General features: G+C 60.6%; 46 protein-coding genes, 1 other RNA gene and 1 pseudogene (1 of these 48 cut by a window edge). 15 read left to right on the top strand and 33 right to left on the bottom strand.

Annotated features, from left to right (window positions below; all coding sequences use genetic code 11):
* Nucleotides 1-144: 144 nt before the first annotated feature.
* Genes V3390_RS04100 through V3390_RS04085 form a run of 4 tightly spaced genes read left to right on the top strand, consistent with a single transcriptional unit; the run spans nucleotide 145 to nucleotide 3735 of the window.
* Entirely contained in the window at nucleotides 145-639 is a 495-nt protein-coding gene (locus V3390_RS04100) for a pilin (RefSeq protein ID WP_331703461.1), read from the top strand.
* Complete coding sequence (locus V3390_RS04095) at nucleotides 639-1712, top strand: GspE/PulE family protein (RefSeq protein ID WP_331703460.1); 1074 nt, start codon at nucleotides 639-641, stop codon at nucleotides 1710-1712. Before V3390_RS04100 ends, V3390_RS04095 begins: the two co-directional genes overlap by 1 nt.
* 3 nt (nucleotides 1713-1715) lie before the next feature.
* Nucleotides 1716-2810 (top strand): type II secretion system F family protein, encoded by a 1095-nt coding sequence (locus V3390_RS04090; RefSeq protein WP_331703459.1) that lies wholly within the window; start codon nucleotides 1716-1718, stop codon nucleotides 2808-2810.
* A 52-nt stretch (nucleotides 2811-2862) separates the two neighbouring features.
* Entirely contained in the window at nucleotides 2863-3735 is an 873-nt protein-coding gene (locus V3390_RS04085; RefSeq protein ID WP_331703458.1) for a prepilin peptidase, read from the top strand.
* A 1-nt stretch (nucleotide 3736) separates the two neighbouring features.
* Here the strand turns inward: V3390_RS04085 and coaE are convergent, their stop codons facing one another.
* From coaE to V3390_RS04065, 4 genes are all read right to left on the bottom strand, one after another.
* The gene (gene coaE, locus V3390_RS04080; protein ID WP_331703457.1) at nucleotides 3737-4351 is read right to left on the bottom strand and encodes a dephospho-CoA kinase; all 615 of its coding nucleotides are present in this window, start codon (nucleotides 4349-4351) and stop codon (nucleotides 3737-3739) included.
* Nucleotides 4351-5322, bottom strand: a complete 972-nt coding sequence (locus V3390_RS04075; protein WP_331703456.1) for a Nudix family hydrolase — start codon at nucleotides 5320-5322, stop codon at nucleotides 4351-4353. The genes coaE and V3390_RS04075 overlap by 1 nt, the downstream gene beginning before the upstream one ends.
* An 18-nt stretch (nucleotides 5323-5340) precedes the next feature.
* Complete coding sequence (gene secA / locus V3390_RS04070; protein ID WP_331703455.1) at nucleotides 5341-8106, bottom strand: preprotein translocase subunit SecA; 2766 nt, start codon at nucleotides 8104-8106, stop codon at nucleotides 5341-5343.
* Nucleotides 8107-8204: 98 nt separating this feature from the next.
* Complete coding sequence (locus tag V3390_RS04065; protein WP_425493011.1) at nucleotides 8205-9026, bottom strand: M23 family metallopeptidase; 822 nt, start codon at nucleotides 9024-9026, stop codon at nucleotides 8205-8207.
* A gap of 102 nt (nucleotides 9027-9128) precedes the next feature.
* Between V3390_RS04065 and V3390_RS10220 the strand changes: the two genes are divergently transcribed.
* Complete coding sequence (locus V3390_RS10220) at nucleotides 9129-9584, top strand: DciA family protein (RefSeq protein ID WP_406805124.1); 456 nt, start codon at nucleotides 9129-9131, stop codon at nucleotides 9582-9584.
* 227 nt (nucleotides 9585-9811) lie between these two features.
* Here V3390_RS10220 and lpxC read toward each other — a convergent pair whose 3' ends face one another.
* The 16 genes and pseudogenes from lpxC to V3390_RS03985 form a co-directional block, all read right to left on the bottom strand.
* Complete coding sequence (gene lpxC / locus V3390_RS04060; RefSeq protein ID WP_331703453.1) at nucleotides 9812-10729, bottom strand: UDP-3-O-acyl-N-acetylglucosamine deacetylase; 918 nt, start codon at nucleotides 10727-10729, stop codon at nucleotides 9812-9814.
* A 148-nt stretch (nucleotides 10730-10877) separates the two neighbouring features.
* On the bottom strand, nucleotides 10878-12062 hold the full coding sequence (gene ftsZ, locus V3390_RS04055) for a cell division protein FtsZ (RefSeq protein WP_331703452.1): 1185 nt from the start codon (nucleotides 12060-12062) through the stop codon (nucleotides 10878-10880).
* Between the two features lie 121 nt (nucleotides 12063-12183).
* Nucleotides 12184-13431, bottom strand: coding sequence for a cell division protein FtsA (gene ftsA, locus V3390_RS04050; protein ID WP_331689086.1), 1248 nt, complete (start codon nucleotides 13429-13431; stop codon nucleotides 12184-12186).
* Entirely contained in the window at nucleotides 13428-14192 is a 765-nt protein-coding gene (locus V3390_RS04045) for a cell division protein FtsQ/DivIB (RefSeq protein ID WP_331703451.1), read from the bottom strand. Before V3390_RS04045 ends, ftsA begins: the two co-directional genes overlap by 4 nt.
* On the bottom strand, nucleotides 14189-15154 hold the full coding sequence (locus V3390_RS04040; protein ID WP_331703450.1) for a D-alanine--D-alanine ligase: 966 nt from the start codon (nucleotides 15152-15154) through the stop codon (nucleotides 14189-14191). The genes V3390_RS04045 and V3390_RS04040 overlap by 4 nt, the downstream gene beginning before the upstream one ends.
* Nucleotides 15151-16584 (bottom strand): UDP-N-acetylmuramate--L-alanine ligase, encoded by a 1434-nt coding sequence (murC, locus tag V3390_RS04035; RefSeq protein ID WP_331703641.1) that lies wholly within the window; start codon nucleotides 16582-16584, stop codon nucleotides 15151-15153. Before murC ends, V3390_RS04040 begins: the two co-directional genes overlap by 4 nt.
* An 8-nt stretch (nucleotides 16585-16592) precedes the next feature.
* Complete coding sequence (gene murG / locus V3390_RS04030; protein ID WP_331703449.1) at nucleotides 16593-17687, bottom strand: undecaprenyldiphospho-muramoylpentapeptide beta-N-acetylglucosaminyltransferase; 1095 nt, start codon at nucleotides 17685-17687, stop codon at nucleotides 16593-16595.
* Nucleotides 17688-17721: 34 nt separating this feature from the next.
* Nucleotides 17722-18867, bottom strand: a pseudogene (ftsW, locus tag V3390_RS04025) (putative lipid II flippase FtsW); the annotation flags it as partial.
* On the bottom strand, nucleotides 18864-19949 hold the full coding sequence (mraY, locus tag V3390_RS04020) for a phospho-N-acetylmuramoyl-pentapeptide-transferase (protein ID WP_331703448.1): 1086 nt from the start codon (nucleotides 19947-19949) through the stop codon (nucleotides 18864-18866). The gene mraY and the pseudogene ftsW, both read right to left, overlap by 4 nt.
* A complete protein-coding gene (locus V3390_RS04015) occupies nucleotides 19939-21333 on the bottom strand; it encodes a UDP-N-acetylmuramoyl-tripeptide--D-alanyl-D-alanine ligase (RefSeq protein ID WP_331703447.1) in 1395 nt (464 codons plus the stop codon). The genes mraY and V3390_RS04015 overlap by 11 nt, the downstream gene beginning before the upstream one ends.
* On the bottom strand, nucleotides 21330-22802 hold the full coding sequence (locus V3390_RS04010; RefSeq protein WP_331703640.1) for a UDP-N-acetylmuramoyl-L-alanyl-D-glutamate--2,6-diaminopimelate ligase: 1473 nt from the start codon (nucleotides 22800-22802) through the stop codon (nucleotides 21330-21332). Before V3390_RS04010 ends, V3390_RS04015 begins: the two co-directional genes overlap by 4 nt.
* Nucleotides 22802-24613, bottom strand: coding sequence for a peptidoglycan D,D-transpeptidase FtsI family protein (locus tag V3390_RS04005; RefSeq protein WP_331703639.1), 1812 nt, complete (start codon nucleotides 24611-24613; stop codon nucleotides 22802-22804). The genes V3390_RS04010 and V3390_RS04005 overlap by 1 nt, the downstream gene beginning before the upstream one ends.
* A 152-nt stretch (nucleotides 24614-24765) precedes the next feature.
* Nucleotides 24766-25032, bottom strand: coding sequence for a cell division protein FtsL (gene ftsL, locus V3390_RS04000; protein ID WP_331689080.1), 267 nt, complete (start codon nucleotides 25030-25032; stop codon nucleotides 24766-24768).
* A complete protein-coding gene (rsmH, locus tag V3390_RS03995) occupies nucleotides 25029-25976 on the bottom strand; it encodes a 16S rRNA (cytosine(1402)-N(4))-methyltransferase RsmH (RefSeq protein ID WP_331703446.1) in 948 nt (315 codons plus the stop codon). Before rsmH ends, ftsL begins: the two co-directional genes overlap by 4 nt.
* The gene (mraZ, locus tag V3390_RS03990) at nucleotides 25973-26419 is read right to left on the bottom strand and encodes a division/cell wall cluster transcriptional repressor MraZ (RefSeq protein ID WP_331689295.1); all 447 of its coding nucleotides are present in this window, start codon (nucleotides 26417-26419) and stop codon (nucleotides 25973-25975) included. The genes rsmH and mraZ overlap by 4 nt, the downstream gene beginning before the upstream one ends.
* Before the next feature lie 229 nt (nucleotides 26420-26648).
* Nucleotides 26649-27608: a LysR family transcriptional regulator gene (locus V3390_RS03985; protein ID WP_331703445.1), complete on the bottom strand. Its 960-nt coding sequence runs from the start codon at nucleotides 27606-27608 to the stop codon at nucleotides 26649-26651.
* Nucleotides 27609-27732: 124 nt separating this feature from the next.
* On the opposite strand from V3390_RS03985, the gene aceB reads away from it, so the two are divergent.
* Both aceB and aceA read left to right on the top strand, forming a co-directional pair.
* Nucleotides 27733-29358 (top strand): malate synthase A, encoded by a 1626-nt coding sequence (gene aceB, locus V3390_RS03980; RefSeq protein WP_331703444.1) that lies wholly within the window; start codon nucleotides 27733-27735, stop codon nucleotides 29356-29358.
* Between the two features lie 20 nt (nucleotides 29359-29378).
* Nucleotides 29379-30674, top strand: coding sequence for an isocitrate lyase (gene aceA / locus V3390_RS03975; RefSeq protein WP_331703443.1), 1296 nt, complete (start codon nucleotides 29379-29381; stop codon nucleotides 30672-30674).
* 147 nt (nucleotides 30675-30821) lie between these two features.
* Here the strand turns inward: aceA and V3390_RS03970 are convergent, their stop codons facing one another.
* From V3390_RS03970 to V3390_RS03920, 11 genes are all read right to left on the bottom strand, one after another.
* A complete protein-coding gene (locus tag V3390_RS03970; protein ID WP_331703442.1) occupies nucleotides 30822-31118 on the bottom strand; it encodes an EF-hand domain-containing protein in 297 nt (98 codons plus the stop codon).
* Between the two features lie 136 nt (nucleotides 31119-31254).
* Entirely contained in the window at nucleotides 31255-32190 is a 936-nt protein-coding gene (locus V3390_RS03965) for a copper resistance protein B (RefSeq protein ID WP_331703441.1), read from the bottom strand.
* On the bottom strand, nucleotides 32187-34016 hold the full coding sequence (locus V3390_RS03960) for a copper resistance system multicopper oxidase (RefSeq protein ID WP_331703440.1): 1830 nt from the start codon (nucleotides 34014-34016) through the stop codon (nucleotides 32187-32189). Before V3390_RS03960 ends, V3390_RS03965 begins: the two co-directional genes overlap by 4 nt.
* 24 nt (nucleotides 34017-34040) lie before the next feature.
* Nucleotides 34041-35867 (bottom strand): 2Fe-2S iron-sulfur cluster-binding protein, encoded by a 1827-nt coding sequence (locus V3390_RS03955; RefSeq protein ID WP_331703439.1) that lies wholly within the window; start codon nucleotides 35865-35867, stop codon nucleotides 34041-34043.
* Nucleotides 35864-36565 carry a PepSY domain-containing protein gene (locus V3390_RS03950; protein WP_331689071.1) on the bottom strand — a complete coding sequence of 234 codons (702 nt, stop codon included), beginning with the start codon at nucleotides 36563-36565 and terminating at the stop codon, nucleotides 35864-35866. The genes V3390_RS03955 and V3390_RS03950 overlap by 4 nt, the downstream gene beginning before the upstream one ends.
* Before the next feature lie 58 nt (nucleotides 36566-36623).
* Nucleotides 36624-39302 carry a TonB-dependent receptor domain-containing protein gene (locus V3390_RS03945; RefSeq protein ID WP_331703438.1) on the bottom strand — a complete coding sequence of 893 codons (2679 nt, stop codon included), beginning with the start codon at nucleotides 39300-39302 and terminating at the stop codon, nucleotides 36624-36626.
* Nucleotides 39303-39431: 129 nt separating this feature from the next.
* Nucleotides 39432-39887 (bottom strand): hypothetical protein, encoded by a 456-nt coding sequence (locus tag V3390_RS03940; protein WP_331703437.1) that lies wholly within the window; start codon nucleotides 39885-39887, stop codon nucleotides 39432-39434.
* A 101-nt stretch (nucleotides 39888-39988) separates the two neighbouring features.
* Nucleotides 39989-40216 (bottom strand): hypothetical protein, encoded by a 228-nt coding sequence (locus V3390_RS03935; protein WP_331703436.1) that lies wholly within the window; start codon nucleotides 40214-40216, stop codon nucleotides 39989-39991.
* Nucleotides 40217-40317: 101 nt separating this feature from the next.
* Nucleotides 40318-40669: RNase P RNA component class A (rnpB, locus tag V3390_RS03930), an RNA gene on the bottom strand.
* Nucleotides 40670-40781: 112 nt separating this feature from the next.
* Nucleotides 40782-43616, bottom strand: a complete 2835-nt coding sequence (gene plsB / locus V3390_RS03925) for a glycerol-3-phosphate 1-O-acyltransferase PlsB (RefSeq protein ID WP_331703435.1) — start codon at nucleotides 43614-43616, stop codon at nucleotides 40782-40784.
* Between the two features lie 244 nt (nucleotides 43617-43860).
* On the bottom strand, nucleotides 43861-45837 hold the full coding sequence (locus tag V3390_RS03920) for a UvrD-helicase domain-containing protein (protein WP_331703638.1): 1977 nt from the start codon (nucleotides 45835-45837) through the stop codon (nucleotides 43861-43863).
* Between the two features lie 54 nt (nucleotides 45838-45891).
* Between V3390_RS03920 and V3390_RS03915 the strand changes: the two genes are divergently transcribed.
* On the top strand, nucleotides 45892-46482 hold the full coding sequence (locus V3390_RS03915; protein WP_331703637.1) for a thymidine kinase: 591 nt from the start codon (nucleotides 45892-45894) through the stop codon (nucleotides 46480-46482).
* Between the two features lie 26 nt (nucleotides 46483-46508).
* Here the strand turns inward: V3390_RS03915 and mutM are convergent, their stop codons facing one another.
* Nucleotides 46509-47318: a bifunctional DNA-formamidopyrimidine glycosylase/DNA-(apurinic or apyrimidinic site) lyase gene (gene mutM / locus V3390_RS03910; RefSeq protein ID WP_331703434.1), complete on the bottom strand. Its 810-nt coding sequence runs from the start codon at nucleotides 47316-47318 to the stop codon at nucleotides 46509-46511.
* A 183-nt stretch (nucleotides 47319-47501) separates the two neighbouring features.
* Between mutM and zwf the strand changes: the two genes are divergently transcribed.
* From zwf to eda, 5 genes are read left to right on the top strand one after another with little or no spacing between them, the layout of a single operon-like run.
* A complete protein-coding gene (gene zwf / locus V3390_RS03905; RefSeq protein ID WP_331703433.1) occupies nucleotides 47502-48959 on the top strand; it encodes a glucose-6-phosphate dehydrogenase in 1458 nt (485 codons plus the stop codon).
* A 3-nt stretch (nucleotides 48960-48962) separates the two neighbouring features.
* Nucleotides 48963-49661, top strand: coding sequence for a 6-phosphogluconolactonase (gene pgl, locus V3390_RS03900; RefSeq protein WP_331703432.1), 699 nt, complete (start codon nucleotides 48963-48965; stop codon nucleotides 49659-49661).
* Nucleotides 49658-51478 carry a phosphogluconate dehydratase gene (gene edd / locus V3390_RS03895; RefSeq protein ID WP_331703431.1) on the top strand — a complete coding sequence of 607 codons (1821 nt, stop codon included), beginning with the start codon at nucleotides 49658-49660 and terminating at the stop codon, nucleotides 51476-51478. The genes pgl and edd overlap by 4 nt, the downstream gene beginning before the upstream one ends.
* Nucleotides 51475-52512 carry a glucokinase gene (glk, locus tag V3390_RS03890; protein WP_331703430.1) on the top strand — a complete coding sequence of 346 codons (1038 nt, stop codon included), beginning with the start codon at nucleotides 51475-51477 and terminating at the stop codon, nucleotides 52510-52512. Before edd ends, glk begins: the two co-directional genes overlap by 4 nt.
* Nucleotides 52513-53109, top strand: a complete 597-nt coding sequence (eda, locus tag V3390_RS03885) for a bifunctional 4-hydroxy-2-oxoglutarate aldolase/2-dehydro-3-deoxy-phosphogluconate aldolase (protein WP_331703429.1) — start codon at nucleotides 52513-52515, stop codon at nucleotides 53107-53109. It abuts the gene before it with no gap.
* Between the two features lie 140 nt (nucleotides 53110-53249).
* Here the strand turns inward: eda and V3390_RS03880 are convergent, their stop codons facing one another.
* Nucleotides 53250-54266, bottom strand: coding sequence for a LacI family DNA-binding transcriptional regulator (locus tag V3390_RS03880; protein WP_331703428.1), 1017 nt, complete (start codon nucleotides 54264-54266; stop codon nucleotides 53250-53252).
* Nucleotides 54267-54371: 105 nt separating this feature from the next.
* Here V3390_RS03880 and V3390_RS03875 point away from each other — a divergent pair, with 105 nt between their 5' ends.
* The gene (locus V3390_RS03875) at nucleotides 54372-56006 is read left to right on the top strand and encodes an alpha-glucosidase family protein (protein WP_331703427.1); all 1635 of its coding nucleotides are present in this window, start codon (nucleotides 54372-54374) and stop codon (nucleotides 56004-56006) included.
* A gap of 2 nt (nucleotides 56007-56008) precedes the next feature.
* Nucleotides 56009-57671 carry the 5' portion of an acetate--CoA ligase gene (acs, locus tag V3390_RS03870; protein WP_331703426.1) on the top strand. The gene runs 287 nt beyond the window's last position, so the window shows 1663 of its 1950 coding nt (coding positions 1-1663); it begins with the start codon at nucleotides 56009-56011; its stop codon lies beyond the right edge, outside the window.

Here is a 57671-nt window from a genome sequence, read left to right as displayed (position 1 = left end):
ATCAGGCGAGTCATCTCAAACCTCGGGGTGAACGCATTTGGTCGCCGGCGGGGGCTATCCGGTCAGAAATTCGGCTATTTACGTGTTTTTGCCCTTTGACGAAGGCCATTGTGGGGCGTCATTCACCCACAACCGGAGCCTGCCATGTCCTCTCGTAAGCTACTTCCCCCCCGTCTGAGCCGCCGTCCAAGCGATCCGGAAGCCGGTTTCACCATGATCGAACTGATGGTTGTGATCGCCATCATTGCCCTGCTGGCCATGTTCGGCGTACCACAGTACTTAAATCAGACCCAGCGCACCAAGCTGACCGGCGCCCTCGCCGGCGCCGAAACCTACAAACTGGGCGTGGAGCGGTGCATCCAGGAAACCGGAGTGCTGACCGGCTGCAATGCCGGCACCGGTGAGATCCCGGCGGCGATTGCGGCTGGCAGTAACGGCGCCACCGTCCGCTACGTCGATCAGCTGGCCGTTGCCAACGGCGTGATCACCATGACCTCAACCGCCAAAGCGGTGGACAACAGCAACATGACCCTGGTCCTGACGCCGTCCTCCGGCACCGTGACCACAAACTGGGTAATGAGTGGCACCGGTTGCGCCGGCTCATCCAATCCGCGCGGCATTTCCTGCACGATCAACTGATGTTGCCGCCCGATTGGCTCGAGCTGACATTGTGGTCGGCCGTGGAGAGAGGGGCTTCGGATATCCATGTGGAGCCCTTCGCCGACCATGTCCGCGTGCGACTGCGGGTCGATGGCTTTCTGCTCGAGACGCAGCGGCTCGATGTCGCCGATGCCGCCCTGATTGCCACGCGGATCAAGGTCGCCGCGCAACTCGACATTGCCGAGCGGCATGTACCTCAGGACGGGCGGCTGACTTGGCAGTTCGGCCAGGCCTTCGTTGATTTCCGCGTCTCGGTCTTGCCCACCTTGCACGGCGAAAAGGCAGTGCTACGTCTGCAGGATCGTCTGGCCTCGAGTCTCGATCTGCCCGCGATCGGTCTGGAGCCGGAACAGGAGCTGTTGCTGCGGCGACATCTCGACATGCCGCACGGCCTGATTCTGGTCACCGGTCCCACCGGCTCCGGCAAGACCGTGACACTTTACGCCGCGCTGCAGTACCTCAATCGGATTCACCGCAATGTCTCCACCGTCGAGGATCCCATCGAACTGGCGATTGAAGGCATCAACCAGGTGGCGATGAATCCGCGGCGCGGTCTCAACTTTGCTACGGTCATGAAAGGGTTTCTGCGGCAGGATCCCGATGTTCTGATGGTCGGCGAGATTCGCGATCCCGAGACGGCGGACATCGCAGTCAAGGCGGCACAGACCGGTCACTTGGTATTGAGCACCCTGCACACCAACGATGCGCCGCAGGCGGTGCAACGACTCGCCAGTCTGGGAGTGCCGTTGCACGATCTGGCCGATTCGCTGTCCTTGGTAGTGGCACAGCGTCTGGTACGCCGTCTGCACAACTGCGGCGGCGGTTGTCGGCAGTGCAATCAGGGCTTTCGCGGGCGGGCCGGAATTTTTGAGCTATTGCCGCTGGCGGCAGCGGACCGTCCGGCCCTGCAGGCGCAACAGTTCTCGCTGGCCGCACTGCGCGAGCACATGCGTCGCTGCGGTCAGCCGAGCCTAAAAGAAAGCGGCGACACCAAAGTCGCTCAAGGGATCACTGTCAGCGCCGAAGTGATTCGTGTCTGTTTGGAGAACTGAGCAATGCAGTGGAATCCCGATACGCCTTTGACGGTGACCATGCCGGAGACAACCCCTAACCGCTCGCGGATTCGGTTGCCGGTCGAGGAGCTGACCCGCTGGCTGGAACAACTGGCAACCTTGCTGTCCGCAGGCATCTCCCTACCCGATTGCCTGCAGGCGCAACTGCGGGCGGCAACCGGTAAGCACTGGCCGCGATTGCTGACACACCTGCAGGAGCAGTTGGCGATGGGCTTGAGTCTGTCGGAGGCCATGGCCGAGCATCCGCGCGTATTCGATCCGTTTGCCTTGGCCCTGATCCGAACCGGTGAGCGAACCGGTCGCCTGGAGTTGGCCGTGCAACGCTTGGCTGATTCCTTGGAGGCGCGCCTGCGCATGCGACGTCAGTTGCAGCAGATCATGACGTATCCGCTAGTCGTCCTGGTGGTGTCCTTATTAATTAGCGGGTTTCTGCTGGGATTTGTGGTGCCGCAGTTTGCCGGTCTGTTCCGCGACTCGGGCTCGCAGCTGCCGTGGCTCACCGAGCAGCTGTTGCACGCCAGCGATTTATTGCGTTCGCATTGGCAATGGTTGCCGTTGGCGGTGGTGCCGGTGTTCTTTGTTCTACGGGCTGCCTTGCGCGCCGATCACGCACCGCTGCGTCGGGCGCTGGCCCGATTGCCGGTACTCGGTACGCTTTGGCGACAAATGGCAGCGGCCCGGTGGGCAACCACCTTGTCATTGACGACGCGAGTTGGCCTTCCCATTCTCGAAGGCCTGTCCCTCGCCGCCGACAACGCCGGCCACCCGGTGTTCTCGCAGCACCGTGCTGCCTGGCTGGAGGGTGTGCGCTCAGGCCGACGACTGGCCGAGGTGCTAGCCGAGGCGCCGCTACCCCCTTGGGCCTTGCAGATGATTGCAGCCGGACAGGAGTCGGGCGCACTCGATCGCATGCTGGAACGCTGCGCAGAGATTCTCAATGACGAGGTCGAGCGACGCGTTAAACGCCTGCAGACCCTGCTCGAGCCCGCGGTGATGCTGATCATCGGTGCAGTCGTCGGCGTGCTGCTGCTGGCCATGTACATGCCAATCTTTAGACTCGCCTCGACGTTCGGGTGAGCCCGGCGAACTTTGCGGTTATCCTGATCACTTCATGTACTGATCTGTATTCATGTCGTTTCTTGGCGAAAATCCCGACATTGCCTATCCGCTCACGGCTGCTTTCGGCCTGGTGATGGGTTCGTTTCTGAGCACCGTAGTCACGCGCCTGCCGGCTCGCATCGACTGGCGTAACCGTCGGCGTGCGTATGCCTTCCTCAACCAGTCCGATGTGTATGACCCGCCACCGCCCGATGTCCTGACCGGCCGCGCGCATTGTCCGCAATGCAAAGCCACGCTGGCCTGGCACGAGCGCATTCCGCTGGTCAGCTATGCGTTGTCAGGTGGCAAGTGTCGCCACTGCGGTCAGCCGATTGGCCTGATGTATCCCCTGCTCGAACTGCTGACCATGGTCCTGACCGTGTTCAGCGTGTGGCGCTTCGGATTCGGATGGCAGGGTTTCGGCGCCATGCTGTTCACCTGGTATCTGACAGCTGCCTCGCTGATTGATATAAGGCATGGGCTACTGCCCGACAAACTGACATTGCCGCTGATGTGGCTAGGGCTCGTCGCCTCGACTGACAACCTGTTCCTGGCGGCCAAGCCGGCCTTGCTGGGTGCCGTCGGCGGGTACGTGATTTTCTGGTTTGTCGGCGGGCTGTTCAAGCAGCTGCGCGGCAAGTCCGGCCTGGGTCGTGGCGACTACAAACTGCTGGCGGCTATCGGCGCGTGGGTCGGGGTGGGCATGTTGTTGCCGGTGATCTTTGCCAGCTCCGTGCTCGGCTTGCTGATCGGTGGCGCCGTTTGGGCACTCAAAGGCCGCAGTGCTGCGGACCCATTGCCGTTTGGTCCGTTTCTGGCCTTGGCGGGTCTGCTGATCTTTATGATCGGCCCGGAACAGATCCAGATCTGGCTGTGGAACTTGCGCTCGAGTCTGGGCGGTTAGTTTAAGCGGCGCCGGCCAGGCGCAGATACAAGGTGTGCAACTCAGCGATCGCGCTGTCGAGCTGCTCGAGCGTGCCTTCGTTGCGGACAATGTCATCGGCAATTGCCATGCGCGCGGCCGGTGTGGCTTGGGCGGCAATCATGTTGCGCGCGGTCTCGTCGGACATGGCATCACGTGTCATTAGTCGGCGCCATTGCGTCTCGGGCTCGACATCGACCAACAGTACCCGTTGCAGCCATGGATACGCCCGGCGGCCGCCAATTTCAGTGAGCAGCGGAATCGCCACCACCACATAGGGCGAAGTGGCCTGCTGCGCCTGCCCCAGCAACAGCTCGCGGATCCGCGGATGGGTAATGGACTCTAGAGTGGTGCGCGCCTGGGGGTCGGCAAACACCAGCGCCCGCATCGCCGCGCGATCGAGCGAACCGTCGGGCGTCAGGACCTTGGGGCCGAATGTCCTGGTGATTTCGGCCAGACCTTGGCTGCCGGGCGCTACGACATCGCGCGCGGCGAGATCCGCATCGGCCACCACAATGCCGCGTTTTTCAAAGGCTGCAGTGACCGCCGATTTACCCGAGGCGATCCCACCGGTCACGGCTACGGCGTAAGTGCTCATCAGTCCCATTCTCCGGCAAATCCGCGAATCCCAGCGATGCCCTGCGCGCCATGATAGCGGGCAGTGACGAGATCATCGGGTTGCAGACCGCCGAGCGCGTACAGCGGCAACGAGACGTGTTCACGCAAGCCGGCAAAACCATCCCACCCTAAGGGTGTGGCCGTCGGATGCGTCTGCGTCGCCAGCACCGGTGACAGCACGGCGAAATCGCACTGCAAACTCTGCGCACGTTCCAGATCCGCCAAGTGATGGCAGGAAACCGCCAGCGGCTGTTGTGACGAAATCGAAGGCCGCTCCGTCGCCTGATGCAACTGCACCGCACACCAATGCAGACCGAGTCCGAATTGCGCGGCCAGTTCGGTATCGCGATTGACCAGCAGCTGCACCTGCTGCGAGCCGAGTCGCTCCAGCAGGCGTTCAATCGCCAGCGCAAAGCGATCGCGCGGCGCCTGCGGCGAACGCAGTTGCACGCGACGGCCGGGTACTGCGCACAACGCCAACGCGCGCACGACCCAGCGTTCAATGGCAATCTCATCGAACGGGGCGTCTATATCGGGCGTGATGGCGTATTCGGCAGGCTGAGTCAGCGCGGCAACCACCGGCAGATCCGCATGGGGCATCGAATACTGCCGCAGCTTTTCAGGGGCGACCCAAGTGAGGGCCTGGCCCTCGCAGCCGCGAGCATGACCGGATCGAACGGTCACGTGCCGCACGTCCAGGGTCAGACGCTTGCTGGGGTACAGCTGCGGCACGCGAATCACCGGCGTGCCGACCTCAACTTCGAGACCGACCTCCTCGAGCAGTTCCCGTCGTAGAGCCTGCTCGGGCGATTCACCCGGTTCGATCTTGCCGCCGGGGAATTCCCATAGTCCGGCGAGCTCACTGTCCTCTTTGCGCCGCGTCAGCAGAATACGGCCGCGCGGGTCAGTGATGACGCCAGCAACGACTTGTATGGAACGAGGCGCTGTCATGACGGCAGGACGACTGGCTTAGCTCAAGGCACCGTGGCAGTGCTTGAACTTCTTGCCGCTACCGCACGGGCAAGCATCATTGCGACTGATGTTGGCAAAGCGCGGATCGGTCAGCGGATTGCCGCCGAAACCGGCCGCGCCGCTGCCTGCGAAACCGCCAGCCTGCATGGCCGCCGCTTCTTCATCTGCCGAATAGCCGCCCATGTCGTCATGACGGAAGGCCAGATTGCCGGCCGCAGCTGCAGCCATCTCGCGCTCCTGCTGCTCGGCAACGGCGATCTCTTCCTGCGATTGCAGGCGGATGCGCGACAGCGTAGAGATCACATCATGCTTGACCTTGTCCAGCAGGGCCGTGAACAGTTCAAACGCTTCGCGCTTGTACTCCTGCTTGGGCTGCTTTTGCGCATAACCGCGCAAGTGGATGCCCTGACGCAGGTAATCCATGCTGGCCAGATGTTCCTTCCAGTTCTGATCAAGCACGTTGAGCATGACGTGACGTTCGAGCATGCGCATGGTGTCCACGCCGTACTGCTCTTCGCGGGCGACGGCCTGGGCATTCATCTGGTCGACCACGTAGTCGGAGATGCCTTCGGCATCAATCTCGGCGTGACCGGCAACGTAGCCCGGCAGATCGAGTTCCAGATCAAAATCATCGGCAAGCTGCTTGCCCAGCGATTCAAGCTGCCACTGCGCATGCACGGAGTTGGTCGGTACGTATTCCTCGACAATGCCGCGAACCACATCTTCGCGGATACCGTCGATGTTGTCCTTGATATTGTCCGCCTCGAGCAGCTCGTTGCGCTGGGCGTAGATTACCTTGCGCTGATCGTTGTTGACGTCGTCGAAATCGAGCAGGTTCTTACGGATATCGAAGTTGTGCGCCTCGACCTTGCGTTGTGCGTTGGCGATTTGCTTGGTCACCATGCCGGATTCGATCACATCGTCTTCCTGCAGGCCCATACGCGACATCACGCGTTGCACCCAGTCCGATGCAAAGATGCGCATCAGATTGTCTTCGAGCGACAGATAGAAGCGCGATGAACCCGGGTCGCCCTGACGACCGGCACGGCCGCGCAGCTGGTTATCAATACGACGCGACTCGTGACGCTCAGTACCGACAATGTGCAGACCGCCCGCCGCCTTGACGGCATCGTGACGGACTTGCCATTCGGCCTTGAGACGTTCGCGGGTGGCATCGTCGACTTCGCCCTGCGCTTCGAGAGCGGCCAGTTCGGATTCGAGCGAACCGCCGAGCACGATATCGGTACCGCGACCGGCCATGTTGGTAGCAATGGTGATGGCACCCGGACGACCGGCTTGCGCCACAATCTGCGCTTCGCGTTCGTGCTGCTTGGCGTTGAGCACTTCGTGTTCGATACCGGCTTCTTTCAGCGCCTCGGACAGCAGTTCGGAGATTTCAATTGACGTGGTACCGACCAGCACCGGTTGACCCTTGGCATTGGCTTCCTTGATTTCGCGTGTCACTGCACGGAACTTGCCGTTGCGATTCAGGAACACGGCATCGGAATAGTCTTTACGCTGCACCGGACGGTGCGTCGGAATCACCACGACTTCAAGGCCGTAGATGCTCTGGAACTCGTAGGCTTCGGTATCGGCCGTACCGGTCATGCCGGCCAGCTTGTTGTACATGCGGAACAGATTCTGGAACGTGATCGAAGCGAGCGTCTGGTTTTCACGCTGTACCGGCACGCCTTCTTTCGCTTCGACGGCTTGGTGCAGACCCTCGGACCAGCGGCGGCCGGCCAGGGTGCGACCGGTGAATTCATCGACGATGATCACCTCGCCATCTACAACGATGTAGTCCACGTCACGCTGATAGATGCCGTGCGCACGCAGCGCCGCCATCAGATGGTGCACCACGGCCAGGTTGGCCTGCGAGTACAGACCGTCACTGTCGTCGGAGATGATGCCGGCCTCGAGCAGCAGTTGCTCGGCGTGTTCCTGGCCCTCTTCGGACAGGTGGACTTGCTTGGCTTTTTCATCAACCCAGTAATCGCCCGCCGCGTCTTCCTTTTCCTGACGGATCAGGTTCGGCACGATGCGGTTGACCTTGATATAGAGTTCCGGCGTGTCGTCGGTCGGGCCGGAAATAATCAGCGGGGTCCGCGCTTCGTCGATCAGGATCGAGTCCACTTCGTCGACGATGGCAAAATTGAGGCCGCGCTGGAAGCGATCTTCGCGAGACAGCGCCATGTTGTCGCGCAGATAGTCAAAGCCGAGTTCGTTATTGGTCGCGTAGGTAATGTCGGCGTTATACGCCTCGTGCTTGTCCTGATGCGGCATGCCCGGATAGACCACGCCAACCGTCAGACCGAGCCACGAATACAGCTTGCCCATCCATGCGCTGTCGCGGCGGGCCAGGTAATCATTGACGGTCACCACATGCACGCCGTCGCCGGTCAGTGCATTGAGATAGACAGGCAAGGTGCCGACCAGCGTCTTGCCCTCACCGGTACGCATTTCGGCGATCTTGCCCAAATGCAGCACCATGCCGCCGATCAGCTGCGTATCAAAGTGACGCATGCCCAGCACGCGCTTGGAGGCTTCACGGCAGACTGCAAATGCTTCGGGCAGAATTTTATCGAGCGATTCGCCTTTGGCGATGCGTTCTTTGAATTCGGGGGTCTTGGCCTTGAGCTCGTCATCAGAGAGGGCAACGAGGCCCGATTCGAGCGAGTTAATCTTAGTGACCGTCTTTTGCAGTTGGCGCAGCAGACGTTCGTTGCGGCTGCCGAAGACGCTGGTCAGCAGATTGTTGAGCATGGTGAATCCGATCCGTAGAGAAAGAAAAAGGGAGCGCGACGCGCCCCCTTTTCGGGAATGCAACTAGCTATTGTAACCTGCGGCCGCAGGTCCCGATTTCAAGACTGCGTAGGCTTCTTGTTCAGGAACGTCAGCGGATTGACCAGACGGCTGTCCTTGAACACTTCGAGATGGACGTGCGGACCTGTCGAGCGGCCCGTCGAACCGGCCTTGGCAATCTCCGTTCCGGCCGTCACGACCTGGCCGACTTTGGCCACCAGACGCGAGTTATGGGCGTAACGGGTGCGGTAGCCATTGGCATGCTCGACCTCAACGGTATTGCCGTAACCGCTGCGCCAACCGGCATAGCTCACCACGCCATCGGCCACGGTCATCACGCTATCACCGATATCGGCTTCGAAATCGATGCCTTTATGGAATTGACGGCCACCGCGAATCGGATCGCCGCGCGTACCGAAGGCCGAGGTCACATAGGTATTGAGCAGCGGCACGGCCAGCGTGGCCTTGACGATGCTGGTGGTCTTGCTGACGATGTTACCCAGCAGACCCAGCGCCTGACCGCCTTGTTTGACGTTGGCCTGCAGTGTGGCCAAGTTGGCCTGCAGCTGTTCGGCCGGCATGTCGCCGTCGGTCGTCGCATCCGGATCACCACCACCCTGACCCACCGGCTTGGTGAAGTCAAAACGCGAATCGCGGATCTTATTGTTCTTGACCAGCTGCGCACCGAGTGCGTTGACGCGGTTCATTTCGGCCTGAACCTGGCTGACTTGCAGCGCCAACTGATTGACTTGCTGTTGCGATGCGCGGACCTGAGCCTGAGCTTGAGCCTGCATGGCGAGGGCATCTTGACGGGCTTTGGCCGTCAGACCCCAGCCACCGAGACCGCCGAGAACCAGTGCTACGACGACCAGTACGGCCATCACGGCGATCTGCCGGCGCGACTGCGAGCCCTTTGTTTGCAATGTGGCGGTACTGTCCGCACACTGTGTTTGAATTTCAGATTGAATCAAAACCGCTTTCCTGTGACAAACCGTCGCTCCACCACATCAGGCTTTACTCCCGTCAGCGACATCGTTGAGCGCTCCGGGGATTCCCTGTTGCATCGAGCCCGGTGGCTCGAAACGGTGAACCGGCGATTATTGGCATTACTCCCGCCGGCACTGCGCGATCACGTGCGGATCGCTAATGTGCAGGACGAGATCCTGGTCCTCCAGGTCGAGTCGCCCGCGTGGAGCGCAAAGATGCGCTTCCATACACCGGCAATTCTCGACGCGGCCCGACAAGTCGGGCTCCATGTCAGTCAGGTGCGACTAAAAATCGCCCCCCCCCCCGTGCCTCCCGGCCAGGTCAATCCGACATCGACTCCGTGGCCACCCCAAGTCCGCCGCGACATCATGCGCGCGTTAGGACTAAGTGAAGACCCCGAATCGGAGAGCAATCATCCTAGCCCGTCAAAATCGGACATTGTTAATAAGTAGTTAAGATATTCAGGTTTTCGGCGCTCAGCCCCACCGTTGACGTGAAATTAATTTCACACTTGAACAATATGGCGCCCCGCGTATGGAGAGTTTTTCGCCTTTGCGCCTGAATATTGAACAATATCAACGAGTTAACTATTTCTTACTAAATGGGGACGGAGGGAATTAAGCCGCCGTGATGACTTCGACCCGGGAAATGCGTGAGCCTGTGCGCCTGCGCCGGCGATTCAAGCCAAGGCAAACGTAGCGAAGGCCAAGCCCTGCCGGGCGGCTTCGACCTCATCCTCGAACGTAACCAGCTCCCACTTGTGCTGCTCAAGCAGCAACTGACGCACCAGCTTGTTATTGAGTGCGTGGCCGGACTTGTAGCCTGAGTAATGACCCAGGATCGGATGGCCGGCGAGATACAGATCGCCCACAGCGTCGAGGATCTTGTGGCGCACAAACTCATCGCCGTAGCGCAGGCCGTCCTCGTTAAGAACACGGAACTCATCGAGCACGATGGCATTGTCCATGGACCCGCCTAGGCCCAAGTTGCGCTCGCGCATGAACTCGAGATCGCGCATGAAACCGAAGGTGCGGGCGCGCGAGACCTCTTTAATGTAGGTCTCGGTCGAGAACTCAAGTGCCGAGTGCGACATGTTCGAAGGAATCGCCGGATGATCGAATTCGACCGTGAAATCCAGACGAAAACCAGCGTGCGGCTCAAAACTGGCGCGCTTGTCGCCATCCCGGACTTCAATCGTTTCCAGGATGCGGATGAATTTTTTGGGTGCGTTCTGCTCGACCAGACCGGCCGACTGCAGCAGAAAGATAAAAGGACCGGCAGAGCCGTCCATGATCGGCACCTCGGGTGCCGACAGATCAATGTAGCAATTGTCGACGCCAAGACCCGCCAGCGCGCTGAGCAGATGCTCAACGGTTTGGACTTTGGCGCCATCGCAGCTCAGACCCGTGCAGAGCGTGGTCTCGGTGACGAGTTCGGCCGTAGCCCTCATCTCGACTGCAGGTTCCAGATCGACACGACGGAATACGATGCCCGTATCGGGCTCGGCCGGACGCAGAGTCAGGAAGACTTTCTCGCCGCTGTGCAGACCGACACCGGTTGCGCGAATGACGTTTTTAATTGTGCGTTGCTTGAGCATTAGCACCATATAGTAGCGAGAAATGCATGAATTTGGGGGTACCGGCGGGGACTCAGAGGCCCGCAGTCGGTCGCAAACGACCCGACCACGGATACCAACCCGCCGGAACCACCAAAAAACCGATCAGTTTCGGGTGGTGCCCGAAACCTTAGTCAGCCTGGCGACGCAGGAACGCCGGGATGTCCAGGTAGCCATCGTCATCCTTGAACGAGGCGGCACCGGTGCTGGCGTCATTGGTGTTGCTCGTGAGCGACTCACCAAAGCCGGTTTGCTGCGGGTTGTTGAACGACGGGGCGATGTAACCGTCTGTACCGGTGCGCTTGACCGGCGCCTCGATCACTTCGAGATTCGGCTTGCGGGAGGTGTTGTTGCGACGGTTCAGGCCGGCTGCCACCAGTGTGACGCGGATTTCGTCTTGCATGTTCGCGTCAATCGAGGTGCCCACGATCACGGTTGCATCGTCAGATGCGTAGTTTTCGATGGCGCGACCGATCTCGTCGAACTCGGCCATGGTCAGATCCGGGCCGGCAGTGATGTTGACCAGGATGCCGTTGGCGCCTTCGAGGTTGATGTCGTCGAGCAGAGGGTTCTTGATTGCAGCTTCGGCAGCGGCTTGCGCACGGTCATCACCGCGAGCCGTACCGGTACCCATCATGGCCAGACCCATTTCGCTCATGACGGTGCGGACGTCGGCAAAGTCGACGTTCATCAGGCCCGGCGACACGATCAGGTCGGCGATACCGCGAACGGCACCGAGCAGCACATCGTTAGCGGCGCGGAAGGCCTGGATCATGGTGGCGTTGCGGCCCAGCACGGTGATCAGCTTTTCATTCGGGATGGTGATCAGCGAGTCGCAATGTTCAGCCAGTTCCTCGATGCCCTTGAGTGCCACTTGCATGCGGCGACGGCCTTCGAACGGGAACGGCTTGGTAACGACGCCGACGGTCAGGATGCCCATTTCCTTGGCGAGTTGTGCGATGACCGGAGCGGCACCCGTACCGGTACCACCCCCCATGCCGGCAGTGATGAAGACCATGTCCGCACCTTGCAGCGCGTCCATGATGCGTTCGCGGTCTTCGAGCGCCGATTGGCGACCGACTTCCGGGTTGGCACCGGCGCCCAGGCCCTTGGTGACATTGGAGCCCAGTTGCAGCTGCAGTTTGGTGGCGCAGTTGTTGATTGCCTGCGCGTCGGTGTTGGCGGTGATGAATTCCACACCGTCAACGTTGGAGTTGATCATGTGCGAAACAGCGTTGCCGCCGCCGCCGCCTACGCCAACCACCTTGATGATTGCATTTTGCGCAGGTTGTTCCATGTATTCGAAGTTTGCCATGTTGATGTCCTCTGAGTCGGTTTGAGTCTTTTTTTATAGGGTAAAACTGTTTTTTTAATCGGGGTTGAAGCGCCTTGCCTGCCTACGTCATGCCGAAGCCATCAACGACATGAATTTTGAACTAAAAGTTGCCTTGGAACCAGCTTTTTAAGCGATCTAAAACACCATCGCCGTTACCGCCACCACGTGCCACTCGACCGGTGCGTTGCCCCGTTCCTTCGTTGCGAGCACCAAGTAACAGCAACCCGACCGCGGTGGCGTACACCGGGTTGCCCATCACCACCGGATTACCGGTGGCATGTTGCGGAATACCGACGCGCACCGGCATCTGCAGCATCTCTTCGGCGAGATCTGCAACGCCTTCCATGCGGGCGGCACCACCCGTCAGCACCATGCCGGCGCGGACGTGCTGTTCAAAACCGCTGCGGCGCAGTTCGGCCTGCACCATTTCAAAGATTTCCTCATAGCGAGCCTGCACGGCCTGAGCCAGAGCAGCGCGTTGCACGCGACGCGGCTGGCGGTCACCGACACTCGGCACTTGAATCGTTTCTTCGGCCTTGGCCATGCTGGCTTGCGCGCAGGCATAACGGACCTTGATCTGTTCGGCTTCGGCCGTCGGCGTGCGCAGCATGTGCGCAATGTCTTCGGTGACCTTCTCGCCGGCAATCGGCAGCGACTTGCTGTACGCGATGGCACCGTTGACGAACACGGCGATATCGGTCGTACCCGCACCCATATCCACCAGCAACACGCCGAGATCGCGCTCATCGCGGGTCAGCACGGCTTCGGCCGAGGCAACCACGCTGAACACCAGCTCATCCACATTCAAACCGCATTTCTCGACGCAGCGGGTGATGTTGGCAGCAGCACTGGCGGCGGCCGTCACGATGTGGGCGTTCACTTCGAGACGCACGCCGGTCATGCCGAGCGGATTGCGAATGCCCTCCTGCGAGTCATCGAGCGTGTAATCGCGCGGGATGGCGTGAATGATCTTGAGATCGGTACCGATTGGCACGGCCTTGGCGGCGTCAATCACGCGCTGCAGCTCACGGTGCGTTACTTCCTGCTCGTGGATCGGCGTGATGCCCTGCGAGTTGCGGCACTGAATATGGCTACCGCTGATGGATGCGTACACCGAGGTGATTTCGCAGCCGGCCGATGCTTCGGCCTCCTTGATCGCTTCCTGGATGGACTGCACGGTGGATTCAATGTCCACAATGACACCGCGACGCATGCCGCGCGAATCGTGCGTACCCAGTCCGATCAGTTCGATGGGTTGGCCCGGCGCGTATTCGCCGACCAGTGCCACGACTTTGGAGGTGCCGATATCGAGACCGACGATGAGGGATTTGTCGCCCTTAAAGCTCATTGGGATTCCTTTGTTGCGATGGCCGCCGCAGTCGCTGCGGTAGCCGGTAATGCGGAAGCGCCGGTCGGCGCCATCCATGACATGGCAAAGCCGTTGGTGTAACGCAGATCGACCGTACGTGGCAGCGCCTTGCTGCCGGACACCAGTTGCGGATAAATCGTGACGAAGCGCGACAGACGTGCACGCGCCTCGTTGCGGCCGGCGATGACGTGCGTGCCATTGACCAAGTCCAGCGTGAAACTGCCGCGATCGCTCATCTGCACCTTTTCGATCGGCACCCGAATGCGACCGAACAGTTCGTTCGATGCGTTGTATAGATCGACCACCTTGCGCACGTCGAGCGGATTGCCATCCATCTGCGGCAGGTTTGCCGGAAAACGAATGCCCTTGCGCGGGAACAGCTTCAAACTGCGGCTCAGCAGGCGATCGTCGCCCCAACGTGCCAGCGGCGGATCTTCGGTGATGGCGACTTCGAGTACGTTCGGCCACTTCTTGCGGACTTCGGCGCGCTCAACCCAGGGCAGACGTTCGACTTGCGATTGCGCCCCATCCAGATCCACGCCAAAGAATCCCTGCGCTGCAAACGGTGCGAGCGTCTTGCGCAGCTGTGCGGCGTCGACGTACTGCATCTTGGAGGTCACACGCAGCTTCTGAATTGGCCAGCGATCGGCACCGATGACACCCATGCGCACAGCCACTACCGGTGCGGCCAACAGGGCCAGCGCCAGAATCACTGCAGCGATGCGCAACAGCCAGTTCACGGGCGAGCGCCTCCGTTATCCACGGTCGAAGCGAGAATCGTGAAGCACAGCTCGTCGTAATCCACACCCTCAACCGCAGCGGCCTTGGGCACCAGCGAGTGCGAAGTCATGCCGGGCGCGGTGTTCACTTCGATCAGATAGAACTGACCGGTCTTGGCATCCTGCATAAAGTCAACGCGGCTCCAGCCTTCGAGACCCACTGCCTTAAAGGCGCGCTCGGCGAGATCACGGATAGTGGCCTCGTCTGCACCTTCGTTGCCCGGGCAGATGTATTGCGTATCGTCTGCGATGTACTTGGCGTGATAGTCGTACCAGCGGCCCTTGGGAATAATCCGGATCGAAGGCAGCGCCGTCGGCTTGCCGTCAAACGCGACGACCGGCACCGAGAATTCGGCACCAATGATCATTTGCTCGACCAGCAGTTCACCGTGATAACGGGCGGCCAGAGCGATGGCTTCATCGAGTTCGGCATCCGTCTCGACCATCGAGACGCCGACACTGGAGCCTTCGGCCGATGGCTTCACCACGACCGGCAAACCCAGACGGGTTGCGGCCGCGTGCACATCTTCGCCGGGAGCCAGGCGGACAAATGCAGGAGTCGGCAGGCCTTCGGCTTGCCACACTTGCTTGGTACGGATCTTGTCCATGGTCAGCGCGCTGCCCATGACGCCGGGACCGGTATACGGAATACCGTGGGCTTCGAGCAGACCCTGCACGACGCCGTTTTCGCCTTCGCCACCGTGCAGAATGTTGAACACGCGATCAACCTCACCGCTGCGGATGGTTTCAATCAGCGCGTCAATGCCATCGACGGCAAATGCGTTAACGCCCTTGCGCTGCAATGCGGCCAGCACGTTGGCGCCGGAGTTGAGCGACACTTCGCGTTCGGCGCTGGTACCGCCCATCAGCACCGCCACACGGCCAAACACCGCGGGATCGAGTGTGGAACGCTGCAAACTCACTGTTGTTCTCCCTTGAATCCGTTGTTGCCGATGGCTTGCGCTGCGGCACCGATATCACCGGCGCCCATCATCAGCAACAGGTCGCCATCTTGCAGTAATTCATTCAGTACGCCAGCGAGTTCCTTGGCCGAGCCGACCACAACAGGTTCGATGCGACCACGAGCGCGGATAGCGCGCGCCAGATCTTTGGCCGCAGCACCCGCAATGGGTTGCTCGCCGGCCGGATAGACTTCGGTCAGAACCAGCGCATCGACGCCCGACAGGACGCCGGCAAACTCATCGAACAGATCGCGTGTCCGGCTATAACGGTGCGGCTGGAACGCCACCACCAGACGACGATCCGGCCAACCGCCACGGGCTGCTTTGAACACCGCCTCGAGTTCCTTGGGATGGTGACCGTAGTCATCGACCACTTCGACCGTTGCACCCTTGGTCGTGCGATGCATACCCAGCGAATTGAAGCGACGACCCACACCGCCAAACGCAGCCAGAGCCTTTTGGATTGCCGGCAGCGGGACACCCAGTTCCCACGCCACAGTCGCTGCAGCCAGTGCATTGAGCACGTTGTGGTGACCCGGCATGTTGAGTTCGATCGGGGTGCGGGTCTGGTCCGGCAGGCACAACATAAAGCGCATACGGCCACCTTCCTGCGTCACCTCTTCGGCTCGCACATCGGCATGCGATGACAAACCGTAAGTCACCACATGGCGCGAAGTGTTCGCGGCGAGCGCAGCCACCTCGGGATCATCAATGCACAGAATCGCGAGCCCGTAGAACGGCAGGCGATGCAGGAATTCGTGGAACGCAGCCTGCACCTTGGCAAAATCATTGCCGTAGTTTTCCAGGTGATCGGCATCAATATTGGTGACGACGGCAATCTGCGGATTCAGTCGCAGAAAGCTGCCGTCACTTTCATCGGCTTCGGCTACCAGCCAATCGCCCTTACCGAGCTTGGCGTTGGCACCGGCTGCCAGCAACTTGCCGCCGATCACGAACGTCGGATCAATGCCGCCTTCACCCAGCACGCTAGCGCAAAGCGACGTGGTAGTGGTCTTGCCGTGCGTACCGGCTACTGCAATACCGCGCTTAAAGCGCATCAGCTCGGCGAGCATTTCAGCACGCGGCACCACCGGGATGCGCTGCGCACGGGCTTCCATCAGTTCGGGGTTGTCCTGCTTGATGGCACTCGAGACCACCACGCAGTCCGTGCCCAGCACGTTGGCCGCCGCATGACCTTGAAACACCTCAACGCCGATCGATTGCAGGCGACGGGTGGTGGCGTTTTCAGCCATGTCCGAACCGCTGACCTCGTAACCGAGCGTGGCCATTACTTCGGCAATACCGTTCATACCCGTGCCGCCGACGCCCACAAAGTGCACGCGCGGAAACACCTTGGCCAGATCGCCCTTAATTTGCAGACGTTTACGCAAATCCGAATTCATGCGGCTTCCTCCATAACGACCTGAGCGACCTCGTCCGCCGCATGCGGCTTGGCCAATTCCCTTGCTGCAGTGGCCATGACCAACAGCGTGTCCCGATTGCCGATTTCACGGACATGGGCCACCAGCTTGTCAGCCAGGTCATTTGATTGCGATGCGATGCGGGCGGCGTGACGCGCCACCAGATACTGCGCGTTCTTGGTCTGGTGATCATCTACTGCAGCAGCAAACGGCACCAGGACGCTACCCACACCGACGGCACAGACCTCGGCCAGTGTCAGTGCACCGGCGCGACAGATCACCAGATCTGCCCACGCATAGGCCTCACTCATATCGGCAATGAACGGCTCGATCGTGGCTTCGATGCCTGCTGCCGCATAGGCATGACGGGCGCCATCCACACCGCGCTCGCCGCATTGATGGCGAACGCTAAAGGTGTGACCCTCATCGTTCAAGCGACGCAGTGCTACCGGCACGGCATCATTCAGAACCTTGGCACCTTGGCTGCCGCCCAGCACCAGAATATTCAGTGCCGTCTGCTCGGCGCGCTCCGCAAAACGCACGGATGGCTCGGCAATTGCGGCAATCTCGCCGCGCACCGGATTGCCAACCCAACGTTCCTCGACACCGTTAAAGGTGTCGGGGAAACCGGTCAGAACGGCATCCGCCATACGGCTCAGGACCCGATTGGTCATGCCGGCAGCGCGGTTCTGTTCGTGCACAAACAACGGCACACCGGACAGACGCGCGGCGATGCCGCCGGGACCTGCAGCGTAGCCACCAAAACTGATCACCGCACGAGGGCGACGTTGCTTGAGTACGGCACGCGCCGCACCGATGGCGCGCAGCACTTTGAGCGGGGCCGTCAGCAGCGTCCTGATGCCCTTGCCGCGCAGACCCTTAATTTGCAAGGTGTCCATGCTGATCTGATGTTGCGGGACCAGGCGCGCTTCCATACCGCCCTCGGCGCCTAACCAGCGCACTTCGACGCCACGCTCCTGCAGGGACTTGGCCACGGCCAAACCCGGAAAGATATGACCGCCGGTACCGCCGGCCAGAATGATTACGGGCCCGTTGGGATTACGCAGTCGCATACAGTGGCGCCTCCTCACGTGAACGGGCGACCTGACGCTTGGCACGATCGTATTCGTAAGTGACGCGCAACAGCACGCCAACGGCGACGCAACTCACCACGACACTGGAGCCGCCGTACGAAATCAGCGGCAGGGTCAAACCCTTGGTCGGCAGCACACCCATGTTCACGCCCATGGACACAAAGGCCTGAAACGCAAACCACAAGCCAATGCCAAAAGCGATATAGCCGGCAAAGTGGCGACGCATTTCTACGCACTTGACGCCGTACCAGAAGGCGCGGGCAACAAATGTGGCGTACAGGAGGATCACGAAACTCAGGCCAATGAAGCCCAGTTCCTCGCCGATGATGGCAGCAATGAAGTCGGTATTGGCTTCGGGCAGGTAGTTGAGCTTCTGCACCGAGCCTCCGAGACCAACACCCATCCACTCGCCACGGCCAATACCCATCAGCGCGTTAACCAGCTGATAGCCTTGGCCGAACGGATCATCCCACGGACGCATAAACGAGGTGACGCGACGCATGCGGTAGGGCTCAAACAGAACCAGTGCCACACCGGCGATGATCAGCAGTACCGCCGGCAAAATCAGACGCGGCACATTGCCACCGCCCAGCACCAGCATGCAGCCGCAGATGGTGACCAGCAGCACCGAGGAACCGAAGTCCGGCTGCGTCATCAGAATGGCGACCAGCGCCAGCGCCACGAACAGCGGGCGGAACATCACAAACCACTCGCCCTGCACGCCTTCGCTGAATCGCTTAAGGAAGCTCGCCATCCAGATGATGAAGAACAACTTGACGGCTTCGACTGCCTGGAACTTGGAGATGCCCAGATTAATCCAGCGCCGTGCACCGTTGACCGTCGAACCGATGCCGGGCACCCACACCAGAATCAGCAACACGAACGACGCGATCAGCAGCAGCGGTGCGTACTTTTCGATTTGGCGCAGCTCAAAGCGGGTCGCAAACACCGCACCGGCAAAGCCAATCGCCAGAAAGACGGATTGCTTAATCAGATAGCCGGCCGAGCCCACTTTTTCGATCTCGCCGATTGCCAGCGAGGAAGAACCCACCATCACGATGCCGATCGCGCCCAGTAGCAGGGACACAATCAGCAGCACCGGGTCAATCTGACCGCGGATCTCGTTGATGCGAGTGGCTTGGCGACCGGAATCCATCAGCGTACCTTTAGCGTCGCCAGGCCGATCAGGACCAGGATGACGGAAATGATCCAGAAGCGCACGATCACGCGCGGCTCCGGCCAGCCCTTCATTTCAAAATGGTGATGGATCGGCGCCATGCGGAACACGCGCTTACCCGTCAGCTTGAACGAAGCCACTTGAATCATCACCGACAGGGTTTCAATCACAAAGATGCCGCCCATGATTACCAGGATCAGCTCCTGGCGGACGATCACGGCAATCGTACCGAGCACGGCACCCAGCGACAGTGCACCGATGTCACCCATGAACACCATGGCCGGATAAGTGTTGAACCACAAAAAGCCCAGCCCGGCACCGGCGATCGCAGCGCACACGATCAGCAGCTCGCCCGCGCCCGGCACTTTGGGGATCTGCAGGTACGTGGCAAACACATCGTTACCCGATGCGTATGCAAACACACCTAGTGCGACGGCGACCAGAACTGTCGGCATGATGGCCAGGCCATCGAGACCGTCGGTCAGATTGACGGCGTTACTGAAGCCGACAATCCAGAGGTAGGCAATTGTGACAAAGCCGATACCGGCCAGCGGCATGGCAATGGATTTGAACAGCGGCACGTAGAACGTGGTGGCGGCAGGCACATCGGCAAAGGCATACAGATAGACGCCGGCAGCCAGACCGAACAGCGACTGCAACGCATACTTGGTGCGCGAGCGCATGCCGTTGGGATCACGGCGGACGATCTTGATCCAGTCATCCCACCAGCCGATGAAACCGAACAGCACCATGATGACCATTACGACCCACACGTACTTGTTGCGCAGATCGCCCCACAGCATGACCGAGGCAAAGATCGTCAGCAGAATCAGTGCGCCGCCCATGGTCGGCGTACCGGCCTTGGAGAAATGCGACTGCGGGCCATCGGTGCGAATCGGTTGACCGCCCTTGAGCGTGCCCAGACCACGAATCACCGCGGGACCCCACCACAGCGACAGCAGCAGTGCCGTCAGCGCGGTCAGAATGGCGCGAAAGGTCAGGTAACCGAACAGGCCGAACGTACTTTGCAGTTGTTCCAGCCAGCGGGTGAGCTCAAGCAGCATGGGTGTCTCCGTTCGATGCCACAGGCACGATCGCGCGTACGACCTTATCCATGGCGCTGCCGCGCGAGCCTTTAACCAGCACGCGCACGTTGGGATTGAGCACGGCGCGCAGGGCATCAGCCAGTTCGTCGTGAGTACTAAAAATCTCGGCGCCTTCACCAAAGGTGTCAGCAGCCGCTGCGGACAGCGGACCCAGAGCCAACAGACGCACAATGCCCGCGGCCTTGGCACGACGACCGACTTCGCGATGCATCGCCTCCGCGTTGTCGCCCAGTTCACGCATATCGCCCATCACAAACCAGGCTTCATGTCCGTGCGCACGGGCGGCCGAAGCCAGCGTATCGATCGCCGCACCCATGGAACCCGGGTTGGCGTTGTAGCTGTCGTCAATCAGCGTGGCGCCTTGCGGAGTTTGCAGTGCGATCAGACGGCCCTGCACCTGCTCGGCGGCTTGCAGACCGGCAACGATCGGCTCCAGTCCGACATCCAGGCCAATTGCAATGGCGGCGGCGGCACAGGCGTTGCGCACATTGTGCTCTCCCGGGAATGCGATGCGAACGCGAGCCGGACCCAGTGCCGTCTGCAGCGTGAACTCGCTATCATCGGCGCCGAGCACGACATCGGTAGCGCTCACATCGGCAGTGGCGTTCAGACCGAATCGCACAATACGATGGCCATGCGCGCGATCGGCAAAATACGGTGCGAAGGCATCGTCGGCGTTGATCACAGCCACGCCTTGCGGTCGCAGATCGTCATACACAGCAGCCTTGGTATCCGCGATGTTGAGCAGGCTGCCCATGCGCTCCAGATGCGCGGGCGCGACATTGTTCACCAAGCCGACCAGCGGCTGGGCGATACGCGTCAGGTACTGGATATCGCCCGGCTTGCCGGTGCCCATTTCGTAAATGGCGAACTCGGCATCTTCGGGCGCGTCAATGACTGCCAGAGGCATACCAATTTCATTATTGCGATTGCCCGGCGTAGCGTACGTCTTGCCGGCCTGGCGCAGCACGGATTCGGTCAGGGTCTTGACCGAGGTCTTGCCGTTGCTGCCGGTAATTGCCACCACCTTCGCGGTGCGATGTGCCTGCACCCACGTCGCCAGATGGGCCAGAGCCAGCTCGGTATCGGCCACAACAATGGTGCTCAGACCCTCGATCGCTACAGGTTGAGAGACCAGTGCTGCCGCAACGCCGGCTTGCTGCGCAGCCTGCAGATGATCGTGACCGTTAAAGTTCTCACCTTTGAGCGCCACGAACAGCGTCGTGCTCAAATCACCTTGCAGCGCCCGCGTATCGGTCTGCAGTTGCGTGATGGTGCAGTCGGCGCCTTCAAAGCGGCCATGGCAGGCCGTCGCGACTTTGCTCAGGAGCATGGGCTTCATCGCACACGCTCCAGCGCATCCCGCGCGGTGGCGGTATCGTCAAAATCATGGCGTACGCCATTGATCTCCTGATACGGCTCGTGACCCTTGCCCGCAATCAGAATGATGTCATCGGGACCAGCTTCTTCGATTGCGGTCCGAATCGCCAGACCCCGATCACGAATGACCCGCACCTTTCCGGGCTCGGCAAAGCCTTCGAGAATCTCAGCAACGATGGCATCGCCGTTCTCAGTGCGCGGATTGTCATCGGTCACGATCACGATGTCGGCATCCAACTCGGCAATGGCTGCCATTTGCGGGCGCTTGCCCTTGTCACGATCGCCGCCGCAACCGAACACGCAAACCAGCTCACCTTGCACGTGGTGGGAAAGCGAGGCCAGCGCCTGTTGCAGCGCATCGGGGGTGTGGGCGTAATCGATCACGACAGTCGGCTGCAGGCCCTCGCCGCCCAGGCGGTTCATGCGGCCATGAATAGGCTGCAACTGCGACAGCAACTCGGCGACTTTGGCCACCGGCATGCCGCACGCACTCATCACACCGGCCACCGCCAGCAGATTCTCGACGTTGAAACGACCCAGCAACGGCGAGTGCACGGCATGCGCTTCGCCGTGGATCGAGAGATCGAAGTGAATGCCCTGCGCATCGAGTTCCAGATTCTCGGCACGAATGTTGGCCAGCGGATTGCCGGTCACGCTGAAGCGCCAGGCCTCGAGACCGAGCGGCAGATCGCGAGCAAGCGCATCGCCAAAGGCATCATCGACGTTGATGACAGCGGCAGACAGCGTCGGCCAGTCGAACAGGCGCTTTTTGGCGGCGCCGTACGATTCCATGTCGCCGTGATAATCCAGATGGTCACGCGTCAGATTGGTAAAGACGGCAATGTCGAACTCGACGCCATCGACGCGACCCTGATCCAAGGCATGCGATGAGACTTCCATTGCCACGGCTTGCGCGCCCGCATCGCGCAGATCGGCGAGCAGAGCATGCACACGCAGCACCAGCGGCGTGGTGAAACCGGTGGGTTGCACATCACCCACCAGACCGGCACCCAAAGTGCCGATGGTGGCAGCGCGCTTACCGATCAGCTCCCAGGCCTGCGCAATCAGTTGCGTGCTCGAGGTCTTGCCGTTGGTTCCGGTCACGCCAACCATGGTCATGGCAGCCGAGGGCTCATCGTGGAACTGATTGGCCATGGCGCCCAGACGGCTGCGCAGCCCCGGCACTGCGATCGCATCGGCGGGAACCTGCAAATCGGCCGGTGCGGGCGGCTCAAACAGAATCGCGGCGGCGCCCTGTTCCAGCGCCTTGTCCACAAAATGCAGACCGTGTGCGCCAAAGCCTTCAATCGCCACGAAGGCATTGCCGGGCTCGACTTCACGACTGTCCATTACCAGACCGGTAACGCGCAGATCGTCAGCAATACCCTGCAAATCCGGTAGCAAGTCAGCCAACAGCTTTTCACGCGGCATCATTTGCCACCTCCAACGCCCAGGGCAACAGGCTTTGGCAACGCACGCTGAGCAGTGGCGGCAGTTGCGGCGGCGGCAGCGGCTGATTGCGGTGGCAACGCAACGCGCGGCATGGCAACCGGCGGGATTGCTGCATCGACCGGGGAACGGACCGAGGGATGGCCGGCCTTTGCATTGGCAGCAATCCAGGTCTGAATGTCATCGGGCGGTACGTCCATCAGACGCAATGTGCCTTCCATGACGGAGCGGAACACCGGACCCGAGATCAAGCCGCCGTAGTAACCCTTGCTCGTGTCGGGATCATTGACGACCACCACCATTGCAAAGCGGGGATTATCAACCGGTACGACACCGGCAAAAAAGGCGTTGTACTTACGTGAATAACCACCGGTCTCGGAGACCATGCGCGCCGTACCCGTCTTGCCTGCCACTTTGTAACCGAGCACTGCGGCCTGCGTTGCGGTACCGCCTGGCTTGGTCACCGTTTCCATCATGCGCATGACTTGCGCTGCAACTTCGGGCTCGATGACTTGTTTGCTCTCAACCTTGCCGCCTTTGACGAAGGTCGGCGTCAGCAGACGGCCACCGTTCGCCAATGCAGCGTAGGCCATCGCGATCTGGATCGGAGTCGCCGACAGGCCATAGCCATAGGCCATGGTGGACTTGGTCGTGCCATCCCAGTTCGAGGTCTTGGGCAACAGGCCCGACGATTCGCCGGGGAAGCCACTACGCGGCTTGCTGCCATAGCCCATCTTGTGGACGTATTCGTAGAAGTAGTCGTTGGGCAACAGGCGCGCAATCTTGGCCGAACCCACGTTTGAACTCTTGGTGATGATGCCGGTGACCGTCAGCGAACCGTAGTTGTGCGTATCGGTAATCGAGAACGGACCGTTGGCAATGCGACCGCCTTCGGTGGAGAACACAGTATTCGGTGTGATCTTGCCGGCCGTCAGGCCGGCTGCGACGGTAATCGGCTTCATTGTCGAGCCCGGCTCCACCAAGTCGGTCACGGCGCGATTACGATGCGCATCAATGTTCTTCTGAACCGTGGCATTCGGATTAAAGGTAGGCACATTGGCCATGGCCAACACTTCGCCACTGTTTACGTCGACAATCACAGCCGAGCCCGAGGCCGCACCGCTGCGCACCACCATGTCGTGCAGCTCTTTATAGGCCAGGTATTGCACGCGGCGATCGAGCGAGAGCACCAGTTCCTTACCTGGCTCCGGCGCCTTGACCAGCTCCGATTCCACGATGTCGCCCTGACGCGAACGGATCACACGCTTTTCGCCGGGCTTGCCCTTGAGCCAGGATTCGAAGGCCAGCTCCAGACCTTCCTGACCTTTGTCATCCACGTTGGTAAAACCCAGCACCTGAGCAATGGATTCGGCTTGCGGATAGTAACGGCGGTACTCACGTTGCGAGGCCACACCGGGAATCTTGTGCGCGAGGATGCGCTTGGCTTCGTCGGGATTGATGCGGCGCTTTAAGTAAAGAAACTCCTTACCCTCTTTTTGCGCCAGCTTGCGTTGCAGTTCGCCGAACGGAATATTCAGAGCCTTGGCAAGCTCCGGCCAACGGTTCTGGTGCTTGAACAGTTCCTGCGGATTGCCCCACACCGATTCAACCGGCGTGGACACGGCCAAGGGCTCACCGTTGCGGTCGGTGATCATGCCGCGCGAAACGGCGATCGGCAAGTTGCGCTCAAAACGCGCCTCGCCTTTTGACATGTAAAAGTCTTTATTGACGATCATCATCCAGAAGGCGCGAGCGACCAGCAGGGCCACAACGATACCGATCAGACCGATCATGAAGTGCGCACGCGTAGCGACGCTATAACCGCGCCGACCACCGTCATTGACTTCGAATACGCGACGCAACCATTCCGGCAGGCGATCCATCAACGGCAGCGCCGCGCCGTTATCGCGGTAATTGCGATGATTAGCGGGCTTACGACGGCTGTTCATTCGTGTACCAGCACCGTCTCGGTGCCCTCCGGAAATTTCATGCTCAAGCGCTCACGCGCCACTTGATCGATGCGCGTGCTGTCGGCCCAGGTGGCCTGCTCCAGCTGCAGACGACCGAACTCGATGTTGAGCTCGTCGCGCTCTTTCTCCAGGCGATTGAGCTGAGAGAACAGCTTGCGATGATCATGTCGCGAGAAGACCACGAACAGGCCCGACACGACGCAAGCCACCAGCAGGATGGCGATCAGAAAGCGGGCGCTCATGCGGCCACCTTCTGCGCCACGCGCAACACGGCACTGCGAGCGCGCGGATTCGAAGCGATCTCTTCGGCAGTTCCCTTGCGGGCACCACCGAGCAACTGCAGGGTCGGAGTAAACTCGACGGCCACCGGCACGCGACGATCGGTCGGCGGCGCCTTCGACAAGGAGGCCATGAACTGCTTGGTGATGCGGTCTTCGAGTGAGTGGAAACTGATCACAGCTAAACGGCCCTGCGGGCGAAGCAAGGCGACCGCTGCACGCAAACCTTGCTGCAAGTCTTCGAGCTCACGGTTGATGAAAATACGGATGGCCTGAAAGCTACGCGTGGCCGGATGGATCTTGCTGTCACCGCGCGGCATCACCGAGGCAATCAGCGAGGCCAGTTGCGCGGTCCGTTCAAGCGGTTGACGTGTACGCTCTGCCACGATGGCTCGGGCAATCTTGCGGGACTGCCGCTCTTCACCATAGGTGTAGAGCACATCGGCAATTTCCTTTTCGTCGGCGCGAGCCAACCATTGCGCAGCACTGTCGCCGCGCGTGGTGTCCATGCGCATATCGAGCGGACCGTCCTTGCCGAAGCTAAAGCCGCGTTCGGCCACATCGAGTTGCGGCGACGACACACCGAGATCGAGCAGCACGCCGTCCAGGCCTTCGCGCGCCTCATCCCACTGATCCATGTCGGCGAACGAGCCGTGAAACAGAGACACGCGCGAATCGGCAGCACACAGGGCCTGCGCAACCGCGATTGCATCGGGATCTTTGTCCATCACCAGCAGACGACCTTGAGGCCCAAGCTGCGCCAGCACGCCTTTGGCATGGCCGCCACGGCCGAACGTTCCATCGAGATACCGTCCGTCCGGCTTGACGGCAAGCGCATCCAGCACTTGCGTATACAGCACGGGCAGGTGACCGGCCGCGACATGCGCCGCGTGATCACCCACGGTCATAGCTGCAGGTCGAGCAGTTCCTCAGTCAGATCCGCGTCGGTTAGTACCTGACGGACCTGGGCCTGATGCGCGTGCTCGCTCCACAGCTCAAACTTGTCACCCATTCCCACCAGCACCGCGCGCTTTTCGAGCGCGGCATTGTTGCGATGAGAGGGCGGAATGCTGATGCGGCCGTTGCCATCAAGCTCGACGAAATGCGCAGCACCAACCAACTTGAGCTGGAGGTTGCGCGAGGATGCCTTGGTTCGCGGCAGTTTATTGACTTGATCGCGAACGGATTCCCACACGGAGCGGGGATAGATATACAGGCAGCCGGCGTCGAAAGGGCTATAGGTAATCACCAGCTGGTTCGCGCAATCGGACGCAATCGGGTCGCGGTAGACCGTGGGTACGGCCAACCTGCCCTTGTCGTCAATCGTGATCGCGTTTTCGCCTTGAAACACCGGGATTCCTAAAGGGGTGATGGCCGCCTCTGCGGGCGGCTCGGCCACAACCGGGAAAAACCACTAAAAACCAAGTTTTCCCACAGATGCCCACATTAGGCACATTCCAAACCCCTGTCAACAGGTTTTCAACAAATTTTTTTGTTTCTGAATCAAGGACTTAAACGCAACTTCAGAAAGTTATTCAAGGTTTATCCACAAGCTGTTGTTTTTGTTGAAAACGTCTCTGTCAACGCCCGGATTGGCCCGTCGAATAGTAGTCCATTCGCTCAAACAGACCGGGCTTAATGGCATCCACAAACACCCGCGCCGCAGGGGACAGAAACTTGCCCTTGCGCACGATCACGCCGTAGGTCCGCGGCGGGAACCAGGTGCCCATCGGCACACAATGCAGGCGCTGCCGATCGAGATTGGTCAGGCAGATGCCGGTGACCAGGCTCACACCCAGCCCGCGCAGCACATACTCCTTGATCACCTCCCAACCGCCAACTTCCATCGTCACGTTCAGCGGCAGATGATGCTGCTGAAAAATGCGATCAATCAGCCGATAAGAGGTCAAGCGCTGGGGTGGAAGGATGAAGCCATGTTCGGCGATGTTAGCTAACGTTGGCTGCTTGATCGCCGCCAATGGGTGATCTTTGGCAGCAATCAGATGCATGTCGAAATTCCAGACCCGCGCGTAGTCCAGATCCTGCGGCACATCCAGCATGGAGCCCACCGCCACTTCAGCTTTGCCTTTACGCAACATCTCCAAACCCTGCTCACCGGTCACCGTGTGCAGATTGAACCGCACATCCGGACTGCTCTGCCGAAACGCCTCCACCACGCTCGGCAACAGATACATAGCGGTCGAAGAGCCTGCCACCACGTGCAGCTCCCCTACCTCCAGACCCTTTAGTCGCTCGCGGAAATCCACATCAAGGCGGTCAATGCCTTCGACCAATGGACGAGCCATGTCGTAAAACATGTCGCCGGCCTTGGTCAGTACTAGAGCGCGCCCCTGACGCGTCACCAATTCGACCCCCAGCTCGCGCTCCAGGGCCTGTAATTGCTGGCTAACCGCGGGTTGAGTTAGGAAGAGGCTCTCCGCAGCCCGTGACACACTTCCCAGTTTCGCAACTTGGCAGAATGCCCGTAGCGGCTTGAGCTTGGAGCCTTTGTAGGAAAAACGCGGTGATTTATCAGACACTTAGCCCCCGGGCGATCGCATATATAAGAAAACCTTATGCGTATCTTTTACAACATTATGTTGTCATGCAGCAAGTGCTGGCGCAGTGTGGGATGCATTCGATTTCACTCACATCGGAGTTTGCATGTCCGCCGTACTCGCTTCCACCCCAACCACGTCCCAGCCGGAACGCGTGTCCGTTCTCACCGGAACGATCGTCCCGGGTGCCGATTCGATCCTGACGAAGGACTGTCTGGCCTTCGTTGCAGATCTGCACGAACGGTTCGATGGCCGCCGCCGCGATCTACTGCAGGCTCGCCGTACTCAGCAAGCCAAGTTCGATGGCGGTGCGCTGCCGGTCTTTCGCGCTGACACGGCAGACATCCGCGAGAGCACGTGGACGGTAGCCCCGATCCCCGCCGCCCTGCTCGATCGCCGCGTCGAGATCACCGGCCCTACCGACCCCAAGATGGTCATCAACGCCCTGAACTCCGGCGCCAGCGGTTTCATGGCGGACTTTGAGGACAGCACGTCGCCGACGTTTCCGACACTGATTACCGGCCAATTGGCCTTGCGGGATGCGGCGAACGGCACTCTGAGCTTTACCTCGGCCGACAAGTCGTACCAACTCAACGCCGCCGAGACCTTGGCCGTGCTGCATGTCCGCCCGCGCGGTCTGCATCTGCCCGAGTACAACATCCGCATCAACGACGAAGTGCTGTCAGGCTCACTGTTCGACGCCGGCGTGTTTCTGTTCCACAACGCCGCCACCATGCAGGCAGCCGATCGCGGTCCGTACCTGTATCTGCCCAAGCTGCAGGCCATGGAAGAGGCGCAATGGTGGCAGGACGTGCTCACCCACGCCGAAGCCGAACTCGGCCTGCCCGAAGGATCGATCAAGGTCACCGTGCTGATCGAGACCCTGCCGGCCGCGTTCCAGATGCACGAGATTCTGTACGTGCTGCGCAACCGCATCGCCGGTCTCAACTGCGGTCGCTGGGATTACATCTTTTCGTTTATCAAAACGCTGCGTGCCTATCCGAACAAGCGACTGCCGGAACGGCATCAGGTCACGATGAAACAACCGTTCCTGCGCGCCTATGCGGAGCTGCTGATTCAGACCTGCCATCGCCGCGGCGCCTTGGCGATGGGTGGCATGGCTGCACACATCCCTAATCGCCACGATGCACAGGCCAATGAAACCGCGCTGGATAACGTCCGCGCCGATAAAGTTCGCGAAGTCACTGCCGGCCACGATGGCACCTGGGTCGCTCACCCCGGCCTGGTCTCCGTTGCCCGTGAAGTCTTCGACACGTACATGCCGCAGGCCAACCAGTTGAGCAACACTCGCGATGACGTGCAGGTCACGTCCTGCGATCTGCTGCGCGTGCCCCACGGCACGATCTCCCGTCGCGGCTTTGCCAACGCAGTCGAAGTCTGTGTCCGCTATCTCGCCGCCTGGCTGTCGGGCAACGGTTGCGTGCCTATTGATGGCCTGATGGAAGACGCCGCCACCGCCGAAATCACACGTACCCAACTGTGGCAATGGCTGCACGCCGGTGATCTGCATCTGCACGATGGCACGGCGATCGACGACACGCTGTTCCAGAGCTGCCTGCTCAATCTGCCCTCGCAACTGTCCGGCCGCAACGACATCGTGGGCCGCGATTACATCCCCCAGGCGATTACCCTGCTCGAGCAACTGACCGAGAGCGACACGCTCGAAGAATTCCTGACCCTTCCCGCCTACGAACTGCTGCAACGCCACTAACTGATTATCGGAGAACTGAAATGACCTTGAATGCACTCACCACCGACCAACTTCATATGGACTGGCAGAACAATCCCCGCTGGAACGGCATTGAACGTCCGTACAGCGCCGAGGATGTGGTTAAGCTGCGCGGCCGCGTCCATGTCGAACATTCGCTGGCACGACTTGGTGCTAACAAGCTGTGGCGCTCCTTGAACGAGACGGATTTCGTCAACGCACTTGGTGCCTTGACCGGCAACCAGGCCATGCAACAGGTCAAAGCGGGCCTCAAGGCAATCTATCTGAGTGGCTGGCAAGTGGCGGCCGATGCCAACATCGCCGGTGAAATGTATCCCGACCAATCGCTGTATCCCGCGAACTCGGTGCCGCAAGTCGTCAAGCGCATCAACAACACGCTGCTGCGTGCCGATCAGATTCAGTGTGCCGAAGGCACCGGCGACATCGATTTTCTGCAGCCGATCGTGGCCGATGCGGAAGCAGGCTTTGGCGGTGTACTCAACGCCTTTGAACTGATGAAGTCCATGATTGAAGCCGGCGCCGCCGGTGTGCACTTCGAAGATCAGCTCGCCTCGGTCAAGAAGTGCGGCCACATGGGCGGCAAGGTGCTGGTCCCGACGCGCGAAGCCGTCGAAAAACTGGTCGCTGCTCGCCTGGCTGCCGACGTGATGGGCGTACCGACCCTGATCGTTGCACGTACCGATGCCGAAGCCGCCGACCTGCTGACCAGCGACGTGGATGACAACGACAAGCCGTTTATCACCGGCGAACGCACTGTCGAAGGTTTCTTTAAAACCCGCAACGGTCTGGATCAGGCCATCTCGCGCGGTTTGGCCTACGCTCCGTATGCCGATCTGGTCTGGTGCGAAACCGGCAAGCCGGATCTGGAATTTGCCCGCAAGTTTGCCGAGGCCATTCACGCCAAGTATCCGGGCAAGATGCTGGCATACAACTGCTCACCGTCGTTCAACTGGAAGAAGAATCTCGACGACGCCACCATCGCCTCGTTCCAGCGCGAGCTGGCCGCCATGGGCTACAAGTTCCAGTTCATCACGCTGGCCGGCTTCCATGCATTGAACTACTCGATGTTCAATCTGGCTCACGGTTATGCGCGCCAGCAAATGTCTGCCTTCGTTGAACTGCAGGAAGCCGAGTTCGCCGCCGCCGATCGTGGTTTTACCGCCGTCAAGCACCAGCGCGAAGTGGGCACCGGCTATTTCGACTCCGTGACGCAAGTGATCCAGAACGGCAACTCGTCCACCACGGCACTCAAGGGGTCGACCGAAGACGAACAGTTCTTTGCCACGGCCGTCGCCTAAGCTCTCATCGGGGTCTTAACCCCAACCCGCAAAGTAAAAGAGCCACGCATCCGCGTGGCTCTTTTAATGGGCTCTTTTAATGGGGTCGTACCCTATTAATAATTTTTTAATGGGGTCGTACCCCATTATTAATGGGGTCGCAGCAAATTAATGTTTGCGGGTGTATTCGGCAAACGAGATGTATCCGTCGCCGTTCACATCCATCATCTTGAAGTGGCCGATCATCGGATGCTTTACCATCTCGCGACGAGTCAGCTTGCCGTCGTTGTTGCGGTCGGTTGCAGCAAACTCAGCCTTGAACTTTGCATTGGGGGCAGCCTTTTCCGCGGCAACGGCGGCAGGGCGCGGCGCAGTGGCGGGCGAAGCGGCATGATCACCGTGATTGTGTGCCTGTGCGTTGGCACCGGAGGCAGCGAACAGACCGGCGACCAGAAGAGCGGACATAGCAAATTTCATAATGAAGTTTTCCTGTAAATGTTCAGCAAAGTGGGAAATCATTGGGGATGGCTCATTGTTGTCGAACAGCCCTTAACGGATGCCTTCCGGCCTCGCGATAGGGGCTGCGCGGGTTTGCCATCGTTCAGAACCAGAATCGGACGCCTGCAACGAACGAAACATCGCTTGTTTTCTCGCCGGCAGCAGCGCGCCGGTCTCGTGTATTGCCGAAGGATCGCTCGAACTGTAAGCCAACATAAGGCGCAAACTCCCTGCGCACCTCATATCGCAGTCGGGCACCCAGCGATGCGGCCGTCAATCCGGTACCAAGCAATTGCTCCGGCTCGGCCTTACTGCGCAGATTGGCTTCGCCACGCCATTGCAGGATGGCCCTGTTGGTCAGCAGCGTTTCGTACTCTCCTTCCAGATTGAGCATCAATCGTCCGCCGTTACCGGCGTAGCCCATGGCGGAAACTTCGAACTTATAAGGAGCAAAACCGCGTACACCGGCAGCGAGCCAGGAACGCGACCGATCAGAAGGAAATTCATGTCGTGCACCTGCGACCACATCCCACCACGCGCGAACGCCCTGCGAGTACAGGACATCAACGGCCCCTTCTTCGAGTCCGTGCTTGTCACCATGGAGCTCCGTTGTGATCAGCAGTTTGCGAATATCGCCACCAACCCAACCTTCGGCCTCCATGGCGTAACCGTCGTCGTCATCCATCTCCAGACGGTCCACTAGAACGCTGCCGAACGTGTCGGTCCCATGCCGGTGATGGGCGTGTACTTCCGGGAATGCAGCGCGTCGGTCCGCGTCGGTAACCGCAGGTATCGGCTCGCGCGACGGATCCGCCATCTCCATCTTGGAATGGTCCATGGTGGAGTGATCCATGGTGGAGTGATCCATGGTGGAGTGATCCATCTTGGACTGGTCCACCTTGGACTCTTCTGCTTTGGATGGCGCCATCGTCGAATGGTCCATCTTGGAATGGTCCATGCCGGAGTGATCCTGAGCCATAGCCCCGGAGGCCGCGGCATTTGCGAGTGCCAGGACCAGTAGCGAGTTGCGAATGTTCATGCCGACTCCTCCACTCGAACCTCACGGAACATACCGCTTTCCATGTGATAGAACAGATGGCAGTGATAGGCCCAGCGGCCGAGTGCATCCGCACGGACGCGATAGCTCCGTTTGGATCCCGGCGGCATATCCACCGTATGCTTGCGCACCATGAAGTTGCCATCGGCATCTTCGACATCGCTCCACAAGCCGTGCAAGTGGATCGGATGGCTCATCATCGTGTCGTTAACCAGCACAATGCGAACGCGCTCACCGTAGTTCAGCCGCAATGGCTCGGCCTGCGCAAACTTAACACCGTTAAACGACCAGGCAAACTTTTCCATATGCCCGGTCAGATGCAGTTCGATCTCGCGACTTGGCTCCCTGCCATCGGGATCCTCGAACAGTGATTTGAGCTGGCTATAGGTGAGCACCTCACGATCGTTGCCGCGAAGGCCAATGCCCGGGTCGTCGAGCTTGTGTGTCGGCGACATGGTCTGCATGTCTACCAGCGGGTTATTGGTCTCCGACGCCGGATGCGAGACCATTCCGGCCATGGCGCCCATCGCGCCCATTGCATGCCCCGCATGCTCCGACGTACCGGCCGCCGCCGGTGCTGCCGGCTCTACCGGCGCACCATGCATGGAATGATCCCCGCCGGACATGTCGTGATCGTGCCCCATGTCGGCCATCGACAACAGAGGTCGCGGATCGAGCTCCGGAATCGGCGCCCGCAACCCCGGCCTCACGGCCAAGGTCCCTGCAACATAACCGGTTCTGCCCGAGTCCTGTGCAAACACCGTGAATGCATCCTGTCCCGACGGCTCCACCAGCACATCGAACGTTTCTGCAGCCGCGATGCGGAACTCATCCACGGAGACCGGGTGAACATACTGACCATCAGCGGCCACCACAGTCATTTTCAGGCCGGGAATCCGAACATCAAAGTACGTCATTGCGGAGCCGTTGATGAAACGTAGAAGCACCTTCTCACCGGGAACAAAGATCCCGTTCCAGTTGGCCAGAGTCGTACAGCCGTTCATCAGATAGGTGTAGGTATTCGCGTTAACGTCCGACAGGTCGGTTGGCGTCATTCGCATTTTGCCCCATGCCTTACGGTCATCCACGGTGTAGCCCAGCCCATCACGCTCGACGTCGCGAAAGAAGTCCGCAACCGTGCGCTTGCTGTAGTTGTCGTAGTCGGACCGCTTCTTCAGGCGACGCATCAACTGCGCGGGATCCATGTCCGTCCAGTCCGACAGAAAGACGATGTGCTCCCGGTCAAATGAGAACGGATGGGGCTTGATCGGATCAATAATGATGGGGCCGTAAAGCCCGCCCTGCTCCTGATATCCCGAGTGACTGTGATACCAGTACGTGCCGGACTGATTCACTTCAAAGCGATAGTGATAGGATTCGCCGCGAGCGATTCCGTCAAAGCTCAGACCCGGAACGCCATCCATGTTTGCCGGCAAGATGATGCCGTGCCAGTGAATCGATGTGTGATCGCCGTGAATGGAGCCGACCGGCAAGTCATTGCTGACACGCAAGTTCACCGTGTCGCCTTCCTTCCACCGAAGGACCGGAGAGGGCAACGAGTTGTTGACTGTAATTGCGGGGCGCGCAACACCCGTGAAATTGACGATGGACTCGCCGATTGAAAGGCTGAACTCCGTTCCTTTCAGAACCGGCATCGCGCCGGAACCAAGGCTCGGCCGTGCGGCAGCGAGCAGGGACCGCGGCAGTATCGCGTCCGCAGCAGTGACTATCCCTGCGCAAGCCAGGCCCTGCACGAATCGCCGTCGAGACAGGTGGGTTGGTGTATCAGAATATGGTTTGAATTTCATCAGCTAATTTTACCTTCAACGAAGTCAGACGAGAAAGTCGTCCTGGGAAAGTTGTGCATCGGAGATACCTGCAGTCTGCAGGGTCATTCGCGCCTCCCGAATAAATCGGGGGCCACCGCACAGGTAATACTCACAACGATGGATATCCAGATTCTGCGATCGCAACAGGGCGAGCAGCTTACGAATCTGTTTTGCCACCACCGGATCGGGCTCCTCCGCAGTAGGAACTGTCGGTAGATACGTGAACTTGCCACTACGATCCGCCAGGCTTAGGAACTCCTCATGGAATGGCAACGGCTCTTTGCGATGACTGACTGACAGCATGAAGCAGTTGACATCTGCGTTCCGGCCACACTGTTCGAGTGCCATGGCACGCAACGGACCCATGCCCGCACCACTTCCGAGAAATACCTTCGGTGCGTCGGTAGGTTTCAATCTGAAGTTGCCGAAGGGACCGGTGAACTCGATAGCATCGCCGGGCCGGCGTGCGAACAGGTAAGACGATCCCTTGCCCGGTCGCGTTACTTTGCCATTGCCGGAACCGGGGCTCCAACGAACCAAAAGGCGAATCTCCCGATCACTCCGCAGCTTGACCTCTTCGCACAGTGAATACGAGCGGCGAACCTGCAGGCGATTGGAAATCGGCGACTTTAGATCGGAGTCCATCCCGCCGCCAACATCGTCAATGCCCCGCCACAGATCGCCCCGTTGGCAGTCGAATTCGGGAACAGAAACCTGCACAAAACTGCCCGCCGGGTAATCTTCAGCCAGTGGCTCGTCCGGACGAATCGAGAGCTCACGCAAGTACGGTCCATACGATCGAACCGAGGAAACAACGCCTGTACGCACTGCCCACGCCTCGGAGGAGGTACCCACTTCGATACACAGATCGCGCTTCACCGGCAGATTGCAGGCAAGACGGTAACCCGAGCGGATCTCTTCTGCTGACAGCATGGCACGGTCCGCCGCAGTCGCCGGAATCTGCTGGTTGCGCACACGGACTGCGCAGAGTCCGCATGACTGACCGCCGCCGCAGTTCGAAGGCAGTTCAACCCCCGCTTGCCGCAGCCCGCTGAACACATCCTCGCCTCTCGGGACAGGGACTTCCTTTAAAGCAAGGCCACTCGGATCAACCAGTTTGACGCTGTGCTTGCGCAGGAAACGAGACGGCACAAAGTCGGCGAACCTGAAGCTTGCAAACAGCAGCCAGAAACCGAACAGGGAAAGCATCAGACTGCTAAGCCCACTGGCCACTATCAGCGGATTATTGAAGTTCACACGGTTCGTGTAGTCCATGATGTGGAACATCCAGGCCAGGTCAAACAACCGCCATGATTTGTTCCGCATCTCGACGAGCTCGCCGGTATCGGCCGCCACGTAGACTGTCGTATCGTTCTCGTCGTTAAAGTCGACGCGCCAGAGTTTCCCGTCAAAATCACGAGCCTCGCCTGTGTGATCCAGCAATCGAGGTGATGCCGCCACTCCATTGCCCGCATAGTAGCTCTTGGCGAGTCTCGATATCTGCGGGGAATCAAGGACGATTCGCTCCATCGTGCGCGCATCGACAATGTCAGTGCCGTGCGGCGAGGTCAGGTGGAATACAGGACGGCCGAGCAGCCACCCGGAGCGGATTGCCGTTACGTCAGCAGGAGCGTCAGCAAAGAGCGCGTCGTAATCTGCCGCACTTTCGGTCCACTGCTGCCCCTCAACCACCTTCGCCCTAGTGTTCTTGGCGTCAACCAAGTCCGGATCCAGCAGGCTCATTGTCAGCCCGCTTGCCAGCCAGAGCACGAATTGGATCCCAATGATGAGACCGAGCCACTTGTGTAACTTTCGGAATAACGGCGTCATTTAGTCGCCCTCTTATGAAAGCTGTAGAGCAGCAGCCAAATGCCGGAGAGTGCCATTAGCAGCGACATGACAATTGCAATCCGCAGCAGCGGGTTGTGTACGTCCGTTCGGCTCTCGTAATCCATAATGTGGAGCATCCACACGAAATCGAAAATCCGCCACAGGGTGTGGCGCCTAGCCACGACCTTACCTGTCGACGGTGAAACATAGAATGTGGTCCGACCCATATCATCGAATCGGACTGCCCACAGCGGCACCGGACGAGTTGCCACCTCCTGCGGGGCTTTCGTAATCCAGTCGGTCGAGACCGCTTTGCCCGAGCCGGTATATGCGGCACTTGCAATTCGCGTCGCCATATCCCGGCCAATCGGCGTCAACACCTTACCGGACTCAAGATCGATGACCCCGCTTTGGCTTCCACCGACCGCTCTGACTACGGCGTGACCGTCTAGCGTAGAGAATTCCACTGACTTGGCATCGGGGAAGTGCTGTGCCATTGCCTTAATGGCATTGGCCCGCCCGGCGGATGAGAACTTGAGCGGATCGGAGTGTGCGTGTTCCAGATGGTCACCATGAATGATCTCCAGCGGAACGATCGTCATATAGGCGCCGCTAATGAACCACAGCAGTGCCTGGACCCCGACAATCAGGGCCAACCACTTATGGATCGTGCGCGCGACAACGGACTTGTTTGCCATTTGCTAATCTCGACAGGTAGCGAGAGGGCTGCCATAGGACAGCCCTCCCCCCAGGTACTTAGAAACGGTAGTTAACCGACACGTACCAGCGGCGTCCCATGAGGTCATACGTCATGGTGTCCGTATTGCCATCGGTGTAGCTCTGGATATACGGCGCCTTTTTGTCCCACAGATTGTCCACGCCAAACGCAATATCCGTTGAACCGGTCGGCGACAGCTTGAACTGTGCATTGTGGTACGCGAGTGCAGGCGCATGATCCCCGATATCGCCGGGTGCTGCGTTGATGTCATCTGCGCGGCCGATAAACTGCACACCGTAGGTGAAAGCAAACGGACGGCGCTTCAGAGTCAGCGAAGTATAACTGCGCAGATGTGCAAAGCTGCCGCGTCCGCCGGTAATCTTACCCGCGTACTCGATCTTGTCTGCACCATCAAACGGAGTCACGTCGTATCGAATCAGACGCGACACATCCACGTTAAGAATGGAATTCCAGGAGCCGAACTTACGCTCGTAAATGGCACCGATATCAAAACCGGAAACGCTTTCGGTAGCGGCATTCACGGGCTGCGAGGACAGGAAATCGACCTCGCCCGTCAGCTTGTTGCGTGTAAAGTTCGACGGTGAGCAGAACTCATGGGCCATGTTCGGCGTGTTGTAGCAGATAGATAGCTTAGTCGAGCCGTCGACACGCTGGATCGCATTGTCGATTTCCATGCGGAAGTAGTCACCCGTCAGCGTCAGGCCGCGGATGAACTGGGGAGTCCATACAAAGCCAACCGTGGTGGAGGTAGCGTCTTCGGGGTCCAGATTCTGGTTGCCGCCGGTGGTCGTCAGGATGGTATTACCCAATTGGCGGTAATTGGTGGGCAGACCCGAGGCACGGCAATTCTGGTAGACCACTGAATCCGACGGCTTGCTGCTCCAGCTGTTACAGGGATCGGTCGTCGTGAGATTGCCTTCGGAGACACCGCCAAACAGTTCCGGAATGTTCGGAACACGGAAACCAGTCGAGCGGTTGGCGCGAATCTTGAATGCATCTACCACTTGCCAGTCCAAGCCAACCTTGTAGTTGGTATCACTGCCGAACAGGTCATAGGTGGAATAGCGGAAGGCCGAGTTCAACGTCAGCGATTTGGCGAGCGGAGCATTACGCAACAGGGGAACCGACAATTCCGCGAATGCTTCCTTGGCATTGTACTCACCTGCAATGCGATCCTGCTGATTGGTATTGGCAATACCCGCAACGGTCAGCGGATCGGGATTGCGCCAACCGCGCTCCTGGCGAATCTCTACACCCGATGCCAGACCGATATCCCCTGCGCCCCAAGTGAAGAGCGGGCCCGCAATTGAAGCAGTGAAGCTCTTTTGCTCGTTACCGCCATCGTCACGGGTATCGAACAGGATGTAGTCCAGCACTTCCTGCGTGACGTCGCCGTATCCGAGATAGTCAGCGCACGGAATTGCAGCGCCGGGAGCAGTCGAACAGCGCGAGCGGTCGATCGTCGCATCCACACGGTCCAGATTTGCGACATTGGTGGAGCCGTCAATGCCCGTGTTGCGTCCCCAGTTCAGAGCCGTAGTCCAGTCCCAGCGATTATTGATTGTTCCCTGCAGCCCTGCGACGGCACGAAAGGTATTCGTCTTCTGGTAGAAGGTTCGCGTACCGGCTTCCTCCAGGCGACGGCGCTGCAACAGCACGTTCTGACCAGTTGGGTTGGTCGGGTGGCTCGCGGCGAAATTCATCGGCCGATAGACACCGAGCGCACCCGGCGTGGCCAACTGGTTGGAGTCACGGTGCGTGTACATCAGCTCCGTGAAAGCGCGCAGATTATCCGACAGATTGCGGTCGGCAAACACGGCAAGGCTGGCGCGCTGAATCGGATTGACGGCGTTTAAAGTCGGATTGCCGTTGTAGTTGTGCTTGGCCGCAGAGTACGGCTCGTAAAAATTGCCGTTGCCGCCAAGAACCTGATTGAAGTTGATGCGACTGCCGTCGGCCAGCACCGCGCGACCGCCGATCGTTGTGGAACTACCCGAACAAACGAGTGTGCCGTTGGACTCTACCAAACCGCAGGGGGCGCGGCTGGCCAGATTGATGGCGCCTGATTTGGTCAGCTCCATGGCGACCATAACGGAACCGGAGTCGCCGGCACGGCCATATGTCGCACTGACCGATGCATCGGAACCGTCCCCTTTAGCCGTTTGACCGTAGCGAATCGAAGCCTCTCCGCCGTCGAACCCTTGCCGTGTGATGATGTTGACCACACCGGCCACCGCATCGGCACCATAGATCGCAGAAGCGCCGTCCTTCAGGACTTCGATGCGCTCGATGATTCCGACCGGAATGGTGTTGAGGTCTACCGAACTGTTGGCACCCGTACCCCCGCTTACGATGCGTCGTCCGTTCAACAGCACGAGCGTGCGGTTGGCGCCTAGGCCACGTAGATTTACTTGGGTAGTACCGTAGCCGTTATCGGCCCAGTAAGCATTGCCCTGGTTTCCTGCATAACCCGCTGAGGCCGGCAAACGCTGAAGCAGTGACTCTGTCGAAGTTGCGCCACTGGCCTTGATCGCATCTGAGTTGATGACGGTTACCGGGCCGACGCCGGAAATCTGCTTGCCGCGCAGAAAGGAACCGGTAACCAGGACCTTGAATTTGGTCTTAGGTGCGTCGGCATCGGTCGTGGCCGTATCGGCCCCGGCCGACTGGGCGGCTGCAGTGGCAGCAAACGTCATTCCCAGCGCTACGGCACAAGCGCTGAACATCATGGATCTTTTAAACATCACGTTATCTCCGGTACGCCATTGCAAAAAACGGCGCTTATCGAATTTCAATACAAACTAATGCGAGTGAAACCCGCAGCGTTAGGCTCGATGGAGATACAGGATGGGCGGTCTAAATGGCGGATGCCATTCCTTGCTGGGAATGCTGCCGTACCGCAGCACGGGCGGGGCTGAATGTCGCGGTTCCGACGCCGTTGTGACAGCGAGCGTCACCGGCATTGCCAGACCCAGATTGATAATGCAGTTGCATGCGCCGGCAGAGCAGCTGCAGTCCTTGTCGCCGTGGGGAGACGAAGCATCGCCGTCGGCGTTTGCGGCACAGCCGAACATGTGATCGCTGGCATCGTCATGGCCGGCGATCGCCGTGGTTTGCTCGGCGACCATTCGATGATGATCGGCGGAAACCGGAGCGGAAACCGTCTCGGATACTACGACAGCTGATTTGCCGTTTGATTCCGCCAGATAGCCGGCGGCAACACTTTCACCGACGAAGAGTGTCAGTGTAGCGAGCCACAGCAGTAGAACGACGGAACGCATCAGTGCAAGGAGCAGTATTTGGCGGAGTTGTACTACTAGAGAGCCATAGGTCCACGGGCTTGTCAATTACCCCTCGGCAAAAAATTGTTTTTTTTTACCAATTAGTGATGCCCGCGGACAAAAAAGAACAGACTCGCATCCACATCTCGGCTCAGATCACTCGGCCGCAAGTTGTAGCCCTTGTTACCGTGGGGATCTATAGGACTGTGAAACGGTCTATAAGCCGAGAGTGAGTCTTCATTGATTTCGCGCTGCATGTTGCTCAACTTGCGCGCGGTCGCTTCCGCCGGATTGGCAAACTCCGTGGCGATCCATTGTTTCGTGTTCATGCGGGTAGCCTTTCTTGCAATGCCGTGGAGACGTCCTCCACGCGCTCAATTTGCGCCTGAATCAGGGCCTGCAAAAGTGCCGGATGGCACCATGACGAAAGAGAGGGAGTCGGCCGATAAGCCGGGTTCTGTCGTGGACAATCATTCCTCTAGGCGCCACGTCGCCGTGACGCTCAAGCAACCTACCCGGTGACGCCCGCGGGCCGCGGTTAATGTCACCCTATTTGGTCTTGCTCCCGATGGGGTTTGCCGTGCCGGTCCGTTACCGGACTCGCGGTGCGCTCTTACCGCACCATTTCACCCTTACCACGCACCCAAAGGGCCGTTCGGCGGTATCTTTCTGTTGCACTTTCCGTCGACTCGCGCCGCCCAGGCGTTACCTGGCATCGTGCCCTATGGAGCCCGGACTTTCCTCGCCGATGTTGCCATCGCCGCGATTGCCTGGCCGACTCCCGTGCTCATTTTCGCACATGCGCAACCGCACCGTGCAGACAGGGCCGATTTAGTGCGACCGGAACACAAAGTAGACCGCGCCCATCAGGCACAGACACGCATTGCATCCGTATCAGCCCGCGGTGGCTTCCTCGATGACTCCCGGTGAGATCTTCTCGATCGTGTGGCGCAGATCGCGACCCAGGATGAAGCGTGCGTCGGTCGCCCATGCCTCGAGGTCGCTGTCATAGACCAGCTTGCCGTTGGAGTCATTCGACACCAGGCCGATCTCGCGCATCTTGGAGATAAAGGTGCGGAACAACGATTTATCAAAGAACTCCGGTGCGGTGTCGGCATACAGCAGCGACAGACGCTGTGCGGCCAGATGACACATGGCCTCAAGCTGCGCCGCCGACAAAGTGCCGGGGCCATTCTTGGCCAGGATTGAAAGCGCAATGTAGTAGCGCTCAAACGCCTGCTGCAGCGAATGGCCGACTGCCCGCAAACGAAACACTTCGTCCGTGACGCCGGTGTTGCGCTCGATGATGCCGTCGCCATCGGAGTCCGGCATCAGCAGCCCCTCCTGCGTCATGATGTCAATCGTGTGGCGCAGTTGTTGCTCGAATTCGTCCTCGGTCCACGGCAGGAACAGCTCCGCCTGCAGGAACGGATAGACCGAACGACCTCGACGCACAATCGATTCCAGTGGCATCCGGCGGTTATGCAGGAAACAGCACGCAATCCACGACGCGGCTGTGAACAGATGCGCGGTGTTGTTGCGGAAGTACGACAGCAGAACCGCCTTGCTGTCATCTTCGACCGCGAGCACATCACCCATCGGATGCACTTGGCGACGGAGCACGTTGATCTCTTCGCCATGCTCGATAATTTGTGCGGCGCTATGCGGCGTCACGGTCACACGAGCCGAATAAGGCGAGCGCGACAGGAGTGTCTTGTACAGATCGATCTGATTGAGCAGATCACTCTCGGCCATCGCATGCTTAGGCGTGGACAGCAGCGCCAGCGACAGCAGATTGATCGGATTGACGTCGGCAGCACGGTTAACGTTTTCCTGGATGCGCTGCGCCAGTAGACTGACGGTGCGTGACAACCACTCGGGTTTTTCCTCGTCATCCAGCGCCTTGCCATCCCAGTCCGGGGCCTGCTGCGCCAGAATCGGATCCAGCTCGATGGCCTCGCCGAAGTTCACCACCACCTGGCCATAGTTGGAACGAAGCACCTTGGGGATACCGGACAGCAATTGCGGGATGGATTCCTTTTCCTTGGGCTTGCCCGACAACTCATCGAGATAGGAATTGCCTTCCATCAGCTTTTCGTAGCCGATGTAAATAGGCACAAACACCATCGGCCGCGTGGGGCGACGCAGGAACCCGCGCACCACCATCGAAATCATGCCGCCCTTGGGTTGCAGCAAACGGCCGGTACGCGAACGACCGCCTTCGATAAAGCATTCGATGGAATAGCCGCCCGAGACCAGTTGCGCCACGTATTCGGACAGAATCGCCGAGTACAGCGCCGAGCCGCGAATGGAGCGACGGATAAAGAACGCACCGCCCTTGCGCAGGATGGTTCCGACGACCGGCAAGTTGAGATTGACGCCTGCCACGATGTGCGGCGGATAGATGCCGTTGTCATAAAGCAGATAGCTCAGCAGCAGATAGTCCATGTGCGAGCGATGGCTCGGCACGTACACCACTTCCTTGCCCGGCGAAATCTGCTTGACGGTATCCAGATGGTGGACCAGTACCCCGCGATAAATGCGGTTCCACAACGGGCGCAGCATCACGCGCGCCGAGCGCACCAGCGAGTGCGAATAGTCCGCTGCAATCTCGTAGGCCATGGAGTTGGCTGCCTTCCACGCATCCTCGAGAGAGGACTTTTCGCGCCGAGCATGGTCTTCGATGGCATCGCGGACGGTCGGAGCCGCCAGCACCTGGTCAATCAGCATGCGCCGCGTTGACAGGTCAGGACCGATCACGGCCTCGCGGATTCGACGGAAGTGCGTGCGCAGAACGCGCGACAGCTTGCGCACCGTGCGTTCCTGGCTGAGATTCTCGTCCAGGAGATCACGCACCCGCACCGGCGGCGAGAACCGCACCAAGGTGTCGCGACCGTTCAGGGCCAGCGCCATGATGCGGCGGAAGCGGCCCACTAACGCCCAGTTTTCCGAGAAAAGCAGCGAGAACCAGCCGGCATTACGGTCGGGAGCGCGGCCCACAAAAATCGAGACCGGTACCAGCTTCACATCGAGCGTCGGATCGTTGCGATGCGCCTCGATCAGTCGCGCTAGAGAACCGCTATGGGTCTTCCCGGCGGCTGGTCCGCGCGGCTGGAACTTGCCCGCATGGCGCCGCGACAGGGCGACGTACGCACGCTTGCGACCCAGCGGATTGCCCGCCAGCGAACGCATCGGATCGGGCAAGCCGACCGATTCGCAGGCCTGCTCCAGAATCAGGGCATTGATCAGGCCGTAATCTTCGAGCACGTAACAGACCGCACCATCGCGCACATCAGGCAACTGCGTCTGCAGTTCGGCCGGTTCCACTTGGATCGAGATGAAGGGGCGCATCAGCACGCCGAGCAGCCGCGAGGACCAGCTCCGCGGGCGAGTACTGATACGCGGCGGGCCGGCCGTGGCGCCGGCGGCTACTACAGCAGCGGCAGCCTCTACGGGCACTTCAGAAGGTTCGGGTTCCGGCTCGACCGGCGCCGTGGCGACAGGTTCGGCGGGGACCTCGGGCTCCGGCTGCGGCTCGACTGGCGCAGGGAACAATTCCGTTTCGGATTCGGATTCGGGCTCCGGCTCCACCACGGGCGTTGCGGCCGCATCGAGCACATCAAGCTCTTCCGCAGGCGGTTGCATGGCATCGCCTAGCGTTTCGGGTAATTTAGGGGGCAACGGCGCGTCGGCATCGTCGCCAAACGGCAAGTGGGTCTGAGTCGGCATATCGTGGGTATTATGCAAAAAATAAGGAGACCAAGGGTCTCCTTAAAAACCGGCCGAGGCCGGAAGACTCAGTTGTGGCATCGTCCGGCAAACACCGGACAGTTAAAGGTTACTAGACCGTTAAACTTAATGCAACACCTAAACAAACATACTGCAAGTCATTGATTTGAAACATAAAGAATGAATTTTCCAGTGGTAGAAAGCGGGTCAACAAGACCCAAGCCCTGCAAACCGCGACCGAAAATCAGCGCCCTAGCTCGGCCATGATGGCCGCCATCGCCGCGGCGCGCGTTTGTTTGGAACGCTCCGCATCGGCCGCCGGATCGTCGCCTTCGCGCTCAAGTTCATCGGCGGGGAGCTCTTCGATAAAGCGTGAAGGCTCCAAACTCAGTTCCTGGCCGTAGCGTTTTACGCGCTTGGCATACGACAAATACAGATTCGATTGCGTGCGCGTCACGGCCACATAGAACAGACGGCGTTCCTCTTCGAGCGCGCCCTCATCGAGTGCGGTTTCGTGCGGCAAGGTGCCGTCGTTGCAACCAACGACGAACACACTGTGAAACTCCAGACCCTTGGACGCATGCAGCGTCATCAGGCGGACCTGATTGCCGGGCTCGCCCCGATCGGCATTGGTCAGCAGCGCCAGTTGCGCATTCAGATCGCCCACCGAGACGTTGCGGGCACCGTCAAACCATTCGGCCAACTCTTCGGCATTGGCTTTGCGGCGCTCAAAATCGCCCGGCGACTTGGCCAGCACACGGAAATTCTGCTCCATGCCCGAACTGACGATGAGCTCGCGGACCAGGTCGCCCGCGCTCAGCGACCGCGCCCGACCCTGCAGCCGATGCACGGTCGCGGCGAACTGATCCAGACCGGCAGCGGCACGCGGCGTCAGCTGCTTCAGCACACTGATATCACTGGCGGCACGCAGCAGCGACAGATTGGCGTAACGCGCCATCTTGGCGAGTTTGCCCAGACTGGTGGCACCGACATCGCGCTTGGGCGCAGCCACCGAACGCAAAAACGCCGCGTCGTCATCGGGGTTGCTGATCAGGCGCAGCCAGGACATCACATCCTTCACTTCGGCCCGATCCAGGAAGGCCGTGCCGCCGTTCAAGTGATACGGGATCTTGAGCAGCTGCAGCGCCTTTTCCAGCGGCCGCGACTGATGGTTACCGCGGAACAGGATGACCATGTCGCCCCACGGCACCCCCTGCAGCTGCGTGGCATGAATCTGGGCGGCGACGCGCTGCGCCTCGTGCTCGGCGTCCTTACATTCCCAAATGCGGATGCGATCGCCGTCGTTGCGCTCACTCCACAACGTCTTTAAATGCGTGTGCGGATTGTTGGCGATGACCGCGTTGGCAGCCCGCAGTACCCGGTTGGTGCAGCGATAGTTCTGCTCGAGCTTGATGATCTGCAGCGCCGGATAGTCATTCGCCAGCGACAGCAGATTGTCCGGATTGGCACCGCGCCAGGCGTAGATGGACTGATCGTCATCGCCCACGCAGGTAAACAGACCCCGCTCCCCGACCAGCGCCCGCAGCAGACGGTACTGGGCATCGTTGGTGTCCTGACACTCGTCGACCAGCAGATAGCCGATCCGCTCGCGCCAGGCCAGACGGGCCTCCTCAAAGTTCTCCAGGATCTGCACCGGAAGGCGGATCAGGTCGTCGAAATCGACCGCGTTGAAGGTCGTGAGTCGCTCCTGGTAGCGACGATACAGCGCTGCCACCTCGACTTCGCGCACGGAGGCGGCCAACTCTTCGGCCTGCTCAGGCGAGAGCCCGCGATTCTTGAGGCCGCTGATGAAACCCTGCATGCGCGAGATCTCATCGCCCTTGGTACCGCGCGGCAGCAGGTCCTTGATCTGGGCCTGCTGATCATCGGCATCGAAAATGGAGAAGCCGCGGCGAAAGCCCAGGCGGTGCCCGTCAATCTGCAGAATCTTGAGACCCAGGGAGTGGAAGGTGCTGACGGTCAGTTGCTCGGCATCGTCGGCCTTGATGCGCTTGGCGACCCGCTCGCGCATTTCGCGCGCGGACTTGTTGGTAAAGGTGATGGCGGCGATGCGTTTGGCCGGCATTCGTCCGCTGCGAATCAGATGCGCGATTTTCTCGACGATGACCGATGTCTTGCCCGAACCGGCGCCCGCCAGCACCAGGACCGGGCCCTCGGTGGCGTGTACGGCTTGGTGTTGTGCAGGATTCAGGCCGCGCATCGCAATCACTGGTGGAACGGGCCCTGATTTTAGCGCAGCCGCTACACTATGGCGATGGCGAAACTCTACTTTTACTACTCCGCAATGAACGCGGGCAAGACCACCACCATGCTCCAGTCGGCGCATAACTACGCCGAACGCGGCATGCGCGCCATGTTGCTGACACCGCGCGTTGATGTGCGCGACGGCACCGGTATTGTCTCCAGTCGGATCGGTCTGCAATCGGCCGGCGTGGCCTTCGATGAGAGTACGGACCTGTTCGAGAGCGTGCGGGCGGATATCGAGCAGAACGGCCCTTTGCATTGCGTACTGTGCGACGAGGCGCAGTTCCTGGACAAGCAACAGGTCTGGCAGTTGAGCGACGTGGTCGACCGTCTGCGGATTCCGGTGTTGTGCTACGGGCTGCGCACGGATTTTCGCGGCGAGCTGTTTCCGGGCTCGCAGGCGCTTCTGGCCATTGCAGATGAGCTGGTCGAGATCAAGACCATTTGCCATAGCGGCAAAAAGGCCACGATGAACCTGCGCGTCAACGACGCCGGCGAGGCCATCAAAGAGGGTCCGCAAGTAGAGATCGGCGGCAACGAGCGCTACGTGTCGGTCTCGCGGGCCGAGTTCAAGAAGCTCATGGGGCTGGAGCGGCAATAAGGCCTCGCCCTATTTCCGGCAGCCGCCTATTTCTGGCAGCCGGGGCACCAAACCGTCTGCCGATGCCCCAGCATCGAGCCCTTTAAGGTGCGGCCACATTGCACACAGGGCTCGCCTGCGCGTCCGTACACTTTGAGCTCTTGCACGAAGTAGCCCGCAAACCCGTCCGGCGAGCTGAAATCCTTAAGCGTGGTACCGCCGACCGCGATCGCCCGCGCCAACACCGAGCGAATCCGCTCGACCAGCAACGTGTAGCGCGCAAGGCTCACTCGTCCCGCCGCGCGGGCAGGATGGATACCGGCTTCGAACAGGGCCTCGTTGGCATAGATATTGCCCACGCCCACCACCGTAGCCTGATCCATCAGGAAGGGTTTGACCGCCATCGTGCGGCCCCGCGAGCGATCGAACAACCAGCGCGCCGTAAACGCATCGCCTAGGGGCTCGGGTCCCAATGCACTCAGCAAGGGGTGGGTCGCGCCTTCGGGCTGCCACAACAGGGCACCGAAACGCCGCGGGTCATGAAAACGCAGGACTTTACCGTTATCGAGTTCCATGTCCACGTGGTCGTGGGCACGCAGGGGCGTGGCGGCATCGATCACCCGCAGGTTGCCGGTCATGCCGAGGTGCCAGATGGCCGTACCGCCTTCGAGCTGCATCAGCAGATACTTGGCGCGCCGATCCATTTGCACGAACGCCACGTCGTTCAAGGCACCAATCTCAGCCGGAATCGGCCAGCGCAGGTCCGGGCGATACAAGCGCGTGCGCACCACTCGCCGACCGTTCAAGTGCGGCCGCAGGGCGCGGACAGTGGTTTCCACCTCGGGAAGTTCAGGCATGGCGCTTTTAATAATGGGGACGGAGGGAATTAATTCCGCGTGATGTTAAGCGGAATTAATTCCCTCCGTCCCCATTATAGGATTGCGGGCATACTGATATCGTAATCACGCTGATATCGTATTCACACCATACGGTAGCGATGCATGCCGTTAAATGATGTGGACCTTACAGCCCGGGGATTCATGAGCGCTCAACCTGCCACCTTGTTTGTCATCTTTGGCGCCACCGGCGATCTGGCCCAGCGCATGCTGTTGCCGTCACTGTACGGCCTGCAGTCCGAGAACCTGTTGCCCGATGCCATGCGCATCCTCGGTAGCGGTCGAACGGAACTCGATGACAGCGGATTCAGGGCGTTTGTCCGCGAGGCGCTGGAAACCTTTATTCCTGCCGCCGAACTCAATGAAACACACGTGACGGCCCTGCTGGCGCGTGTGCATTACCAACCGGCCGATGTCAGTAACGCCGATTCGATGGCCGCACTGTGCCAAGTCATTACCGACTTGCGCCACGGCGATGTGGTTTACCACCTGAGCACCGCACCGCGCTTCTTTGCGCCGATTACGGCCGCGCTGGGCACCCACAACCTGTCGGGGCCGGGCACCCGCGTCATGCTCGAGAAACCCATCGGCACGAGTCTGGACACCGCCCGCGAGATCAACGATGGCGTCGCGCAGCACTTTGCCGAAGACCGCATCTACCGCGTCGACCACTACCTGGGCAAGGAGGGCGTGCAGAACCTGCTGGCCCTGCGCTTTGGCAACGCCCTGTTCGAGCCCCTATGGAACGCCCGCTACATCGAACAGGTGCAGATCACCATTGCCGAGACTGTTGGTGTCGAAGGCCGTGGCGACTACTACGACAGCTCGGGCGCGATCCGCGACATGCTGCAGAACCACCTGCTGCAACTGCTGTGCCTGACCGCCATGGAGGCGCCTTCGGCATTTGAACCCACCGCCGTGCGCAACGAGAAAATCAAAGTGCTGTCCTCGCTGCGGCCGATCACCGCCCACGATGTCAACGTCGAGACGGCACGCGGACAGTACACCGCCGGCGAGCTAGAGGACCAGACCGTCCCCGGCTACGACGAAGAGCTCGGACGCGATAGCGACACCGAAACCTTTGTCGCCGTGCGGGCCATGGTCGATAACTGGCGCTGGCGCGGCGTGCCGTTCTACCTGCGCACCGGCAAACGCATGCCCGAGCGCGAGACCAAGATTTTCATCCAGTTCAAGGCCGTGCCGCACTCGATCTTCGGCAGCAAGGCCATCAGTGAGCCCAACGCCCTGATCATTCGCCTCCAGCCCGAGGAACGCATCGAGCTCGAACTGCTCAACAAGACACCGGGTCTTGATCGCCACGGCATACGCTTCGCCAAGGTGTCACTGGATTTTGACGCACAAGAAGAGTTCAAGGCTCTGCGCCGCCGCCCTGCCTACGAACGTCTCTATCTCGATGCGATCGAAGGCAATGGCACCCTGTTCGTACGTCGCGATGAAACCGAGACCTCGTGGGCCTGGGTCGATGGCATTCTGGCGGGCTGGGAACAGGCCGAGCTGCATCCGAGCCCCTATCCCGCCGGCAGCTGGGGCCCGACCTCGGCGACGCACCTGGTGGCACGCAACGGCCACGAGTGGAACTGAGCCATGCCGTTTGAACTGATCCCCTACAAGAGCGCTGCCGACTGGCAACGGGCGCTGATCAAGCGCCTGGTCGCTCGAGTGCGCGAGGATCTGGCCGCCGACCGCCCCGCCGTCCTGTGCCTGGCGGGTGGTTCCACGCCCCTGGCCGTGTACGCCGAACTGGCCGCCGCCGATCTGGACTGGTCCCGCGTCACGGTACTGCCCGGCGATGACCGCTGCGTCCCCCACACCGATTCGCACAGCAACGTCTATCAATTCCGCGAAGCGTTTGCCAAGGCCGCCGGCATCACGGTGCTACCGATCACCGAGGCCGACGGCAGCAACGGCCTGCAGGCCGCGCTCGATGCCACCAACGCCAATCCGATGCATTTCTCGGCCACGGTGCTGGGCATGGGCAATGACATGCACACGGCGTCGCTGTTCCCGGGCGCAGTCAATCTGGCCGCAGGGATCGACAAACTCAGCCACACCGATGTGCTGCAGACCGTCCCCGACCCGCTGCCGCCCGAGGCCCCGTATCCGCGCATCACGCTCACCGCCCAACGCCTGCTGCGCTCACGCGCCGTGATCCTGGCGATCCGCGGGCAGGCCAAGCGCGATGCCTTGCGCCGCGCCATGGACTTAGGCGATCCGCTGCAAGCTCCGATTCTGGCGTTGATCAACGACAGCGCCACCAACACCGAGATCCATTGGGCCCCATGAATTCCGTTATCGAAGCGGTCACCCGCCGAATCCGCGAGCGCTCGGCAGCGAGCCGCGCCGATTACCTGCAACGCATGGACGCCGCCCGCCTGCGCGCCCCCGCACGCACCCGGCTGAGCTGCGGCAACCTCGCGCACGGCTTCGCGGCCTCCGGCCCGGACAAACCCGAACTGCGCGACGGTGCCGGCGCCAACATCGGCATCGTCACCGCCTACAACGACATGCTCAGCGCCCACCAGCCGTTTGAGACCTACCCCAGCCTGATCCGTGCCATCGCCCGCGCGCATCACGCAACGGCGCAGGTCGCAGGTGGCGTGCCTGCCATGTGCGACGGCGTGACCCAAGGCCGCGCCGGCATGGAACTGTCGCTGTTCTCGCGCGACGTGATTGCACAAGCCACGGCCATCGCCCTCTCGCACGACATGTTCGACGGCGCCCTGTTGCTGGGCGTCTGCGACAAGATCGTCCCCGGCCTGGTGATGGGCGCCCTGAGCTTCGGCCACCTGCCCGTGATCTTTGTGCCCGCCGGCCCCATGCCCAGCGGCATCCCTAATAAAGAGAAGGCCGCCGTCCGCAATCGCTTTGCCGAAGGCAAGGCCACCCGCGCCGAACTCCTCGCAGCGGAATCGGCCTCGTACCACGCCGCCGGCACCTGCACCTTCTACGGCACCGCCAACTCCAACCAGATGCTGATGGAAGTCATGGGCCTGCACCTGCCCGGCACCGCTTTCATCCAGCCCGGTACGCCCCTGCGCGATGCGCTGACCGCCGCTTCGACGGAGCAGGTCATCCGCAACACCGCCCTGAGCGCCACCTATCGCCCGCTTGCCGAAACGCTCGACGAGAAAGCCTTCGTCAACGGCATGGTCGGCCTGGCGGCGACGGGCGGCTCGACCAATCTGGCCATCCACCTGGTGGCGATGGCGCGCTGCGCCGGCGTGCAGATCAACTGGGACGATCTCGATGAGATCTCGCGCGCCACGCCGCTGCTGGCTCGCGTCTACCCCAACGGCTCGGCCGACGTAAACCACTTCCAGGCGGCCGGCGGACTGGGCTTTGTGATCCGCGAACTGCTCGATCACGGCCTGCTGCATGCGGACATCGCCTGCGTGCACGGCGGCGATCTGTACGCACAGGCCCGCGAACCCTATCTCGACGACCTCAAACTGTCGTGGCGCCAACCGCCCGATACGACCTTGGATGGCGAGGTCGTGCGCCCGGCTGCCGATCCGTTCGATACCGAAGGCGGCCTGCGTCGCCTGCAGGGCAATCTCGGCCGGTGCGTGGTCAAGATCAGTGCCGTCGCCACCGAGCATCGCCACCTGCGCGCCCCCGCCCGCGTGTTCGACTCGCAGGATGCGGTCCAGGCCGCCTTCCAGAACGACGAACTGACCGGCGACATGGTCGTGGTGGTGCGCGGCCAGGGCCCGGCCGCCAACGGCATGCCCGAGCTGCATAAACTGACGCCGGCCCTGTCGGTGATGCAAGATCGCGGCCAACGCGTCGCGCTGCTGACCGACGGACGCATGTCCGGTGCCTCGGGCAAGGTCCTGGCGGCCATCCACATCACGCCCGAGGCCCTGCATGGCGGCCTGATCGGCAAGGTCCGCGACGGCGATCTCATCGACATTGATGCCGAACAAGGGCTGGTGCAGCTGCTGGTCTCGGACGAAGAACTCGCCGCACGCCAAGTGGAAACCGGCGACTTGCAGGGCAATCAGTTCGGATTCGGCCGTGAGCTGTTTACCGGCAACCGTTCCATGGCCGGCCCCGCCGAGTCGGGAGCCTGTTCGCTATTCGGCAAGGAGTCCGCATGAGCACCCCATCCGATGCGCCGACTGCCGCTTCGACCCTGACCGGCAACGTCGCCGACCTTGCCCTGGTCGCCGATATTGGCGGCACCAACTCCCGTTTTGCGATTACCGACACCGCCACACCGGAACTGGAACTGCTGCATGCGCGCCGCTACAAGAACGCGGATTACGCCAGCCTGCAGCACGTGATCGAAGCCTATCTGAGCGAGATCGGCATTCGTCCGCCGCGGGCTGCCATCGCCGTGGCGAGCCCGGTCAATACCGACAATATTCGGCTGACCAATCTGTCGTGGAGCTTCAACCGCGAAGACCTGCGCAAGGCCCTGGGCTTTGACGAGCTGCAGCTGCTCAACGATTTCGGCGCGGTGGCCTGGAGCGTGCCGGCCCTGACCGCCGACCACCTGATGCCGCTGTACGTGCGCAACAAGTCCATTCAGCGCGGCCCGGTCACCGTGCTCGGCCCCGGCACCGGACTGGGCGTCGCCATTCTGGTCGGCAATGCCAACACCGGCTGGGACGTCATCGAAACCGAAGGCGGCCACGTCTCCTTTGCACCGCTCAACGCCGAAGAGGAACTGGTCAACCGCTGGCTCACCGCGCGCCACGGCCGTTGCTCCAACGAGCGCATTCTGTGCGGCAGCGGCATTGCCCAGATTGATGCCGTCCTGCGCAATCAGATTGACCACGCCACCGGCCAGACCCTGTCGGTGCGCGATCCTGCCGATGTCGTCGCGGCCGCCTTGGCCGGACACGACAACGATGCCCGTCGCACGCTGGCTCGCTTCTGCGCCATTCTCGGCAGCGTCTGCGGGGACACCGCCCTGATCCACGGCTCGCGTGCCCTGGTCATTGCCGGCGGCATCGTCCCGCGCTTCATTCCGTTCCTGATGGCCAGTGCCTTCCGCGAACGCTTCCTGGCCAAGGGGCGCTTTGCCGCCTATCTCGAGAACGTGGATGTATTCATCACCACGCACCCGGAGCCGGGTCTGCTCGGCGCGGCCAATTCACTTCGTAACAAACACCCGCTGGGGCCCTGAATGACTTCGCCCATTACACCTGCTGCCCGCGAACAAGCCGTTGACGCGCTGTTTGCCGCGGCCCGCATCATTCCCGTCATCACCATCACCAATCTCGACGAGGCGCTGCCCTTGGCCCGCCGTTTAGTGGCCGAAGGCATGCCCGTGCTCGAGATCACCCTGCGCAGTGACGTGGCCATTGAGGCCATCGCGCGCATTGCCGCCGAAGTGCCCGAAGCGATCGTCGGTGCCGGCACGGTGCTGACGCCCGCACAGCTCGATGCCGTGACCCGCGCTGGCGCCCGCTTTGCCATCGCACCGGGGGCCACCCCTGCGGTCTATAACATGGGCGATGCGGCGAGCATTCCGCTGCTGCCCGGCGTGGCCACCGCCAGCGAACTGATGCTCGGGCTGGAGCGCGGCTACACGCGGTTCAAGCTGTTCCCGGCCGTCCCCGCCGGTGGCGTCGGTCTGCTGAAGGCCTTTGCCGGCCCCTTCGCGCAGGCACGTTTCTGCCCCACGGGCGGGATCACCGAAGCCACGGCGAAAGACTTTTTGCAGCTGCCAAACGTGATGGGTGTGGGCGGTTCGTGGATGCTGGGAGCTAGTAAATCGTAAATGGAAAATGGGAGTTGGAAACTGGTAGTTGCCGCGACTGTGCGTGTGCCGCTCTAACCAATTTCCATTTCCCATTCACCATTTCCCATTCACCATTTCCCATTTCCCATTTCCCATTTCCCATTTCCCATTTCCCGCTCTTACGCACTGGAGCGCACAACTAGCTCGCTCGCCATCTGCTGCGACTCCACCGCCTCGCCCTTAATCAGAGCCAGAATGGCCTCGACCATGACCTGCCCGGCACGCTTGGTGTCCTGATGCACGGTGGTCAACGGCGGGTTGTGATAACGGGCCACAGGCATGTCATCGAAACCGACGACCGCGACATCGTCAGGGACCGAACGGCCTGCCGAATGCAGCGCATAGATACTGCCGATGGCCAACAGGTCGCTGGCCGCGAACAGGCCATCGAAACGGGCACCGCTCTCGAGCAGTTGCTGCGTTGCGCGCTCGCCCATGACCTCCATGCTGTCCGCCACGCCGACTTGCAGCGCCGGATCGGGCTCGATGCCGAACTCGGCCAAGGCATCGCAATAGCCTAAATAGCGCTCCCGGAACTCGGGGCTGTGCTCGCTGCAATCGCCAATAAACGCAATACGCCTGGCACCACGCTGCAACAGATGCCGGGTCGCCGTATAGCCACCTTGACGGTTGTCCGAACCGATACTGACACCGCTGCCCTGCAGATTGCCCCAGCGCACGAACTTGGTGCCGCTCTCGGCCAAGCGCTCGAGCACACCCTGCGAGGCCACATAGTCCCCGTAACCGAGCAGCAGCAGACCGTCCGCCTTGTTGCTGTCCAAGTACGCCGCGTGCCAATCGGTATTGAACTGCTGGAACGAGACCAGCACATCGTAATTGGCCTGCCCGGCGCTCTTAAGGATGGCGCCCAGCAAGGTGGTAAAAAACGGGTTGATCAGCGAGTCATCAATGGTCGGATCCTCGAAAATGAGGACCGCGAGCGTGGCCGAATGCTGCCGACGCAAGTTAGACGCCGACTTATCAACCGTGTAGTTCATCTCCCGGGCGATGGCCAGAATGTGCTCACGCGTATCCTGCGAGACCAGCGGCGAACCGCTCATAGCGCGAGACACGGTCGATTGAGAGACACCGGCCCGATAGGCGATGTCGAATGAGGTAACTTTGCCCTTTGACATGCGCACATGATACGCCAACGCCTTGGCGCTGAATACGATTCCACAACGCCATGCTGCACGGCGGGACTCTCTTATAGTGTTTCAAACCAAAACCGGGTGAGTTACATGCAACATGAATGGTGGCGCGGGGCCGTCATCTATCAGGTCTATCCGCGCAGTTTCGCGGACAGCAACAGCGATGGCATCGGTGACTTGCGGGGCATTATCGGCAAAATGCCGTACCTCGCATCGCTGGGCGTGCAGGCGCTGTGGATCTCCCCGTTCTTCAAGTCCCCCATGCGTGATTTCGGCTACGACATTGCCGATTACCGGGCCATTGATCCCATGTTCGGCAGCATGGATGACTTTGATGCGCTGATCGAGTCGGCGCACGGGCATGGCCTTCGCATCATTATTGATCAGGTGTTCTCGCACACCTCGATTGATCACGAATGGTTTGCGCAGTCGCGCCAAAGCCAGGACAACCCCAAGTCCGACTGGTACGTCTGGGCCGACGCCAAGCCCGATGGCAGCGCACCCAACAACTGGCTCTCCATCTTCGGCGGCAATGCCTGGCAATGGGATAGCCGTCGCAAGCAGTACTATCTGCACAACTTCCTGGTCGATCAGCCCGATCTGAACTTCCATAATCCGGAAGTGCAGGAGGCGGTGCTGGACAACGTCAAGTTCTGGCTGGACAAGGGTGTCGATGGCTTCCGCCTCGATGCGTTCAACTTCTGCTTCCACGACCGTGAGCTGCGCGACAACCCTGCCAAACCGCCCGAAGCGCGCACCGGCCGCGGCTACTCGCCCGACAATCCGTACGCCTTCCAGTACCACTATCACAACAACACCCAGCCCGAGATGATCCCCTTCATCCGGCGCCTGCGTGCCCTGTTCGATCAGTACGAAGGCATCACCACCGTCGCCGAACTCAACTCCGAAGACTCGCTCGCCACCATGGCCGAGTACAGCGGCCCCGACAAGCTGCACATGGGCTACTCGTTTGAGTTGGCCGCCGATGAGTTCTCGGTGCAGCACATCCGCGACACCGTGCGTGCCTTTGAATCGCGCGTGGTCGATGGCTATCCGTGCTGGTCCATCAGCAATCACGATGTCCAACGCGTCATGACCCGCTGGCTGCACGATGAGGCCCCGCCCTACGCCGCCAATCTGCTCAACGCGATGCTGCTGTCGCTGCGCGGTTCGGTCTGCGTGTATCAGGGTCAGGAGCTGGGCCTGCCCGAGGCCGATGTCGCCTTTGAGGACTTGCAGGATCCGTTCGGCGTTGCCTTCTGGCCGGCGTTCAAGGGCCGCGACGGATGCCGCACTCCCATGCCGTGGGCCAACACCCTGCATGGCGATTTCATGGTCTCCGATAACGGCTCCAAACCGTGGCTGCCCGTCGATCCGCGCCACCTGCAGCTGAGCGTGGACACGCAGGAACATCATGCCGACAGCGTGCTGGTCGGGTTCCGCCGCTTTACGGCATGGCGCGCTTCAAGGCCGGAGCTGACCCTGGGCTCGATCACCATGCTCGATACCGCCGAGCCGGTGCTGGCGTTTACGCGTACCCATGAGGGCTCGACCCTGTTCTGCGCGTTCAACCTGTCGGGCACTACAGCGACTTTGTCTGACCTGCCGAAGGGTCTGTCGCCGCTGGACGGCCACGGTCTCACGGCCGGTGCACTGACCGACGACGGGCTCACATTAGAGCTACCGGCTTATGGCTTATTCTATAGTCTGCTACCGGAGCCTTAAACGTGACGCAAGACGTGTATCCCGTTCCCCAAGAGCTGTGTGACTGCACGCTGTGCACTGATGAGCAGTACATCGAGCAGTACGCGCGCTCCATCCATGATCCCGATGGCTACTGGGGTGAGATCGCCGGCACGTTTGAGTGGTTCAAGCAGCCCACCAAGATCAAGAACACCTCGTTCCACAAGGACGACTTCGGCATCAAGTGGTTCGAGGACGGCGAACTCAACATCACCGTCAACTGTCTCGACCGCCATTTGAAACAGGGCCGAGGCAACAAGATTGCCTATATCTTTGAGCCCGACAGCCCGCGCTATCCCAGCGGCAGCGTCACCTTCCGCGAACTGCACGATCGCACCTGCCAGCTCGCCAACGCACTGCGCCAGCTCGGCATCCAAAAGGGCGACCGCGTGGCCATCTACATGCCGATGATTGTGGATGCAGCCGTCAGCATGCTGGCCTGTGCCCGCATCGGTGCTATTCACACCGTGATTTTCGGCGGCTTTAGTGCGCAGTCCATTGCCGATCGCGTGCAGGATGCCCAGGTCAAACTGATCATCACCGCCGACGAGGGCCATCGCGGCGGCAAACACGTTCCGCTCAAGGCCAATGTGGACCAGGCCCTGAAACTGCCGGGCACCAACAGCGTCGAAACGGTGCTGGTCGTTCGCAACACCCACGCCGCCGTCAACATGCAAATGCCGCGCGACCGCTGGTTCGATGAGGTCACCCGCAATCAGCCCGTCGAGTGCGAACCCGAGCGCATGAACGCCGAGGATCCGCTGTTTATCCTCTATACCAGCGGCAGTACCGGCAAGCCCAAGGGCGTGCTGCACACCACCGGCGGCTACATGGTCTATGCCGCCCACACGCATCGCATGGTCTTTGACCTGCGCGACGACGACGTGTTCTGGTGCACCGCCGACATCGGCTGGATCACCGGCCACTCGTACATCGTGTACGGTCCGCTGTGCAACGCGGCCACCACCGTCCTGTTCGAAGGCATCCCGACCTATCCCGATGTGCGCCGCACTTGGCAGATTATCGACCGCCACCGCGTCACCATTCTGTACACCGCGCCCACAGCCATCCGCTCGCTGATGCGCGAGGGCGACGAGAACGTCAAACTGTCCGAACGCACTTCGATCCGCCTGCTCGGCTCGGTCGGCGAACCGATCAACCCCGAAGCCTGGCGCTGGTACTACGAAGTGGCCGGCGACTCGCGCTCGCCGATCGTGGATACGTGGTGGCAGACCGAGACCGGCGGCATCATGATCAGCCCGCTGCCCGGTGCTACGGCCCTCAAGCCCGGCTCCGCCACGCGTCCGTTCTTTGGCATCAAGCCCGAACTGGTCGATGCCGAAGGCAAGACCCTCAGCGGCGCCACCGAGGGCAACCTCGTCATCACCGACTCGTGGCCGGGCCAGATGCGCACCATCTACGGCGACCCGCAGCGCTTCTTTGATACCTACTTCTCCACCTATCCCGGCACCTACTTCACCGGCGACGGCGCCCGCCGCGACGAAGACGACTACTGGTGGATCACCGGCCGCGTCGATGACGTGATCAACGTCTCGGGCCATCGCATCGGCACCGCCGAGGTCGAGTCGGCACTGGTCGCCCATCCGCACGTCGCCGAGGCCGCCGTGGTCGGTTTCCCGCACGAGC

The organism is Aquilutibacter rugosus (assembly GCF_036541335.1).
Classification (GTDB): Bacteria; Pseudomonadota; Gammaproteobacteria; order Xanthomonadales; family Xanthomonadaceae; genus Aquilutibacter; species Aquilutibacter rugosus.
The sequence above is the reverse complement of the archived record's forward strand: the minus strand, read 5'-3'. Positions and strand labels throughout refer to the sequence as shown.

Bases quoted from the DNA above. Each gene is read 5' to 3' on its own strand.
- V3390_RS04065 (WP_425493011.1), bottom strand. From the start codon at position 9,026: ATGGCCGTACTGGTCGTCGTAGCACTGGTTCTCGGCGGTCTCGGTGGC.
- V3390_RS04005 (WP_331703639.1), bottom strand. From the start codon at position 24,613: ATGATCGGTCTGATCGGTATCGTTGTGGCCCTGCTGGTCGCTCGCGCC.
- pgl (WP_331703432.1), top strand. From the start codon at position 48,963: ATGCCGTTTGAACTGATCCCCTACAAGAGCGCTGCCGACTGGCAACGG.
- plsB (WP_331703435.1), bottom strand. From the start codon at position 43,616: ATGCCGACTCAGACCCACTTGCCGTTTGGCGACGATGCCGACGCGCCG.
- coaE (WP_331703457.1), bottom strand. From the start codon at position 4,351: ATGAGCACTTACGCCGTAGCCGTGACCGGTGGGATCGCCTCGGGTAAA.
- V3390_RS03945 (WP_331703438.1), bottom strand. From the start codon at position 39,302: ATGACGTTTGCTGCCACTGCAGCCGCCCAGTCGGCCGGGGCCGATACG.
- ftsL (WP_331689080.1), bottom strand. From the start codon at position 25,032: ATGAGCGCCCGCTTTCTGATCGCCATCCTGCTGGTGGCTTGCGTCGTG.
- ftsZ (WP_331703452.1), bottom strand. From the start codon at position 12,062: ATGGCAAACTTCGAATACATGGAACAACCTGCGCAAAATGCAATCATC.
- V3390_RS03920 (WP_331703638.1), bottom strand. From the start codon at position 45,837: ATGCGCGGCCTGAATCCTGCACAACACCAAGCCGTACACGCCACCGAG.
- V3390_RS04085 (WP_331703458.1), top strand. From the start codon at position 2,863: ATGTCGTTTCTTGGCGAAAATCCCGACATTGCCTATCCGCTCACGGCT.
- V3390_RS03880 (WP_331703428.1), bottom strand. From the start codon at position 54,266: ATGTCAAAGGGCAAAGTTACCTCATTCGACATCGCCTATCGGGCCGGT.
- V3390_RS03915 (WP_331703637.1), top strand. From the start codon at position 45,892: ATGGCGAAACTCTACTTTTACTACTCCGCAATGAACGCGGGCAAGACC.
- V3390_RS04090 (WP_331703459.1), top strand. From the start codon at position 1,716: ATGCAGTGGAATCCCGATACGCCTTTGACGGTGACCATGCCGGAGACA.
- zwf (WP_331703433.1), top strand. From the start codon at position 47,502: ATGAGCGCTCAACCTGCCACCTTGTTTGTCATCTTTGGCGCCACCGGC.
- V3390_RS03960 (WP_331703440.1), bottom strand. From the start codon at position 34,016: ATGAAATTCAAACCATATTCTGATACACCAACCCACCTGTCTCGACGG.
- V3390_RS04100 (WP_331703461.1), top strand. From the start codon at position 145: ATGTCCTCTCGTAAGCTACTTCCCCCCCGTCTGAGCCGCCGTCCAAGC.
- mutM (WP_331703434.1), bottom strand. From the start codon at position 47,318: ATGCCTGAACTTCCCGAGGTGGAAACCACTGTCCGCGCCCTGCGGCCG.
- ftsA (WP_331689086.1), bottom strand. From the start codon at position 13,431: ATGAGCTTTAAGGGCGACAAATCCCTCATCGTCGGTCTCGATATCGGC.
- V3390_RS03955 (WP_331703439.1), bottom strand. From the start codon at position 35,867: ATGACGCCGTTATTCCGAAAGTTACACAAGTGGCTCGGTCTCATCATT.
- aceB (WP_331703444.1), top strand. From the start codon at position 27,733: ATGTCCGCCGTACTCGCTTCCACCCCAACCACGTCCCAGCCGGAACGC.
- V3390_RS04075 (WP_331703456.1), bottom strand. From the start codon at position 5,322: ATGACAGCGCCTCGTTCCATACAAGTCGTTGCTGGCGTCATCACTGAC.
- secA (WP_331703455.1), bottom strand. From the start codon at position 8,106: ATGCTCAACAATCTGCTGACCAGCGTCTTCGGCAGCCGCAACGAACGT.
- edd (WP_331703431.1), top strand. From the start codon at position 49,658: ATGAATTCCGTTATCGAAGCGGTCACCCGCCGAATCCGCGAGCGCTCG.
- V3390_RS03950 (WP_331689071.1), bottom strand. From the start codon at position 36,565: ATGGCAAACAAGTCCGTTGTCGCGCGCACGATCCATAAGTGGTTGGCC.
- rsmH (WP_331703446.1), bottom strand. From the start codon at position 25,976: ATGACCGTGGGTGATCACGCGGCGCATGTCGCGGCCGGTCACCTGCCC.
- V3390_RS04015 (WP_331703447.1), bottom strand. From the start codon at position 21,333: ATGAAGCCCATGCTCCTGAGCAAAGTCGCGACGGCCTGCCATGGCCGC.
- aceA (WP_331703443.1), top strand. From the start codon at position 29,379: ATGACCTTGAATGCACTCACCACCGACCAACTTCATATGGACTGGCAG.
- mraY (WP_331703448.1), bottom strand. From the start codon at position 19,949: ATGCTGCTTGAGCTCACCCGCTGGCTGGAACAACTGCAAAGTACGTTC.
- V3390_RS03965 (WP_331703441.1), bottom strand. From the start codon at position 32,190: ATGAACATTCGCAACTCGCTACTGGTCCTGGCACTCGCAAATGCCGCG.
- V3390_RS03940 (WP_331703437.1), bottom strand. From the start codon at position 39,887: ATGCGTTCCGTCGTTCTACTGCTGTGGCTCGCTACACTGACACTCTTC.
- V3390_RS03970 (WP_331703442.1), bottom strand. From the start codon at position 31,118: ATGTCCGCTCTTCTGGTCGCCGGTCTGTTCGCTGCCTCCGGTGCCAAC.
- glk (WP_331703430.1), top strand. From the start codon at position 51,475: ATGAGCACCCCATCCGATGCGCCGACTGCCGCTTCGACCCTGACCGGC.
- murG (WP_331703449.1), bottom strand. From the start codon at position 17,687: ATGCGACTGCGTAATCCCAACGGGCCCGTAATCATTCTGGCCGGCGGT.
- V3390_RS03935 (WP_331703436.1), bottom strand. From the start codon at position 40,216: ATGAACACGAAACAATGGATCGCCACGGAGTTTGCCAATCCGGCGGAA.
- V3390_RS04095 (WP_331703460.1), top strand. From the start codon at position 639: ATGTTGCCGCCCGATTGGCTCGAGCTGACATTGTGGTCGGCCGTGGAG.
- lpxC (WP_331703453.1), bottom strand. From the start codon at position 10,729: ATGCTCAAGCAACGCACAATTAAAAACGTCATTCGCGCAACCGGTGTC.
- V3390_RS03875 (WP_331703427.1), top strand. From the start codon at position 54,372: ATGCAACATGAATGGTGGCGCGGGGCCGTCATCTATCAGGTCTATCCG.
- eda (WP_331703429.1), top strand. From the start codon at position 52,513: ATGACTTCGCCCATTACACCTGCTGCCCGCGAACAAGCCGTTGACGCG.
- V3390_RS04010 (WP_331703640.1), bottom strand. From the start codon at position 22,802: ATGCCGCGTGAAAAGCTGTTGGCTGACTTGCTACCGGATTTGCAGGGT.